At 63.7% G+C, this 57290-nt stretch carries 51 protein-coding genes (2 of these 51 only partly in view); 40 read left to right on the top strand and 11 right to left on the bottom strand.

The window, feature by feature from the left end:
• The 3 genes in view from QD208_RS07540 to QD208_RS07530 are tightly spaced (each overlapping or abutting the next) and all read right to left on the bottom strand, a layout consistent with a single transcriptional unit that may run on beyond the window.
• Window positions 1–638 carry the 5' portion of a bifunctional DedA family/phosphatase PAP2 family protein gene (locus QD208_RS07540; protein WP_279836414.1) on the bottom strand. It extends 835 nt beyond the left edge of the window, so the window shows 638 of its 1473 coding nt (coding positions 1–638); its start codon is at window positions 636–638; the stop codon falls past the left edge of the window.
• The gene (locus tag QD208_RS07535) at window positions 635–1594 is read right to left on the bottom strand and encodes a diguanylate cyclase (protein ID WP_153635231.1); all 960 of its coding nucleotides are present in this window, start codon (window positions 1592–1594) and stop codon (window positions 635–637) included. Before QD208_RS07535 ends, QD208_RS07540 begins: the two co-directional genes overlap by 4 nt.
• Window positions 1594–2655 (bottom strand): hypothetical protein, encoded by a 1062-nt coding sequence (locus QD208_RS07530; protein WP_279836413.1) that lies wholly within the window; start codon window positions 2653–2655, stop codon window positions 1594–1596. The genes QD208_RS07535 and QD208_RS07530 overlap by 1 nt, the downstream gene beginning before the upstream one ends.
• 362 nt (window positions 2656–3017) lie before the next feature.
• Here QD208_RS07530 and QD208_RS07525 point away from each other — a divergent pair, with 362 nt between their 5' ends.
• From QD208_RS07525 to lipA, 12 genes are all read left to right on the top strand, one after another.
• Complete coding sequence (locus QD208_RS07525; protein ID WP_279836412.1) at window positions 3018–4301, top strand: glutamate-5-semialdehyde dehydrogenase; 1284 nt, start codon at window positions 3018–3020, stop codon at window positions 4299–4301.
• 275 nt (window positions 4302–4576) lie between these two features.
• Window positions 4577–5212, top strand: a complete 636-nt coding sequence (gene nadD, locus QD208_RS07520; RefSeq protein WP_279836471.1) for a nicotinate-nucleotide adenylyltransferase — start codon at window positions 4577–4579, stop codon at window positions 5210–5212.
• Window positions 5213–5425: 213 nt separating this feature from the next.
• A complete protein-coding gene (gene rsfS / locus QD208_RS07515) occupies window positions 5426–5785 on the top strand; it encodes a ribosome silencing factor (RefSeq protein ID WP_043331961.1) in 360 nt (119 codons plus the stop codon).
• Window positions 5786–5930: 145 nt separating this feature from the next.
• Window positions 5931–6398 (top strand): 23S rRNA (pseudouridine(1915)-N(3))-methyltransferase RlmH, encoded by a 468-nt coding sequence (gene rlmH / locus QD208_RS07510; RefSeq protein WP_279836411.1) that lies wholly within the window; start codon window positions 5931–5933, stop codon window positions 6396–6398.
• Window positions 6399–6440: 42 nt separating this feature from the next.
• A complete protein-coding gene (gene mrdA / locus QD208_RS07505) occupies window positions 6441–8387 on the top strand; it encodes a penicillin-binding protein 2 (RefSeq protein ID WP_279836410.1) in 1947 nt (648 codons plus the stop codon).
• Window positions 8377–9525, top strand: a complete 1149-nt coding sequence (gene rodA, locus QD208_RS07500; RefSeq protein WP_043331958.1) for a rod shape-determining protein RodA — start codon at window positions 8377–8379, stop codon at window positions 9523–9525. Before mrdA ends, rodA begins: the two co-directional genes overlap by 11 nt.
• 71 nt (window positions 9526–9596) lie before the next feature.
• Window positions 9597–10640, top strand: a complete 1044-nt coding sequence (gene mltB / locus QD208_RS07495) for a lytic murein transglycosylase B (RefSeq protein ID WP_225347665.1) — start codon at window positions 9597–9599, stop codon at window positions 10638–10640.
• Window positions 10637–11668, top strand: a complete 1032-nt coding sequence (locus tag QD208_RS07490; RefSeq protein ID WP_279836409.1) for a septal ring lytic transglycosylase RlpA family protein — start codon at window positions 10637–10639, stop codon at window positions 11666–11668. The genes mltB and QD208_RS07490 overlap by 4 nt, the downstream gene beginning before the upstream one ends.
• Before the next feature lie 102 nt (window positions 11669–11770).
• Window positions 11771–12973 (top strand): D-alanyl-D-alanine carboxypeptidase family protein, encoded by a 1203-nt coding sequence (locus tag QD208_RS07485; RefSeq protein WP_054555032.1) that lies wholly within the window; start codon window positions 11771–11773, stop codon window positions 12971–12973.
• A gap of 196 nt (window positions 12974–13169) precedes the next feature.
• Window positions 13170–13457, top strand: a complete 288-nt coding sequence (locus QD208_RS07480) for a DUF493 domain-containing protein (RefSeq protein WP_043331948.1) — start codon at window positions 13170–13172, stop codon at window positions 13455–13457.
• A 57-nt stretch (window positions 13458–13514) separates the two neighbouring features.
• Window positions 13515–14240 (top strand): lipoyl(octanoyl) transferase LipB, encoded by a 726-nt coding sequence (gene lipB, locus QD208_RS07475; RefSeq protein WP_082388119.1) that lies wholly within the window; start codon window positions 13515–13517, stop codon window positions 14238–14240.
• A complete protein-coding gene (gene lipA, locus QD208_RS07470; protein ID WP_052384342.1) occupies window positions 14240–15232 on the top strand; it encodes a lipoyl synthase in 993 nt (330 codons plus the stop codon). The genes lipB and lipA overlap by 1 nt, the downstream gene beginning before the upstream one ends.
• 104 nt (window positions 15233–15336) lie before the next feature.
• Here lipA and QD208_RS07465 read toward each other — a convergent pair whose 3' ends face one another.
• On the bottom strand, window positions 15337–16326 hold the full coding sequence (locus tag QD208_RS07465) for a LysR family transcriptional regulator (protein ID WP_043331946.1): 990 nt from the start codon (window positions 16324–16326) through the stop codon (window positions 15337–15339).
• A 193-nt stretch (window positions 16327–16519) separates the two neighbouring features.
• Between QD208_RS07465 and QD208_RS07460 the strand changes: the two genes are divergently transcribed.
• From QD208_RS07460 to QD208_RS07435, 6 genes are all read left to right on the top strand, one after another.
• Window positions 16520–17935, top strand: a complete 1416-nt coding sequence (locus QD208_RS07460) for an acetyl-CoA carboxylase biotin carboxylase subunit (RefSeq protein WP_279836407.1) — start codon at window positions 16520–16522, stop codon at window positions 17933–17935.
• Window positions 17936–18018: 83 nt separating this feature from the next.
• On the top strand, window positions 18019–19851 hold the full coding sequence (gene oadA / locus QD208_RS07455) for a sodium-extruding oxaloacetate decarboxylase subunit alpha (RefSeq protein ID WP_279836405.1): 1833 nt from the start codon (window positions 18019–18021) through the stop codon (window positions 19849–19851).
• A gap of 118 nt (window positions 19852–19969) precedes the next feature.
• On the top strand, window positions 19970–20521 hold the full coding sequence (gene gloA / locus QD208_RS07450; protein ID WP_279836401.1) for a lactoylglutathione lyase: 552 nt from the start codon (window positions 19970–19972) through the stop codon (window positions 20519–20521).
• Window positions 20522–20716: 195 nt separating this feature from the next.
• Window positions 20717–21469 carry an SDR family oxidoreductase gene (locus tag QD208_RS07445; RefSeq protein WP_279836398.1) on the top strand — a complete coding sequence of 251 codons (753 nt, stop codon included), beginning with the start codon at window positions 20717–20719 and terminating at the stop codon, window positions 21467–21469.
• Window positions 21470–21564: 95 nt separating this feature from the next.
• A complete protein-coding gene (locus QD208_RS07440; RefSeq protein ID WP_279836396.1) occupies window positions 21565–22272 on the top strand; it encodes a prephenate dehydratase domain-containing protein in 708 nt (235 codons plus the stop codon).
• A gap of 63 nt (window positions 22273–22335) precedes the next feature.
• A complete protein-coding gene (locus QD208_RS07435; RefSeq protein ID WP_279836393.1) occupies window positions 22336–23190 on the top strand; it encodes an isochorismatase family protein in 855 nt (284 codons plus the stop codon).
• A 262-nt stretch (window positions 23191–23452) separates the two neighbouring features.
• On the opposite strand, the gene QD208_RS07430 is transcribed toward QD208_RS07435, so the two are convergent.
• Window positions 23453–23926 carry a methylglyoxal synthase gene (locus QD208_RS07430; RefSeq protein WP_054555025.1) on the bottom strand — a complete coding sequence of 158 codons (474 nt, stop codon included), beginning with the start codon at window positions 23924–23926 and terminating at the stop codon, window positions 23453–23455.
• Window positions 23927–24005: 79 nt separating this feature from the next.
• On the bottom strand, window positions 24006–25475 hold the full coding sequence (pyk, locus tag QD208_RS07425; RefSeq protein ID WP_043331933.1) for a pyruvate kinase: 1470 nt from the start codon (window positions 25473–25475) through the stop codon (window positions 24006–24008).
• Between the two features lie 773 nt (window positions 25476–26248).
• Between pyk and topA the strand changes: the two genes are divergently transcribed.
• From topA to QD208_RS07410, 3 genes are all read left to right on the top strand, one after another.
• On the top strand, window positions 26249–28891 hold the full coding sequence (topA, locus tag QD208_RS07420; RefSeq protein ID WP_107335351.1) for a type I DNA topoisomerase: 2643 nt from the start codon (window positions 26249–26251) through the stop codon (window positions 28889–28891).
• Entirely contained in the window at window positions 28891–29370 is a 480-nt protein-coding gene (locus QD208_RS07415) for a DUF6586 family protein (protein ID WP_153635242.1), read from the top strand. Before topA ends, QD208_RS07415 begins: the two co-directional genes overlap by 1 nt.
• A gap of 252 nt (window positions 29371–29622) precedes the next feature.
• Window positions 29623–29862 carry a hypothetical protein gene (locus QD208_RS07410; protein WP_052384340.1) on the top strand — a complete coding sequence of 80 codons (240 nt, stop codon included), beginning with the start codon at window positions 29623–29625 and terminating at the stop codon, window positions 29860–29862.
• A gap of 146 nt (window positions 29863–30008) precedes the next feature.
• Here QD208_RS07410 and lexA read toward each other — a convergent pair whose 3' ends face one another.
• Window positions 30009–30638 carry a transcriptional repressor LexA gene (gene lexA / locus QD208_RS07405; RefSeq protein ID WP_043332079.1) on the bottom strand — a complete coding sequence of 210 codons (630 nt, stop codon included), beginning with the start codon at window positions 30636–30638 and terminating at the stop codon, window positions 30009–30011.
• 566 nt (window positions 30639–31204) lie between these two features.
• Here lexA and QD208_RS07400 point away from each other — a divergent pair.
• The 6 genes from QD208_RS07400 to QD208_RS07375 all read left to right on the top strand — a co-directional run bounded on the left by QD208_RS07400 (window position 31205) and on the right by QD208_RS07375 (window position 36809).
• The gene (locus QD208_RS07400; RefSeq protein WP_043331928.1) at window positions 31205–31882 is read left to right on the top strand and encodes a TetR/AcrR family transcriptional regulator; all 678 of its coding nucleotides are present in this window, start codon (window positions 31205–31207) and stop codon (window positions 31880–31882) included.
• Window positions 31882–32424: a L,D-transpeptidase gene (locus tag QD208_RS07395; RefSeq protein ID WP_153635243.1), complete on the top strand. Its 543-nt coding sequence runs from the start codon at window positions 31882–31884 to the stop codon at window positions 32422–32424. Before QD208_RS07400 ends, QD208_RS07395 begins: the two co-directional genes overlap by 1 nt.
• A 259-nt stretch (window positions 32425–32683) precedes the next feature.
• A complete protein-coding gene (nagZ, locus tag QD208_RS07390) occupies window positions 32684–33829 on the top strand; it encodes a beta-N-acetylhexosaminidase (RefSeq protein ID WP_153635244.1) in 1146 nt (381 codons plus the stop codon).
• 48 nt (window positions 33830–33877) lie between these two features.
• On the top strand, window positions 33878–35224 hold the full coding sequence (locus QD208_RS07385) for a mechanosensitive ion channel family protein (RefSeq protein WP_279836386.1): 1347 nt from the start codon (window positions 33878–33880) through the stop codon (window positions 35222–35224).
• Window positions 35205–35786, top strand: coding sequence for a hypoxanthine-guanine phosphoribosyltransferase (locus QD208_RS07380; protein WP_043331927.1), 582 nt, complete (start codon window positions 35205–35207; stop codon window positions 35784–35786). Before QD208_RS07385 ends, QD208_RS07380 begins: the two co-directional genes overlap by 20 nt.
• A 285-nt stretch (window positions 35787–36071) precedes the next feature.
• Entirely contained in the window at window positions 36072–36809 is a 738-nt protein-coding gene (locus QD208_RS07375) for an S-methyl-5'-thioinosine phosphorylase (RefSeq protein WP_054555021.1), read from the top strand.
• Window positions 36810–37094: 285 nt separating this feature from the next.
• On the opposite strand, the gene mfd is transcribed toward QD208_RS07375, so the two are convergent.
• On the bottom strand, window positions 37095–40622 hold the full coding sequence (mfd, locus tag QD208_RS07370; RefSeq protein ID WP_279836385.1) for a transcription-repair coupling factor: 3528 nt from the start codon (window positions 40620–40622) through the stop codon (window positions 37095–37097).
• Between the two features lie 596 nt (window positions 40623–41218).
• On the opposite strand from mfd, the gene QD208_RS07365 reads away from it, so the two are divergent.
• From QD208_RS07365 to QD208_RS07315, 11 genes are all read left to right on the top strand, one after another.
• The gene (locus QD208_RS07365; protein ID WP_043331922.1) at window positions 41219–42667 is read left to right on the top strand and encodes a glyceraldehyde-3-phosphate dehydrogenase; all 1449 of its coding nucleotides are present in this window, start codon (window positions 41219–41221) and stop codon (window positions 42665–42667) included.
• A gap of 341 nt (window positions 42668–43008) precedes the next feature.
• Window positions 43009–44358: a Na(+)-translocating NADH-quinone reductase subunit A gene (locus QD208_RS07360; protein ID WP_279836384.1), complete on the top strand. Its 1350-nt coding sequence runs from the start codon at window positions 43009–43011 to the stop codon at window positions 44356–44358.
• Window positions 44358–45590, top strand: coding sequence for an NADH:ubiquinone reductase (Na(+)-transporting) subunit B (locus QD208_RS07355; RefSeq protein ID WP_043331920.1), 1233 nt, complete (start codon window positions 44358–44360; stop codon window positions 45588–45590). Before QD208_RS07360 ends, QD208_RS07355 begins: the two co-directional genes overlap by 1 nt.
• Window position 45591: 1 nt before the next feature.
• The gene (locus QD208_RS07350; RefSeq protein ID WP_153635247.1) at window positions 45592–46374 is read left to right on the top strand and encodes a Na(+)-translocating NADH-quinone reductase subunit C; all 783 of its coding nucleotides are present in this window, start codon (window positions 45592–45594) and stop codon (window positions 46372–46374) included.
• A gap of 2 nt (window positions 46375–46376) precedes the next feature.
• Window positions 46377–47045 (top strand): NADH:ubiquinone reductase (Na(+)-transporting) subunit D, encoded by a 669-nt coding sequence (locus QD208_RS07345; protein ID WP_043331917.1) that lies wholly within the window; start codon window positions 46377–46379, stop codon window positions 47043–47045.
• A 1-nt stretch (window position 47046) separates the two neighbouring features.
• A complete protein-coding gene (gene nqrE / locus QD208_RS07340) occupies window positions 47047–47667 on the top strand; it encodes an NADH:ubiquinone reductase (Na(+)-transporting) subunit E (RefSeq protein ID WP_043331916.1) in 621 nt (206 codons plus the stop codon).
• A gap of 25 nt (window positions 47668–47692) precedes the next feature.
• Complete coding sequence (nqrF, locus tag QD208_RS07335) at window positions 47693–48925, top strand: NADH:ubiquinone reductase (Na(+)-transporting) subunit F (protein ID WP_043331915.1); 1233 nt, start codon at window positions 47693–47695, stop codon at window positions 48923–48925.
• 3 nt (window positions 48926–48928) lie between these two features.
• Window positions 48929–50002, top strand: coding sequence for an FAD:protein FMN transferase (locus QD208_RS07330; RefSeq protein WP_052384339.1), 1074 nt, complete (start codon window positions 48929–48931; stop codon window positions 50000–50002).
• 233 nt (window positions 50003–50235) lie between these two features.
• Window positions 50236–50487 carry a (Na+)-NQR maturation NqrM gene (nqrM, locus tag QD208_RS07325; protein ID WP_043331913.1) on the top strand — a complete coding sequence of 84 codons (252 nt, stop codon included), beginning with the start codon at window positions 50236–50238 and terminating at the stop codon, window positions 50485–50487.
• Between the two features lie 132 nt (window positions 50488–50619).
• Window positions 50620–52011, top strand: a complete 1392-nt coding sequence (gene sthA, locus QD208_RS07320; RefSeq protein ID WP_043331912.1) for a Si-specific NAD(P)(+) transhydrogenase — start codon at window positions 50620–50622, stop codon at window positions 52009–52011.
• A gap of 129 nt (window positions 52012–52140) precedes the next feature.
• Window positions 52141–52578 (top strand): YrhK family protein, encoded by a 438-nt coding sequence (locus tag QD208_RS07315; protein ID WP_279836382.1) that lies wholly within the window; start codon window positions 52141–52143, stop codon window positions 52576–52578.
• Here QD208_RS07315 and QD208_RS07310 read toward each other — a convergent pair.
• The 3 genes from QD208_RS07310 to QD208_RS07300 all read right to left on the bottom strand — a co-directional run bounded on the left by QD208_RS07310 (window position 52547) and on the right by QD208_RS07300 (window position 55691).
• On the bottom strand, window positions 52547–53416 hold the full coding sequence (locus tag QD208_RS07310; protein WP_279836380.1) for a DNA replication terminus site-binding protein: 870 nt from the start codon (window positions 53414–53416) through the stop codon (window positions 52547–52549). The genes QD208_RS07315 and QD208_RS07310 overlap by 32 nt on opposite strands.
• A gap of 293 nt (window positions 53417–53709) precedes the next feature.
• Complete coding sequence (locus QD208_RS07305; protein WP_279836378.1) at window positions 53710–54630, bottom strand: carbon-nitrogen hydrolase; 921 nt, start codon at window positions 54628–54630, stop codon at window positions 53710–53712.
• A complete protein-coding gene (locus QD208_RS07300) occupies window positions 54630–55691 on the bottom strand; it encodes an agmatine deiminase family protein (protein ID WP_279836376.1) in 1062 nt (353 codons plus the stop codon). The genes QD208_RS07305 and QD208_RS07300 overlap by 1 nt, the downstream gene beginning before the upstream one ends.
• A gap of 253 nt (window positions 55692–55944) precedes the next feature.
• Here QD208_RS07300 and QD208_RS07295 point away from each other — a divergent pair, with 253 nt between their 5' ends.
• Together QD208_RS07295 and QD208_RS07290 are read left to right on the top strand one after the other, a co-directional pair.
• Complete coding sequence (locus QD208_RS07295) at window positions 55945–57189, top strand: lipoprotein-releasing ABC transporter permease subunit (protein ID WP_043332064.1); 1245 nt, start codon at window positions 55945–55947, stop codon at window positions 57187–57189.
• 52 nt (window positions 57190–57241) lie between these two features.
• Window positions 57242–57290, top strand: the beginning of a protein-coding gene (locus QD208_RS07290; protein ID WP_279836375.1) for an ATP-binding cassette domain-containing protein. 674 nt of this gene lie beyond the right edge of the window; only the first 49 of its 723 coding nucleotides appear in the window; the start codon lies at window positions 57242–57244; its stop codon lies beyond the right edge, outside the window.

Genomic DNA, 57290 nt, shown 5'->3' with positions numbered 1-57290 from the left:
AGGAAGGAGAAGGCGAAGGCACAGGCGATCAGGCCGCTGGCCAGGCCGACCAGCAGGCCGTCGGCCCCTTCCGGCAGGGTGAACAGTGACTGCCAGGTCTGGCCCAGCAGATAGCCCGGCAGCAGGTAGGCCGGTGCCCAGGCCAGCGCCGAGAGGCCATTGACCAGGAAGAAGCGCGCCGGCGGCATGTCGAGCATGCCGGCGACCAGCGGGATGATCGGGCGCACCGGGCCGACGAAGCGCCCGAAGGCGATCGACCAGCTGCCGTGGCGATGAAAGAACTGCTGACCGTGCTCGATCCACTCGGGATGGCGCGAGAAGGGCCAGCGGCCGGGCAGTTGATCGCGATAGCGGATGCCCAGCCAGAAGCTCACGCCATCGCCGATGATGGCGCCCAGCGCACCGGCGGCCAGCAGTATCGGCAGCGAGAGTTCGAGATGGCCGGCCAGGGAGGCGCCGGCGGTGAGAATGACCACGCCTGGCACCAGCAGGCCGATGATGGCGAGAGATTCAAGCAGTGAGACCAGGCCGATGACGGCGACAAGGGCTGCCGGGTGATCGCTCAGCGTGGTCATCAGGGTATCGATCATCACACTGGGGTTCAGCCAATGCAGCAGTGACGCAAGGGTGTCGCTCATTCATTGAGATCCATCAGGGCAAGCTGGCTGGCCAGCAGGCGTTGCTCGAGTTTCTGGGTGGTGTCATCGGCCTTGTACGTCACCAGGCGCGCGCGGGCAATGATGGAGCCGGTTTCCGGCTGTGTGGCCGCTGCCAGCGCCGCGGTCAGGCGCTCGCGCATGATCAGCGCTCCCGCCTCGCCGGTATTGGGCAGCATCAGCCAGAAGGACGACTTGTCGCTGCGACAGAGCAGGTCGCCCTGGCGCGAGACCTCCTGCATCACGTCGCAGGCCATCGCCAGACATTCGACGCGCCTGTCTTCGCCGAACTGCTCGCCGAGCATGTCCAGTTGCGGCAGATAGACGACCAGAATGCTGAACGGTTGGTCCAGCGCCCGCGCACGCGCCGCCTCACTGATCAGTCGTTGCTGACCGGTGCGGGCGTTGAAGGCGTTGCACTCGGTTTCCTCGCTGGCGGTCAGGCTCATGACACCCGCCTGCAGGCTGTTGATGACGAACGGCTGGCTGGCCACCAGCAGCAGACACAGGTAGCGCAGTATCTCGCCGAAGTTGTCTTCCTGGTGGCCCAATAGCCATAGCCACAGCGGTGCCAGCACCAGATTGAGCAGCATCGCCGGTGCCAGGGGCAACAGCAGCAGTGTCAGCACGCTGGGCAGTCCCAGCCACAGCGACATGCCCGGGTAGGTGCCCGGCGCCTCGAGTGCCAGCATCAGGTAGCTGGCGATCAGCGTCAGATAGGAAGGCAGCGGCTGCTCATCATCGAGGTGATTGAGGCCGGCGGCAATCGCCATCAGCAAGGTGGCCAGCACCGGCGTCAGGATATGCTCGAAATCGCCCACCAGGTAGCGCCACAGGGCGTAGGTGGCGATCACCGCGGCGGCCAGCAGCATGATCAGTGTCTTGCGATTGGCGAGCTCCCGGCGCTCGCGATGGGCCAGGCTGTGCAGAGGAGACATCAGTGATCATTCCCCCGCGACGGTGTCAAGGCGACCTTGTCTGCCGCGCTGGCCGGTTTGAGGATGTCTCGCCCATGGTCTGACGGGGCATCGTCTGTCGAGGCGTGGTCTGACGAGGCGTTGTCTGTCGAAGTTTCGCCTGACGAGGCATCGGCATCGGCAGGCTTGCGAGGCAGTGGCGGCAGCAGGGTGATCGGCTGCGATTCATCGCTCAGGTGGGCGCTGAGGCGCTTGAGGTCCAGCGCATTGGGGTCGCTGTCGTTGAGAGGCTGCACGCGGGCGCGGATCGGCATCGCGAGATGCTCGATCAACTGGCGACGGCGCAGACTGGCCATGCGCTCGCCACGGGTGACCAGCAGGACGGCCAGTGCCCCGTCATCGAGCTGGTAGCGGGTCTCATGCGGCAGCGCGGCACTGTCGAGGGTGTTCATCAGGCGACGATTGGCCAGACGACCGGTATTGACCGGTGCCAGCAGGATCAATTCGATATGGATGTCCTCGCGATCGGCACGGGCAATTTCCCGCGGCAGGTCGCGCTTCAGCTGGTATTGTGACCAGATCGCGCGGCTGGAATCACGCCGACCACGCCGCTCCAGCTGCATCCAGACCTGCTGCTGGCGCCGTCCACCGATGGCTCCGAGCGCCATCAGGGTCGCGGTGATGCCGATGCCCAGGCTCAGCCAGTCGCTGCCCAGCTGAGCGAGCGCCAGCCAGGTGGTGACCAGCCCGATCAGTGCGCAGGCCGGTGCCAGCCAGCGCGGGCGCGGATAGAGCAGCAGGACGGCAAAACCCCACAGCCACATCAGGTGCTGTTGCGGGGCCAGCAGTACCAGCGCACTCATGATCAGCGCGACGCTGAGCATCACCAGCGTGCGGAACCAGCGCAGGGTGAACAGCTCGTGGGCGAGAGAGACCACCAGCAACATCGTGCCGCCCACCGCCAGCAACAGGGCAGTGAGCGTTAGGCCGATACTGATCTGTCGTGCCGCTTCCAGCAGCAGCAATACAGAGCCGAGCAGACAGACGAACTGACTGATACGGACTTTGAACTTGATCTCCATGGTGACTTATATTGGCACCTTTGCCGTGGATGGCGCGAAATCGGCCGAATTCCCTGGCCGAACGGTCTGTGACGTGGGCATTGCCTGCACGTTTGCAAGATGCGACGGTGCTCCGATCATGCAACGTCGTCTGCAATAATGGCAGCATACCCCAAACGGCGAGTGACAAAAGTGTCTACGCCTCTAAGGCCTTCACATCAGACCACCACGTCTGGCCTTTACATCAGGCCTTCACGTCAGGGCTGCACGTCAGGGCTGCACGTCAGGGCTTCATGTCGAAGCTTCTCTGGGGAATGCCCTCGCGGGGCCCGGCCGATGATGAAATGAGCACGTGGACACTGACAACCAGCGAGATTAGGCACATGAGTGAGCAGGGCAAGCACGACACCACGGACGTCGTGGCGTACATGAATCGTCTGGGGCACGCAGCGCGCGCGGCAAGCGTCGTGATGCGTCGCGTCGACAGCGGCATCAAGAATCGTGCTCTGCAGACCATGGCGCGTCTGATCGATGAGCGTCGCGAGGCACTGGCAGAGGCCAACGCCGAGGACCTGACGCGTGCACGCGCCAATGGGCTCTCGGAGGCGATGGTCGATCGTCTCGCGCTGACGCCGGCGCGTATCGACGGCATGATCGAAGGGCTCGAGCAGGTCGCGGCGCTGCCGGACCCGGTCGGCGAGGTCGATGGTCTGCGCTCGCGTCCGAGCGGCATTCAGGTCGGCCACATGCGCGTGCCGCTGGGCGTGATCGGCATCATCTTCGAGTCACGCCCCAACGTGACCATCGAGGCGGCCAGCCTGTGTCTGAAGTCCGGCAATGCCTGCATCCTGCGCGGTGGCTCCGAGGCCGCGTCCAGCAACCGTGCGCTGAGCGAGATCATCAGCGAGGCGTTGGTGCTCTCCGAGCTGCCGGCCACGGCAGTGCAGGTCGTCGCCACCACGGACCGCGCCGCGGTCGGTGAGCTGATCGCGATGCCCGAGTTCGTCGACGTCATCATTCCGCGCGGTGGCAAGAGCCTCATCTCGCGTATCTCGCGTGATGCGCGCGTGCCGGTCATCAAGCACCTCGATGGCATCTGCCACGTCTATATCGATGCCACGGCTGACCTGGCGATGGCGGTCCGGATCGCCGAGAACGCCAAGACCCACCGCTACGGCACCTGCAACACCATGGAGACCCTGCTGGTCGATGCGCCGGTTGCCGCCGAGGTCCTGCCGCGTATCGCCGAGCGTCTGGCGGCACATGAAGTCGAAATTCGCGGTTGCGAGCGCACCTGCGAAGTGCTGCCGCAGGCCGTGGCCGCCATTGCGGAAGACTGGGACACCGAATACCTGGCGCCGATTCTGGCGATTCGCGTCGTGGATGGCGTCGATGAGGCGATGGCGCATATCGAACGTCACAGCTCCGGGCACACCGAGGCCATCATCACCGAGAACTATGCGCTGGCGCGCCGCTTCATGGCGGAAGTCGATTCCAGCTCGGTGATGGTCAACGCCTCCACCCGCTTCGCCGATGGCTTCGAATATGGCCTGGGCGCCGAGATCGGCATCTCCACCGACAAGCTGCATGCGCGTGGCCCGGTCGGGCTTGAGGGCCTGACGACCCGCAAGTACATCGTGTTCGGTGATGGGCAGATTCGCCAGTGAAGGACCAGGTCTCACCCGCCGAGGATCAGGTCGCGCCCGAGCAGACTTTGACGAACGAGAGGACCTTGACGAACGAGAGGACCTTGACGAACGAGCAGGCCCTGTCGCCCGAGGCGCTGGAGGATACCCAGCGTCCCTTGAATGCCGATGGTCTCGCGCAGGAGCGTGAGGCCGTGCATCACGGCACCGAGTCGGCACATGACTCGCGTTCAAGGACTGACACGGCAGCGGAGCCGGGCTTCGAGGGCTGTCTCGGCCCGGTGCCGCGTGTCGCCATGCTCGGCGGTACCTTCGATCCCATCCATCACGGCCATCTGCGCAGTGCCATCGAGCTGCGCGAAGCGCTGGGGCTGGACCATGTGCTGCTGGTGCCTGCGCATCAGCCGCCGCATCGCGCCGCGCCCGGCGTCAGCAGTGACCAGCGTCTGGCGATGCTGGAAGCCGCGATAGACGCAGAGCCGGGCCTCAAGGCCGATGGGCGTGAGCTGCTGCGCGATGGGCCTTCCTACAGTGCCGACACCCTGGCCAATCTGCGCGCCGAATATGGCCCGCAGGCGCGGCTGGTGATGGCCATCGGCCATGACGCCTTCCTCAAGCTCGGGGAGTGGCATGCCGCCGATCGTCTGTTCGATGATGCCCATGTGGTGGTGATCGAGCGTCCGGACCATGATGCACCGCTGCCCCGGGCGCTCGAAGCGTTGATCCAGGGGCGCGAGGTCGACTCGGTGGCGGCCTTGATGGCGCGCCCGGGTGGCCATCTGTTGCGCCTGTCGCTGCCGACACGCATGGCCATCAGTGCCACCTTCGTGCGCGAGCGCCTCGCGCTGGGTGACAGCGTGCGCTACCTGCTGCCGGAAGCGGTGATCCGTCATATCGAGGCGCATGGCCTCTATTGTCCGTCATCGACCTGAGCCCATCATCAGCCCGAGTCCATCATCGAGCTGAGCGTTGTGGCTCTGAACGTCTTGTCGCGTGCGAGCGTGGCATCATGAGAGGGGCGTCACTGCCGCGATCCCGCATCGCCGTGCGTGGCGCCCCTTTGGCGAGTAAATGACGATGCCCATAGGCGCGCGCATCGCCAACGGGTAGAATGCGCCCCCTGCCGAACAAACTCCCGAGGAATCATGCAGACCGAAGCTCTTAAAAACCTGGTTGTCGACGCCCTTGAAGAACTCAAGGCCCAGGAAATCAGCGAGATCAATGTCTCCAAGCTGACCAGCGTCACCGATGTGATGGTGATCGCGACCGGTACGTCCAGCCGCCATATCTCCGCGCTGGCCAACAACGTGCAGGTCACCGTGAAAGAAGCCGGCGTCAAGCCGCTGGGCTGTGAAGGCGACAACGGCTCCGATTGGGTGCTGCTGGATCTGGGCGATGTCGTCGTCCACGTCATGCTGGCCGAAACCCGTGCCCTGTACGACCTCGAGCGCCTGTGGAGCGATCTGCCCCGCGAAACGCGTGAAGAGTACGAGCAGAGCCACTGATCCTGCCAGCCTGACCCGACGGGTTGCTCGTCGGGACATGCCAACCGCGCGTTACGTCCTTGCCGGTCGCGATGTCGCGGGCAGGGAGTATCCGATGGAAGGACTGCGGGCTTGCCCGTCGTTCTGACACAGCACGGGACAGGACATGAAGATCCGAGTTTTGGCTGTCGGGCAGAAGATGCCGGACTGGGTGGAGAAGGGTAGCCGGGAATATCTCAAGCGCATGCCGCGGGATTTTTCGCTTAAGTTCATCGAGCTGGCGCCCGGCAATCGCGGCAAGAATGCGGACATCGCCCGTGCCATGGCCAGTGAAGGCGACCGGATGCTTGAAAAACTCAAGGGAAATGAACATGTTGTCGCCCTTGATGTCCTAGGTAAGGCCTGGAGTACCGAGCAGCTTGCCCAGCATGCCGATGATTGGCGGCTGGGAGGGCGAGACGTGGCCATCCTCATCGGTGGTCCGGATGGGCTCGACCCACGCCTGCTGGCACGTGCCGATCAGCGCTGGTCGCTCTCGGCACTGACGCTGCCGCACCCCCTGGTGCGCATCGTGCTGGCGGAACAGCTTTACCGCGCCTGGACATTGCTGGTCGGGCACCCCTATCACCGGTAAGCGCCTGCCGCTTGCGACACGACACTGGTTGCGAGACCCGCCATGCGCCAACGCCGGGCGACGATAAAGAATCCTCAACAGGAAGTGCGGATCTTTCGCCTTCGCAGCATCGTGGCTGCCGGCCTTGTGCTGGTGCTGGCCGGATGTCTGCTGGCGCGGCTGCTCTTCCTGCAGGTCGTGGAACACGACATCTATACGACGCGCTCGGACAAGAACCGTGTGCGTGTCGAGCCCTTGCCGCCTACGCGCGGCTTGATCTATGACCGCAATGGTCAGCTGCTCGCCGAAAACCGCCCCAACTACAATCTCACCATCGTGCGCGAACGCGCCGGTGATCTCGAGACGACGCTTGAGCGCCTGGTCGAGATTCTCGATCTGCCGCCCGATGAAGTCGAAGACTTCAAGGAACGCTCGCGTCAGCGTCAACGCCCCTATCAGCCCGCCCTGTTGATGAGTGAATTGAGTCAGGAGCAGATCGCGCGTCTGGCCGTCAATCGCTATCGCCTGCCCGGCGTCGAGGTCGAGGCGCAGCTGCTGCGCTACTACCCGGACGCCAAGCCGCTGTCGCATACCCTGGGGTATGTGGGGCGCATCAATCAGGCCGAGCTCAAGACCCTCGACAAGGGCAACTATTCGGGCACCCACTTCATCGGCAAGACCGGTATCGAGCGCTTCTATGAAGAGGAGCTGCACGGTCAGGCGGGCCTGCGCAAGGTGGAAACCAATGCGCGGGGTCGCGTGCTGCGTGAACTGTCGCGGATCGATCCGGTGCCGGGCAAGGACCTGACGCTGACCATCGACCGCGGCCTGCAGGATCTCGCCTATCGGCTGCTCAAGGGGCGGCGTGGCGCCATCGTGGCCATCGAGCCTAAGACGGGCGACATCCTGGCGATGGCCTCCGTGCCGGGCTTCAACTCCAATGAGTTCGTCACCGGCATCAGCGTCAAGAGCTATCGTGCGCTGCAGAATGATATCGACTTGCCGCTGTTCAATCGTGCCATTCGCGGCCAGTACCCGCCGGCTTCGACCGTGAAGCCCTTCATGTCGCTGGCGGGGCTGGAGAACGGTGCCATCACCACCAGCACCACCTTCTACGACCCCGGCTATTTCCAGCTGCCCAATGACAGCCACAAGTATCGCAACTGGCTGCGCTGGGGGCATGGGCGCGTCAACATGCGGCGTGGCATTGCGGTGTCCAATGACACCTTCTTCTACAACGTCGCCTATCGCCTGGGGATCGACCGCATCAGCGAGTACATGCACAAGTTCGGCTTCGGTGAGCAGACGGCGCTGGACGTGCAGGGCGCGCTGCCCGGCCTGATGCCGTCCAAGGAATGGAAGCGCAATCGCTACGACAAGCCCTGGTACCCCGGCGAGACCATCTCCATCGGTATCGGTCAGGGCTACTGGCTTGCCACACCGTTGCAGCTCGCCTCGGCGGAGGCCGTGCTGGCCAATCGCGGCAGACACGTGACGCCTCACCTGGCCAAGCGCATCGGTGACGAGACGGTGTTGCTGCCCCGTAGCGAGGAGAAGCCGGATGTGGTGCTGGACAATCCGGCGTGGTGGGACGATGTCATCGCCGCGCTCGAGGATGTGGTCAGCGGGCGAGAAGGCACGGCGCGCAAGTATGTCGGGCCCGGGCTCAAGTACCGCATGGCCGGCAAGTCCGGTACCGCTCAGGTCTTCACCCTCGGGCAGGACCAGAAATACAACGGCAAGGAGCTCGCGGAGCGTCTGCGTGACCACGCCCTGTTCGCTGCCTTTGCGCCGGTCGAGCACCCGGAGATAGCCGTCTCCGTGGTGATCGAGAACGGCCAGGGCGGCAGCTCCGTGGCGGGCCCGATGGCACGCGCCGTCACCGATTACTGGCTGTTGCCGCGCATTGACCCCGAGGCGCGTGAGGCGGCGCTCACGCTGGCTGCCGCTCTGGCACCGCCGGAGGCACCGGCGGGCGAGGGTGAGCAAGGAGAGAACGATGCCGACTGATTATCAGCGCTCGATGCGTGGTGTAGGTGGAGATCTCAGTCATCGCCGCCGCACCAGCCTGTGGGAGCGTATCCACCTCGACCCCTGGCTGTTGCTGTTGCTGCTGGCCGTGCTCGGCTGCGGGCTGATCGTGCTCTATAGCGCCAGCGGCCAGGATATCGACTTCACGTTGCGCCAGGCCTCACGCCAGGCGCTGGCATTGGTGATCATGATCGGGCTCGCCCAGCTGTCACCCGCGACCCTTTACCGCTGGGCGCCGGTCGCCTACGGCGCCGGCTTCCTGATGCTGGTGGCGGTGGAGGTGCTCGGGGATGTCGGCATGGGCGCCCAGCGCTGGCTGGTCATCCCCGGGGTGGTGCGTTTTCAGCCCTCTGAGCTGATGAAGCTGGCGATGCCGATGATGGTCGCCTGCTGGCTTGGTCAGCGCCCGCTGCCTCCTCGCTGGCGAGACTTGGCCATCTGCGCCGTGATCATCGTCGCGCCGGTGCTGCTGATCGCGCGCCAGCCGGACCTCGGCACCTCGTTGCTGGTCGCCGCGGCGGGCGTGTTCGTGATCCTGCTGGCGGGGCTTTCCTGGAAGCTGATCGCCTTCTTCGGCGCCTTGATCGCCTCGGCATTGCCGCTTCTGTGGATGGTGATGCACGACTATCAACGCCGCCGTGTGCTGACATTCCTCAATCCGGAGTCTGACCCGCTCGGCGCGGGCTGGAACATCATCCAGTCCAAGACCGCCATCGGCTCGGGCGGCATCTTCGGCAAGGGCTATACCCTGGGGACCCAGTCCCAGCTCGAGTTTCTGCCGGAGCGCCACACCGACTTCATCGTCGCGGTCATCGGGGAGGAGTTCGGCCTGATCGGCATGAGCTTCTTCCTGGGGCTCTACGTGCTGATCGTGCTGCGCGGGCTGGTGATGTCCAACAATGGCCAGGACAGTTTTGCACGGCTGACGGGGGGCGCGATCATCCTGACGTTCTTTGTCTACGTCTTCGTCAACATCGGCATGGTATCGGGTATCTTGCCGGTCGTTGGCGTCCCGTTGCCGCTGGTCAGTTATGGTGGGACCTCCAGCGTGACCTTGCTGGCAGGCTTCGGTATTCTCATGAGCATTCATACCCACCGGCGCCTATTGTCGCGATGACGTGGCGGCCAGTTGCCGAGTGGCAAGGACATTCGCGAGCCCAAGCTCGCAGACAGGCAAGGAGAGAGTCGATGACGGTGATCAATGCGCGTGGGCGACGTCTGAAGCACTGGGGCGCAGCCCTGGTGATGGTGGCGCCGCTGCTGGGAATGTCAGGCGTGGCCAAGGCGGCGCCTGATGGCTTCGCCCCGGCGACTCACCCGGAAACGGCCAAGCTGGTCGACGAGCTGGTGGCCAAGGGGCTGGATCGCGATCGCGTGACCGAGCTGATGAATCAGGCCGATTACAGCCAGAAGGTGCTGGATGCCATGTCGCGTCCGGCGGAAGGTCATCTGCGCTGGGACCAGTACCGCGCCATCTTCATGAAGCAATCACGCATCGAAGCTGGTGTGAAGTTCATCGCCGAGCATCGTGAGACTTTCGATCGCGCCCAGGCCGAGTATGGCGTGCCGCCGGAAGTCATCGCCGCCATCATCGGTGTCGAGACCTTCTTCGGCAAGCACACCGGCACTCACCGCGTGATCGATTCACTGTCCACGCTGGCCTTCGATCACCCGCGTCGCGGCAAGTTCTTCCGTGGCGAGCTGGCGGCCTTCCTGCAGCTGACGATTGAGCAGGGCATCGACCCGCTCTCCATCAAGGGCTCCTACGCCGGCGCGATGGGCTATCCGCAGTTCATCCCGACCAGCTATCAGGCCTATGCGGTCGATTTCGATGGCGACGGCGTGCGTGATCTGTGGCATAACCCGGTCGATGCCATCGGCAGCGTCGGCAACTACTTCGCGCGTCATGGCTGGAAGGCCGGTGCGCCTGTGGTCAGCGCCGCGGATGGCCCCGGGACACCGCCGTCCTCCGTCACCTTCAACAAGACGAAAAAGCCGTACATGAGCGTTTCCGCGCTCGAGGCGGCCGGTGTCCAGGTGGCAGATGACGTGGCCGGCAATACCCAGGTGATTCCGTTGGCGCTGGACCTGAAACAGGGCTATCGCTACGCCGTCGGCTACGACAACTTCTACGTCATCACGCGCTACAACCACAGCCACATGTATGCGATGGCCGTGGATGAGCTCTCCCGGGCGATCAAGCGTCGTCTCGAGGACGGAGGTGCGGGATGAGCTGGTCACGTGCGCTACCGCTGACCCTCGCGCTTGCCCTGCTGGCCGGCTGTGCCAGCAGTGGGGGTGGCACCCAGGTCAGTGATGGTGCCTCGGCGAGCACCGGCAAGAAGGCGGGCAAGAACAGCCGCTACGAGATGGACAGCGATGCCTATCCCGATGATGCGCCGGATGTCTCGGCGGTGCCCGATGAGGTGCCACGTGTCGAACCCTATACCCGCAGCGGCAATCGCAGCGAGTACGAGGTATGGGGCAAGACCTATCACGTGATGGATGATCCGCGCGGTTACGTGGCCGAGGGCACTGCTTCCTGGTATGGCAAGAAGTTTCATGGCTACGCCACCGCCAGTGGCGAGATCTATGACATGTACACCATGACGGCGGCCCACAAGTCGCTGCCATTGCCGACCTATGCGCGTGTCACCAATCTGGACAACGGCAAGCAGGTCATCGTCAAGGTCAACGACCGCGGCCCCTTCCATGAAGACCGCCTGATCGACCTGTCCTACAGCGCGGCGTGGCGCCTGGACATGCTGGGCCACGGCACCGGGCATGTGCGTGTCGAGACTCTCGATGCCACGACCTGGAAGCCGGGCCCGAGCCCGACCCAGGGCACGGCAGAGTCCGAGCGTCTGCTGGCGCGCAGCCAGGCGGTACGCCGCGAGCAGGGCATTGCCGGGCTTGACGCGATGCAGGCAACCGGTGGTTCCGTGGCCTCGAGCGCTTCCGGCGCGAGCGTTGCCGCCAAGCCCGTGGTAGCCTCTGCTGCGCCGAGCAGCACGTCCTCCGTGGCGAACGGGGAAGCTACCTTCCTGCAGGTCGCGGCGGTCAGTGATCTGAGCAAGGCCGACAGCATTCGTGCCAGTGTCAGCTCCCGTCTGGGACGACCGACTCGTGTGCTGGGCAGCGGCAACCTCTACAAGGTTCAGGTCGGCCCGCTGGAAGACAATGTCCGTATTGAATCGCTCAAGTCGGCGCTGGCCGATGCTGGCTATGCCGGGGCCTTCAGCGTCACGGCAGAGCGATAAGGGCCGCAGGCCCGTTTTCATCCATCATGCGCTTCGTGAAGAGGCGCAACCTGGCCGAGGCGCAAGCCTCGGCTTATGCATGAGTGTCAAAGAGATTCCAACATGTCCCTGAAAGCCCGACTTCTTCCTCTTCGGCGTCGATTCTCCGCGCTGATGGCGGCCAGCGGCATTGCGCTGTTCGCAGGCGTTGCCGCCACCCCGGCCCATGCCATCGAGACGGATACCCTGATTCCGGCGGCGCCGCAGCTGGCGGCTTCTTCCTGGATCCTGATGGACGCCAATTCCGGGCGTATCCTGGTCGAGCACAACGCCGACAAGCGCCTGCCGCCGGCCAGTCTGACCAAGATGATGACGGCCTACCTGGTCGAGAGCGAGATGGACGACGGCAAGCTGAGCCCGGACGAGAAGGTCCGCATCAGCGTCAATGCCTGGAAGACGGGTGGCTCGCGTATGTTCATCCGCGAAGGCACCAGCGTCACCGTCGATGACCTGCTGCACGGTGTTATCATCCAGTCCGGCAACGACGCCAGCGTCGCGCTGGCCGAGCGCATCGGCGGCAGCGAAGGTTCCTTCGCCGACCTGATGAACCAGCACGCCAAGCGTCTGGGCATGAAGAACACCCACTACATGAACGCCACTGGTCTGCCGCACGCGGAGCATTACTCCACGGCGCACGACCTGGCGATTCTGGCGCGTCGCATCATCAAGGACTACCCGGATCACTACGAGATCTACTCCCAGAAGTACTTCACCTGGAATGGCATCAAGCAGCCGAACCGCAACAAGCTGCTGTGGCGTGACAAGGATGTCGATGGCCTCAAGACCGGCCACACCGAAGAAGCCGGCTACTGCCTGGTGGCATCCGCCAAGAAGGAAGATACCCGCCTGATCAGTGTCGTGATGGGTACCAAGTCCGAAGAGGCGCGTGCGCAGGAATCCCAGAAGCTGTTGACCTACGGCTTCCGCTACTTCGAGAGCAAGAAGCTCTATGACAAGGGCGCGGTGCTCAACCAGGCGCGTGTCTGGGGTGGCGAGAAGGACCAGGTGCGTCTGGGCATGGCTCAGGACGTCTTCCTGACCGTGCCGAGCGGCCAGGCTGACAAGCTGACCGCGCGCCTTGATCTCAAGGACACCATCAAGGCCCCGGTTCAGGCCGGCGAGCAGTACGGTACCCTGCAGATCAAGCTGGACGACAAGGTGCTGGCCGAAGAACCGCTGGTCGCACTGGAGCCGGTGGAGCAGGGCGGCCTGTTCAAGCGTCTGTGGGATGCCCTGATGCTGTTCTTCCACGGCCTGTTCAACTGAGTCAGTCGTCTGGCTGTGTGAAGTGACGCGGCCGATGACATGATTCAGTGATGGCAGTGGGGCGCGCGTGCTGGCGGTGCCAGGCGCGCGCCCCTGAATATCGCGGTCGTGTACTCAACAAAGGGCGATCCGGCTGACGGATCGCCCTTTGTTGAGTAGAATGGTCGGAAATAGAGTTACCTGAAGGGCTATCCCCATGGCCAAGACGCCAGCAGCTGGTGGGCAGACGCCCCCGAAGATTGAATTCCCGTGTGATTTCTCCCTCAAGATCGTCGGCACCGCCGCAGAAGATCTCGTCGAAGTGGTCTGCAATATCCTGGAAGTGCATGCGCCGGGCTTCGATGCGACGGCCATCACCTGGCAGGACAGCAAGAACGGCAACTACCGCAGCATCCGTGTGGTGATCCGTGCCACCGGTACCGATCAGCTGGATGCGCTGCACCGTGACCTCAAGGCCACCGGTCGCATCCACATGGTGCTGTGATCCAGGCATGAAACGCTGGATTTCCTTGTCTTGCGCCTTGATGACAGGAGCGCATGCATGAACACGATTCACGTCTACCACCTCGGCCTCAAGGCCTATGATGAGGTGTGGTCGGCCATGCGCCACTTCACCGATACGCGTGCGGCCGATGCGCCGGACGAGCTGTGGGTGGTGGAGCACCCGCCGGTCTTTACCCAGGGCCAGGCGGGCAAGCCGGAGCATCTGTTGATGCCGGGCGACATTCCGGTGGTGCAGACCGACCGTGGCGGCCAGGTGACCTATCATGGGCCCGGCCAGCTGGTGCTCTACCCGCTGCTCAACGTCAAGCGGGGTGGCATCGGCGTTCGCCAGCTGGTGACGGCGCTGGAAGAGACGGTGGTGGCGGCGATGGCCGAGCATGGCATCGAGGCCTATCCGCGTCCGGACGCGCCTGGCGTCTATGTGAAGAAGTCGGCGCAGCGTGGCGATGACCCGCGTCGTTCGATGGAAGAGGCCAAGATCGCCTCGCTGGGACTGCGCATCCGTCGTGGTTGCAGTTTCCATGGTGTGGCGATCAATCTGGACATGGACCTCGCGCCCTTCGGGCGCATCAATCCCTGCGGCTATGCCGGCATGGCGATGACCCAGCTGCGCGATCTCGTTCGCGCACCGGTGGATCTTGCCAGCGAGCGTGACCGCCTGGTGCGTTGTCTGGGCGCAAGCCTGGGCGATGTGACCCTGACTCCGGTGAGCGGCCTGCCCGCGGCACTGGCTGACATTTCTCGAACAGCAGGACAGAACTGATGACCGAGACCATCGCTACCACGAAGCCCGCTCCCTCCGCTGCTCCTGCCCGCAAGGAGCGTGGCGTGAAGCTGCGCGGCGCCGAGAAGGTTGCCCGCATTCCGGTCAAGGTGATTCCCACCGAGACCTTGCCCAAGAAGCCGGACTGGCTGCGTGTGCGCATGCCGGCCTCGCCGGAAGTCACGCGCATCAAGCAGACGCTGCGCAAGCACGGCCTGCACACGGTCTGTGAAGAAGCCTCCTGCCCGAACCTGGGCGAGTGCTTCAGCGGCGGCACCGCGACCTTCATGATCATGGGTGACATCTGCACCCGTCGTTGCCCGTTCTGCGACGTGGCGCACGGTCGCCCCAACGCGCTGAACGCTGACGAGCCGCGCGAGCTGGCCGAGGCCATCGCCGAGATGCGCCTGAATTACGTCGTCGTGACCTCCGTCGACCGTGATGACCTGCGCGACGGTGGCTCCAACCACATCGCCGAGTGCATCCGCGAGATTCGCGAGAAGTGCGACGGCACCGAGATCGAAGTGCTGGTACCGGACTTCCGTGGCCGCATGCAGGTCGCGCTGGACGTGCTCGAGCAGACGCCGCCGGACGTCTTCAACCACAACCTGGAAACCGTGCCGAGCCTTTACCGTCGCGTGCGTCCGGGTGCCGACTACCAGTGGTCACTTGATCTGCTCAAGGGCTACAAGGAGCGTCGTCCGGAAGTGAAGACCAAGTCCGGCCTGATGCTGGGTGTCGGCGAGACTGACGAGCAGGTGCTCGAAGTCATGCAGGACCTGCGCAACCACGGTGTCGACATGCTGACCCTGGGTCAGTACATGCAGCCGTCGCGCAACCACCTGCCCATCGACCGCTGGGTGCACCCGGACACCTTCGATTGGCTCGGCCAGAAGGCGCGCGAGATGGGCTTCTCGCATGTCGCCTCCGGCCCGCTGGTGCGCTCTTCCTACCACGCTGACAAGCAGGCGCACGGTGTGGAAGTGAAGTAAGCCGCACTACTGACATGCCGTCAGTTGCCTGAACGAAAAAACCGCCATGGAGCTTGTCTCCGTGGCGGTTTTTTCATGTGGCTTGCGTCATCAGGGCGCTATGTTCATTGCTCGGTCGCCAGCGGCAGGCAGGCCACGCTGTGCCCGGGGATGGGCTCCATCGGCGCGCTGAAGTGAGCATTGAGCTCCGGCAGCAGCTCGCGCACGAAGCGCAGGAACAGCTCGGTGACCGGCGTAGGGTAGCGGTCCTTGGGGTAGACGGTGCACCAGCTGCGTCTGAGCGGAAAGCCCGGCAACGAGGGCGAGGCCAGCAGGCCTGAGGCCAGCTCGAGCTGAACCGACAGTCGCGGCAGGATCGCCACCCCCAGGTGCGCCATCACGCCTTGCTTGATGGCCTCATTGGAGCCCAACTCCAGCGTATGGCGCAGCGAGACGCGCTCGCGTGCGGCGAACTCCTCGAAGGCGGTGCGCGTGCCGGAGCCGGGTTCACGCATCAGCATGTAGTACTGCGCAAGGTCTTCCAGGGTGATGCCCTTGACCTCCAGCAGCGGATGACCGGGCCAGACGACGGGGATCAGCTCGTTGTCGAGAATCGGCATGAAGGCCAGATTGGCGTCATCCGGCACCATGCCCATGATCACCAGGTCATCGCGCCGCTCGGCGAGGCGCTCGAGCGCCTGACCGCGATTGCAGACGCGCAGGCGCACCGACACTTCCGGATACCGCGCCCGGAAGCGCGCCAGAATATGCGGCACCACGTACTGAGCGGTGGAAACGGCAGCCAGATTGAGCTCGCCGCGGATGGTGCCGGCGATCTCCGACAGCTCCATCTGCAGGCTCGAGACCTCGCCGAAGATCGACTGCACCGAGTTCGCCAGGGCGTCAGCCGCCGGCAGGATATGCAACGTCTTGCCGGCATATTTGAACAGCGATTGCTCGAGTGCCTGCTCCAATTGACGAATCTGGGCACTGACGGCGGGTTGCGTCAGGCCAAGTTGCTCGGCCGCACGGGAGTAGGACTGTTGGCGATGAACCGCTTGGAACACCTGTAACTGTCTGAAAGTTAAGCGATTCAACAAGTTTGGACGCGACATGACACACCCAGTCATAAGGTTTTACTTATAGATTGGCAAAAAAATATCAACTTTTCTATTGGTCTCTCGCTGGGTAGCGTGGAATGCATGCTACCTCGTGTCTGTCAGCGCCGTTGTCGCGTCTGGCGGTCAATGACAAGCGCACGACCAGAGCACCACAACAAGATCACGCGTCACGTCCGGGAGAGTCACCATGTTTCGCAAGTTGCTGATTGCCAACCGAGGGGAAATCGCAGTGCGCATTGTACGCGCCTGTGCCGAGATGGACATCCGCTCAGTCGCTGTCTACACCGAACCTGATCGTTTCTCCTTGCACGTCAAACGCGCTGATGAAGCGCATTTCATCGGCGAAGACCCGCTGGCCGGCTATCTGGATGCCCGCCGCCTGGTCGATCTCGCGCGCGAGACCGGCTGTGACGCCATCCATCCGGGCTACGGATTCCTGTCGGAGAACGCTGAATTCGCGGCCATCTGTGAAGCGGCGGGAATCACCTTCGTGGGGCCGGCCAGCAGTGTCATCGCCCGCATGGGTGACAAGACCCAGGCCCGCGATGCCATGAAGGCGGCCGGCGTGCCGGTGACGCCGGGCTCGGCCGGCAATCTGGCCGATGTCGAGGAGGCGCTGAGTGTCGCCGAGCAGGTCGGCTACCCCGTCATGCTCAAGGCTACCTCAGGCGGTGGGGGGCGCGGTATCCGGCGTTGTGATGATGCTCATCAGCTCGAGCAGGCCTGGGGGCGCGTGATCTCGGAAGCCACCAAGGCCTTCGGCAGTGCCGATGTGTTCCTCGAGCGTTGCGTGGTCGACCCGCTGCATATCGAGGTGCAGATCCTGGCCGACAGTCACGACAACGTGATTCATCTGTTCGAGCGTGACTGCTCCATCCAGCGTCGCAACCAGAAGCTGATCGAGATCGCCCCCAGTCCGCAACTGACACCGGAGCAGCGCTCCTACGTCGGCGAGATGGCGGTACGTGCCGCCCGCGCCGTCGGCTATCGCAACGCCGGTACCGTGGAGTTTCTGGTCAAGGGCAACGAGATCTACTTCATGGAGATGAACACTCGCGTGCAGGTGGAGCACACCATCAGCGAGGCCATCACCGGCGTGGACATCGTGCGCGAGCAGATCCGCATCGCCTGGGGCCACAAGCTGGCCTTCCGTCAGGAAGACATTCGCCATCACGGCTATGCGATCCAGTTCCGCATCAACGCCGAGGACCCCAAGAACGACTTCCTGCCAAGCTTCGGGCGCATCACGCGCTACTACGCGCCGGGCGGGCCTGGCGTGCGTACCGATACCGCGATCTATACCGGCTACACCATCCCGCCGTATTTCGATTCCATGTGTCTGAAACTCATCGTGTGGGGGCTGACCTGGGAAGAGGTCATCAATCGTGGTTCACGTGCCCTCAATGACATGCGTCTGCAGGGCGTCAAGACCACGGCGCCTTACTATCAGGAAATCCTCAAGCACCCTGATTTCCGCAACGCGCACTTCGATACCGGCTTCGTGGCCGCTCACCCGGAATTGACCCAGTACTCGGTCAAGCGCCTGCCGGAACAGACAGCGCTGGCGATCGCGGCGGCCATCGCGGCCCACGCCGGTCTCTGATGCGCACCTGATGCCCCTGATGTCGTGAATCTTCCCTGAGCTTCCCCCGGTTCACGTAGCCAACAATTAGAAGGACCCCAGACATGACAGCTGCAACCCCCAACACCACCGCCGTCGATCACGCCGAGCGCGTCAAGGTCACCGAAGTCGTGCTGCGCGATGGCCACCAGTCATTGATCGCGACGCGCATGCGCACCGAGGACATGCTGCCGATCGCCGCGCGCCTCGATCAGGCCGGTTTCTACAGTCTCGAAGTGTGGGGCGGCGCGACCTTCGATGCCTGCGTGCGTTTTTTGAAGGAAGACCCCTGGGCGCGCCTGAAGGCGCTCAAGGAAGCCATGCCCAACACCCCGCTGCAGATGCTGCTGCGCGGCCAGAACCTGCTCGGCTATCGTCACTACGCCGATGATGTGGTGGAGGCCTTCGTCGAGCGCGCCGCGGCAGGTGGCATCGATATCTTCCGTGTCTTCGATGCCCTGAATGACCTGCGCAACATGGAAACCGCCATGCGTGCGGTCAAGAAGGCCGGCAAGCACGCCCAGGGCACCATCTGCTACACCGTAAGCCCGGTGCATACGCTGGAGATGTATGTCGAGCAGGCGCGCAAGCTGGTCGAGATGGGGGCCGATTCCATCGCCATCAAGGACATGGCCGGCCTGCTGACGCCGTACGCCACCTATGATCTGGTCAGCGCGCTGGTCGAGGCGGTCGAGGTGCCGGTCCACCTGCACAGCCACGCCACGGCGGGCCTGGCGCCGCAGTGCCAGATCAAGGCTGTCGAGGCGGGCTGTCGCCACATCGACACCTGTATCTCGGCCTTCGCCGGCGGCACCAGCCATCCGGCCACCGAATCCTTCGTGGCCTCGCTGCGCGGCACCCAGTGGGATACCGGCCTTGAGCTGGAGTCGCTGCGCGAGATCGGCGATTACTTCCACGAGGTGCGCAGCAAGTATTCGGCCTTCGAGAGCGAATTCACCCGCGAGGATGTCTCGGTCCAGATCAGTCAGATCCCCGGCGGCATGATGTCCAACCTGGCCAGCCAGCTGAAGGAGCAGAACGCCCTGGAGCGCATCCGCGAGGTATTCGATGAGATCCCGCGTGTGCGTGCCGATCTCGGCTATCCGCCGCTGGTCACCCCGACCTCGCAGATCGTCGGCACCCAGGCGGTACTCAACGTGCTGACCGGCGAGCGCTACAAGAGCATCACCAACGAGGTGAAGCGCTATCTGCAGGGCGGCTATGGTCAGGCGCCGGCACCGGTCAACGAAGAGGTCCGCTCGCGTGCCATCGGCAACGCGCCGGTGGAAGTCGGGCGCCCGGCCGACCTGCTCGCGCCGGAGATGACGCGTCTCACCGAGGAGCTGGGCGAGCTGGCCGAGTCCCCCGAGGACGTGCTGACCTTCGCCATGTTCCCGGAGCTGGGACGTGACTTCCTCAATGAGCGCCGCGCCGGCACGCTCACACCGGAAATAATCCCCCAGGGCGAGGCGGAGCGTCCGGTGACCTCTGGCGTGCCGACCGAGTTCGTCATCGACGTGCACGGCGAGTCCTACGCGGTGCAGATCACCGGTGTCGGCGGTGCCAAGGGCAGCAAGCGTCACGTCTATCTGACCCTGGACGGCATGCCGGAAGAGGTGGTGTTCGAGGCCAAGGACGATTACGTGGCAGGCGGCCAGAGCGGCGGACGTGCCAGCGCCTCGGCGCCGGGCCATGTCACCACCGCGATGCCGGGCAACATCGTCGAGGTACTGGTCGCGGTCGGTGACAGCGTCACCGCGGGCCAGTCGGTGCTGATCAGTGAGGCGATGAAGATGGAGACCGAGATCGCCGCGCGTGTCGACGGTACCGTCAAGGCCATTCATGTCGCGCGTGGCGATCGTGTCACGCCGGGGGAAGTGCTGATCGAGATCGCGTGATGCCAGCGGCGGCGAGGTTGCAAAATCTGGCCGCCGTCACCATCTGACAGCTATACGATCACCAGGGGCGGCCGGGCATCTTCGAGGCTCTGCCGTCCTTTCCTGTGGAAGGACCAACATGGCAATACATTTCGAGCAGGTTCCCGGCCTGAGTGAGCAGATCGACCCGGCCACCCGTGGCTACGTCTTCAACCAGACCATGCTGCGCATCAAGGACCCCGAGCGCAGCCTGGATTTCTACACCCGCGTGCTGGGCATGCGTCTGGTGCGCAAGCTCGACTTCCCGGAAATGCAGTTCAGCCTCTATTTCCTCGCCTATCTGGATGACGACCAGGCCAGTGAAGTGCCCGGTGATGACCTCAAGCGCACCACCTACACCTTCGGGCGTGAGGCGATGCTGGAGCTGACCCATAACTGGGGCACCGAGAATGACCCGGACTTCGCCTACCATGACGGCAACGCCCAACCGCAGGGCTTCGGCCATATCGGGGTCAGCGTGCCGGATGTCTACGCGGCTGCCGAGCGTTTCGAGTCGCTGGGCGTCGAGTTCGTCAAGCGTCCCGACGATGGCAAGATGAAGGGTCTGGCCTTCGTGAAGGACCCCGATGGCTACTGGATCGAGATCCTGCGTGCCGATACCTTCGAGCGTCAGGCCAACGGCGAAGCCTGAGGCGGGTCGCCGCTGTAAACAACCGCCACCACCGGCATGCCCGGGGTGGCGGTTTTTCGTTTATGCGAAACCCCGCGTTGCAGGGGTGTCAGCGGCATTCGCTTGCTGCAATGATGATGTCTGACTGACACTCGCAAGGCGCTCATTATTGATGGCCCTTGAGATCGATCGCCCATGACGAAAGAGGAGACAGCTATGTCGGAGAATGCACAGCGGTTGAGCGGCAAGGTGGCGGTAGTCAGTGGGGCTTCACGCGGGATCGGCGCCGGGATCGCGCAGCGCCTGGCGACGGACGGCGCTCACGTCATCGTCAACTACCGCAGCGACAGTGATGGCGCCTTGCAGGTCGTGACGGATATCGAGTCACGGGGCGGCAAGGCGATCGCCGTTCAGGCCGATGTCGGTGTCAGCAGCGACGCGGCACAATTGTTCACCGAAGCCCGGCGCGTGTACGGCGGCGTGGATATCCTGGTCAACAATGCCGGCATGAGCATCTACAAGCCCATCGCCGATTTCACGGATGACGACTTCGCCAACCTGATGCAGGCCAATCTGACCGGCTCCTTCAATCTGATGCGTGAGGCGGCGCGGCATCTGCGTGATGGCGGGCGCGTGATCAACATGTCCACCTCGGTGACGCGGCAGATGTTCGCGACCTATGGGCCCTATGCGGCTTCCAAGGCCGCGGTGGACCAGCTGACGCGGGTGCTGGCCAAGGAAGTCGGCGAGCGAGGCATCACGGTCAACGCCGTGGCGCCGGGCCCGACGGACACTGACCTGTTTCGTCATGGCAAGAGTGAAGAGACCATCGAGCGCCTCAAGGGCATGGCGGCGCTGGGCAGGATCGCGACACCGTCGGATATTGCTGCCGTGGTGGCCTGGCTTGCCAGTGAAGATGCCGGCTGGGTAAGTGGTCAGGTCATCGGTGCCAATGGCGGCTTTGCCTGAGGTCACCGAGGTGGGTTTTGCCTAACACCGCCCATGTTTGCGGCTATGCTGTTGTCAGGATGAGGTTTGTTCAGACATTGGCATGAGGGGCTGGTATGAAGGTGACAGCTAGCGAAGTCCACGGCGATATCTCGCCGCAGGGCGTGATCCCGGCTCCCGATGGTTTGTGCGTGGGCTATCCGGGGCACCTTGGGGGTTACTCGCGCGAGTGCGCGCTCAAGCTCTATGCCAACGACGCCCAGCTCAAGGCTTACGCAGGCATCGATGAGGTCATCAGGGCGCTGGCGGAAGGCGAGATCGATACCGCCGTGGTGCCCTGGTCGCGTGGGCATCAGCGTCCGGTGCGCACCACCCATCAGGCGCTGGCCTTCTGGACGGGCATCTGCGTCGAGCGGCGCGTCTTCCGTGCCATCAGTCTCAGTCTGCTCGGGCCGCCCGGGGCTTCGCCGTCGGCGGTGAGGCGTATCGTGGCGCGTGAGGCCCTGTTCGAAGAGTGCGATGCCTGGTTGCAGCAGAACCTGCCTGAGGTCGAGCGGGTGGAGTGTCTGCACATGGCGGATGCGCTGGACATGGCAGAGAGTCGCAGCGATACGCTGGCCATCGCGCCGCCATCGCTGGCGCGCCGCCCGGGGCTTGTGTGCCTTGCCCAGCGCATCGAGGATGACCCCGGCCGTGTGGCGCAATTCGCGGTGCTGAGGCGTGATCACTCGCGGGTGCGCGGCCAGTGCTTTTCCTGTGATGCCACGGTGGATGAAGGGCAGGGCAACGCCGTGCTGTCCGGTACCAGCGAGCCCGCCAGGTGAGGCTCGCCGCTCGGCCCTGAGTTCCGTTATGCTGAAGGCCATTCGTCATCAGAGGCCTTTTGCATGGTGTCTTCCGACCAGCGCTCGTCCGCTCCCTCCGTATCCTCTCCATCAGAGACGCAGGACGCCGCGACTTCATCCGATGTCGCGGCGTCCTGCGTGGTGCAACGCATCCCTGCCACTCCCGCCGAGTGGATGACCCCCGGCGAGCTTGATGCCCGCCTGCCGGTGCGGCCGGCCGTGGTGCCGGTCTCGTTGCCGACGGCCGGGCTGATCATCGTCGATGAGATCAACGGCTTCTGTCAGGTCGCAGGCGGTGCGCTGGCGCCTCAGGCGCCCAATGCCCAGGTCAGCAGGATGATCGCCCTCAGCGATACGCTGGCGCGGACCTTCAGTGAGCGTAGGCGCCCCTTGCTGGCCTTCATTGATTCTCATGCGCCGGGCAAGCCGGAGCCGCCTTATCCCGCCCATTGTGAGCAGGGCAGCGGCGAGGATGAGCTGGTGGCGGAACTTGCCTGGCTGGAAGAGGAGCCGCAAGCCACGCTGGTGCGCAAGGACTGCATCAATGGCTATGTCGGCGCGATTGATCCCCATACCCAGGTCAATGCGCTGCAGGAGTGGGTGAGCGACGAAGGGCTGGAAACCCTGCTCGTGGTAGGCATCTGTACCGATATCTGCGTGATGGACCTGGTATTGACGTTGCTGTCGGCGCGCAATCACGGCCTGCTGGGCAAGGTGCGTGACATCGTGGTGCTGGAGCCCGGCTGTGCCACCTACGACCTGCCGGCCGAAGTGGTTGAGCAGCTGGGGCTCCCCGGTACGGCGACGCATCCCCAGGCAGACAGTCATCACATCGGACTTTACTGCATGGCGGCGCGTGGTGCGGTGATCGCCAGTCAGCTTGAGCTGATCAGTTGAGCTGATCAGTTGAGCGGATGTCGTGAGCTGTTGTTGTGGTCTACTGCTGTGGGCTGCTGTTACGGAATGAACCGCAGCGTCCCCGGAGAGAGGAAGAGAGGAAGAGCTGGGGTGGTGGCAGGAAGGCAGCAATTTCGCCACATGCAGCGCAGTCAATACTGCCCGTCTGCGCAAAAGGTAGTTTGATTACAACATCTGGCCATGAAAACGCCGCCTCTCTTGCGAGCAGGCGGCGTTTTCATGGGGAGACAGCCAGCGTCATTCAGGCGCGGGTGCTGACCCAGTCATTGGCGTCCGGCACGGCCACCTCGACTTCCTCGGAGATCAACTTCGAGTGGAAGAGGAAGTCCGCGCTGGCCGCATTGCTGGCGACCGGCACGTTCCACAATGCCGCCAGGCGCAGCAGCGCCTTGACGTCAGGGTCGTGCGGCATCGGCGCAAACGGGTCCCACAGGAAGACCAGCAGGTCCAGATTGCCTTCGGCGATGCGCGCGCCGATCTGCTGATCACCGCCCAGCGGGCCGCTCAGCAAGCCCTCTACCTCGAGGCCCAGCTCCTTGCTGATGCGGCGGGCAGTCGTGCCCGTGCCCAGCAGCTGGTGGCGGGACAGCTCATCGCGCCAGCGATTGGCCCACGCCAGCATTTCATCCTTCTTGCCATCGTGCGCCACCAGCGCAATGCGCTTGCGTGCTGGCAGGGTGCGCCGTGCCTGGCGCTTGGGTCGTTGTTCGCTCATTCCCTGACCTCCTGAGGATGGGGCAATGTCGCTGGCCTCTCGCCCTGAAAGGCCCGGGGCGGGAGGCCAGCGAGGCCGATCAGTCGATGGTGCTGCCGACAGTGACGATCTTCATGGTGTTGGTGCCGCCATGTGCGTTCATCTGGTCACCACGGGTCAGGATCACCAGGTCACCGCGAGTCGCGATGCCGCGGGCTTCCAGCTCCGCGATGGCGCGACGATTGATTTCCGCCGCCGGCAATTCGCTGGAATCGAAGGGCAGTGACACCACGCCGCGGTAGAGGGCCATGCGACGCTGGGTCTTCTGGTCCTGCGCCAGGCCGACGATGGGCAGACCGGAGCGGATGCGCGAGGCGATCAGCGGGGTATAGCCGGATTCCGTCATGCACACGATGGCCACGACACCGGTCAGGTGGTTGGCGGCATACATCGCGGACAGCGCGATGGTCTCGTCGGTCTTGCTGAAGCCTTCGTGGATGCGGTGCTGGGATTCCTGCGCGGCACGCTCACGTTCGGCGCCCAGGCAGACGCGATCCATGGTCTCGATGGTCTCGACCGGGAAGTCGCCGGCGGCGGTCTCGGCCGACAACATCACGGCGTCGGTGCCGTCGAGCACGGCATTGGCGACGTCGAAGACTTCGGCGCGGGTCGGCAGCGGCGCGCTGATCATGGATTCCATCATCTGGGTGGCCGTGATGACCACGCGGTTGAGGCTGCGCGCGCGGCGGATCATGCGCTTCTGCACGCCGATCAGCTGAGCATCGCCAATCTCGACGCCCAGATCGCCACGCGCCACCATCACGCCTTCACTGGCGAGGATGATGCCATCCAGCACGGCGTCGTCGGCCACGGCTTCTGCGCGCTCGACCTTGGCGATCAGGCCGATGTCACGACCTTCCTCGCCCAGCAGTTCACGGGCCAGCTGCATGTCGGCGCCGCTGCGCGGGAAGGAAACGGCCAGATAGTCGACGCCGATATCGATGGCGGTCTTCAGGTCAGCCTTGTCCTTGTCGGTCAGGGCTTCGGCAGACAGGCCGCCGCCTTGCTTGTTGATGCCCTTGTTGTTGGACAGCTTGCCGCCGACCTTGACGGTGGTGTGGATCTCATTGCCCTTGAGCTCATTGACCTCAAGCACCACACGGCCATCGTCGAGCAGCAGCACGTCGCCCGCAACCACGTCATCGGCCAGTTCCTGGTAGTCACAGCCGACACGCTCGACGGTACCTTCATCACGGCCCAGGCCGATATCGAGGATGAACGGCTGGCCTTCGCTCAGCTTGACGGCGGTATCCTTGAAGCGCGCGATGCGGATCTTCGGGCCCTGCAGGTCGCCCAGTACGGCGACGCTGCGGCCCTGTGCGGCGGCAGCCTGACGTACGGCCTCGGCGCGCATGCGGTGGTCTTCGGGGCTACCGTGGGAGAAGTTGAGGCGTACCACATCGACTCCGGCACGAATCATCGCGTCGAGCACACCCGGCTTGTCACTGGCAGGGCCGAGAGTGGCGACAATCTTGGTGCGGCGGATCGGGCCGTTGAACGCGTGCGGCATGAAAGCATACTCCTTGAACACTGGCGTGATGGACTGGCTGAAAACGCAAACCAGGTTGTTGTCATTTTACTACATTGAAGGCTGAAAGGGAGCCTGTCGAGTATCGTCGGCTGTCGTTGTCCATTCTCGTGATCACGATCGGGACTGCAAGGGGTGACGTGAAGTATGCCGAGCGATTGTTGCGAATACGTTGTCGCGGGTACGCGGACATGGGCTGGGGCGTCAGGGTATGCCGCGCTGCGCCATGCGGGCGCGGCCCGTCATTTCGAGGCCTGACGGCCAGGCGTCGCATGCTCTCTGCGGCAGTGTCGTGGTGACCGCCCCGTCACGCCAATGTCCGCCGGCTGGCTTTCACTGACAGCCATTCCAGTGCTACCTATATAGTGGCAATACCCTGCTGAGCGAAATTTCCGCGCATCGGCCCAGCGCAGAACCCTGTACCGGCCCCGTGTATCGGGCCCGTTGACCGCTGCCATGCGCTGATGACCTATGCTCAAACCCGGCTCGAATGCCGGATTGCCACGACCACATGCCTGAAGGCTGTCGATGTCATTCGGCGCAAGCCGCATGCTGACATGGCGGGTGGCATGGCATGTCTCGAGGCTGTCGCAGAGGCGCCCTGTCGAGCCGCCCTGACGAAGCGTCAGTCTCAACATTGCTGGTCAGCGCTGAAATGCTGGGGTAGGGTAGGCGCATTTTTCGGCTGGGACAAAACCCAGCGCGACGAGTCATTCGCCGGCGCAATCAGCGCCGGCCAGGAGATGCGAGCAACCATGGGCAAGTCACTGGTGATCGTCGAGTCGCCCGCCAAGGCCAAGACCATCAACAAGTATCTCGGCAACGACTTCGTGGTGAAGTCGAGTGTCGGGCACATCCGCGACCTGCCGACCAGCGGAAGCGGCAAGCAGGCCACCGACCCCAAGGAACGTGCCCGTCAGGCGGCGGAGACTCGCAAGATGTCGCCCGAGGTCAAGGCGGCTCACAAGGCGCAGAAGGCCAAGACCCAGTTGATCCGCCGCATGGGGGTCGACCCGGAGAATGGTTGGGAGGCGCATTACGAGATCCTGCCTGGCAAGGAAAAGGTCGTTTCCGAGCTGACGCGTCTGGCCGAGAAAGCCGACACCATCTATCTCGCGACGGATCTGGACCGCGAAGGTGAGGCGATTGCCTGGCACCTGCGCGAGACCATCGGTGGCGACGATTCGCGTTACAAGCGCGTAGTGTTCAACGAGATCACCAAGAAGGCGATCACGGCGGCCTTCGATGAGCCGGGCGAACTGAAGATGGACCGCGTACATGCCCAGCAGGCACGCCGTTATCTGGATCGCGTCGTCGGCTTCATGGTCTCGCCGCTGCTGTGGGCCAAGGTCGCTCGTGGCCTGTCCGCCGGGCGCGTGCAGTCGGTTGCCGTGCGTCTGATCGTCGAGCGTGAGCGCGAGATCCGCGCCTTCATCCCCGAAGAGTTCTGGGATGTCCACGCTGAGCTGGCCGCCGCCAGTGGTGAAGCGATCCGTTTCGAGCTGGCGCGTCAGGATGGCAAGGCCTTCCGTCCGACCAGCGAGAAGGAGACGATGGATCGCATCGCGGCGCTGCGCACGGCCAAGCTCGCGATCACCAATCGTGAAGACAAGCCGACGCGCTCCAAGCCGAACGCGCCGTTCATCACCTCGACCCTGCAGCAGGCGGCCAGTGGTCGTCTCGGCTTCTCGGTCAAGAAGACCATGATGATGGCCCAGCGTCTCTACGAGGCGGGTTACATCACCTACATGCGTACCGACTCGACCAATCTGTCGGCGGACGCGGTGGCCACGGCGCGCGACTTCATCAGCGAAGAATACGGCAGCAACTACCTGCCGGAAGCGGCCAACGTCTACTCCAGCAAGGAAGGCGCCCAGGAAGCGCACGAAGCGATTCGTCCTTCCGAAGTGTCACGCCGCGCCACCGATCTCGCCGGTATGGAGCGTGACGCCGAGCGTCTGTATGAGCTGATCTGGCGTCAGTTCGTCGCCTGTCAGATGCTGCCGGCCGAATACCTGTCCTCCACGCTGACCATCGAAGTGGATGGCTACGAGCTGCGCGCCAAGGGCCGTGTGCTCAAGTTCGACGGTTACACGCGTGTCATGAAGCCGATGGGCAAGAAGGAAGAGGACCAGTCGCTGCCGGACCTCGCCATCGGCGAGAAGCTGGACCTGGTCGAGCTGCAGCCGCTGCAGCACTTCACCAAGCCCACGGCGCGTTACACCGAGGCCAGCCTGGTCAAGGAGCTGGAGAAGCGCGGTATCGGTCGTCCGTCCACCTATGCCGCCATCATCTCCACCATCCAGGACCGTGGCTACGTGGCGCTGGAAAACCGTCGCTTCTATGCCGAGAAACTGGGCGACATCGTCACCGATCGCCTCAGCGAGTCCTTCAAGGACCTGATGGACTTCGGCTTCACGGCGCGCATGGAAGACTATCTCGATGAGGTGGCCAACGGCGGGCGCAACTGGCGCGAGCTGCTGGACACCTTCTACGCCGAGTTCAAGGCCGAGCTGGACCACGCCCAGTCCGAAGAGGGCATGCGTCCCAACCAGCCGGTGCCGACGGACATCGCCTGCCCGACCTGTGGGCGTGAGATGCAGATTCGTACCGCCTCGACCGGGGTCTTCCTGGGCTGTTCCGGCTACAACCTGCCGCCCAAGGAGCGCTGCAAGACCACCATCGATCTGCTGCCGGGCGATGAAGCCGTGGCGGCCGATGCCGGTGAAGATGCCGAGACGGATGCGCTGCGCGCCAAGCGTCGCTGCCCGATCTGCGCCACCGCGATGGACAGCTACCTGATCGATGAGCAGCGCAAGCTGCATGTCTGCGGCAATAGCCCGGACTGTGTCGGTCACGAGGTCGAGGAAGGTCAGTTCCGCATCAAGGGCTACGATGGCCCGGTGATCGAGTGCGACAAGTGCGGTTCCGACATGCAGCTCAAGACCGGGCGTTTCGGCAAGTACTTCGGCTGCACCAACGAGAATTGCAAGAATACCCGCAAGCTGCTCAAGTCCGGTGAGGTGGCGCCGCCGAAGATGGACCCGATTCCGATGCCGGAACTTGCCTGCGTCAAGGTCGAGGACCACTACGTGCTGCGCGATGGCGCCAGTGGCCTGTTCCTGGCGGCCAGTCAGTTCCCCAAGAATCGCGAGACGCGTCCGCCGCTGGTCAAGGAGCTCAAGGCGCATGCCGACGAGCTGCCGGAGAAGTATCACTTCATTCTCGAAGCCCCGGATCAGGACCCGGACGGACGTCCGGCGCAGATTCGCTTCTCGCGCAAGGTCAAGGCTCAGTACGTCATGACCGATGAGGAAGGCAAGGCGACCGGTTGGAAGGCGACCTACGACAACGGCCGCTGGGTCGTCGAGGACAAGCGCAAGGGAGCCAAGAGCTGATGAGCCAGCGTGCCCGTACCAATCAGCTGCTGTATCAGGCCGAGTTGCTGCTGGCCCAGTCAGCAGCCTCTGGCGACGATGAGCATGCCGTGGCGCGTCGCATGGCCGGTGAAGAGGGCGCGCTCGCCCTGCTGGAGCTGGCGCTGGCGTCATTGCTGGAAGAGTGTGCCGTGACGGCGCGCTGGCCAGAGGGTAGCTGGCGCGAGCGCCTGGCGTCGCCGCCGACGCCCATCGCCGAGGTCGAGCAGCTGCGCAGCCTGCTGGAGCATTCCGACAGCTGGTTGTCTGAGCTGGTCGCGGATGTGACCCGCCTGCATGAAGAGGGCGGCGTCGCTCGCCGCGAGGAATCGCGTTCGCGTGGTGATGGTCTGATCATCGCGGCAGCCTCGAGCGCCTCGCTGGCCGAGCGTCTCAGTGCCGCCATCACGGCATTCAAGGCGCTGCTGCCGCAGCTGCGCGAGTCGAGTGTCGAGTGGTAGGTCAAGGCGTTGATCTGGTGCTGCACGCTGGTGATGACTGGCGCATGGCAATCGGGTGACGTTTCGCCTTCACGGGTGCTAGACTGATCGCATTGTGGCAAGCCCTGCATTCTCCGGTACGACCATGGCTCTGGCTGTGGTCGTACTTTTTTCTGCGTCGCTGATGGCAACGCGGTGCCGGGCTTGCCAGCCGTCGCGCTGACGATTACAACGACGCCGGTATCTCGCGAGATGCCGTGCAGGAGGAATGACGTGTCCGATCCCGCCGTACTTGAAATTGTGCAAATGGAAGATGGTGAAGTGATTCTGCGCGCCGCGGAAAGCGAAGGTGAGCCGCTGCTCAGCATTCGCATTTCGGACGAGGCCGCCGATCTGCTGCGTGACAATCGTTTCGAGGTCGCGCGTGAGATGATCGACCACGCCATCACCCGGACTCGCCTCTGGGATGGCGAAGAAGACGAGGACGAGCAGTCAGAAGGCATCGTGCACTGATTCATCGCTCGCGCTTCGCGCACAAAAAAACCCGCCTCGAGGCGGGTTTTTTTGTGCAATGCGTGCGGCTTTTCTGTTGCTCAGAGCTCTGCGAGAAAGGTGCTGCTGGGCATAGCTCGTTGCTCAAAGCGCTGCTGGTCAAGGCCTCAGTGCAGGCCGCCATCGCGGATGACGCCCACCCCGAGACCTTCGATCTCCAGGCTGTCCGTGCGCAGGTCGACCTTGATCGGCGAGAAGTCCTCGTTCTCGGCTTCCAGCCACACGTAGTGCCCGTCACGGCGGAAGCGCTTGACGGTGACCTCATCCCCCAGACGTGCCACTACGATCTGTCCGTCACGCACGCTGCTGGTGCGGTGCACGGCCAGCAGGTCGCCTTCCAGAATTCCCACGTCCTTCATCGACACGCCGCGCACGCGCAACAGGTAGTCGGCAGCCGGCGAGAAGTAGTCGCTCGGCAGCGGGCAGTGACGGTCGATATGCTCGCTGGCAAGAATCGGACTGCCGGCGGCCACTTCCCCGATCACCGGCAGGCCATCGTTGGCGCTGTCGTCGACGTCAGCCAGCGACGGCACGCGAATGCCGCGAGAGGTGCCCGGCACCATCTCGATGGCGCCCTTGCGCTTGAGGGCACGCAGATGCTCCTCGGCAGCATTCGGTGAGCGGAAGCCCAGCGCCTGGGCGATTTCGGCCCGCGTCGGCGGGTAGCCAGAGGACTTGATGGTCTTGATGATGAAGTCGAAGACATCCTGCTGGCGCGGAGTAAGCGGCTGGGTCATGGCATTGCCTTTGGCCTGGGCGGCATCTTGAGCTGACGGCACGGGGTGTGCATCCATACAACTGTCATTGTATCCAGTCATGGCGGTCATGCAAGGCATCGTGGCTTGCGTGGTGGCCTCAAAGGGCAGGTAGTCGCCGAGATATCGCTGTCTGGCGACTTTTCGTGCTGATATCCGAGGCATTCTTTCTTGATGGGAATGTCTGGAAGTGAATGCCTGGAGGTGAATGTCTGGTGGTGAATGTCTGGAAGTGAACCCGGCCTGGCGCTGGCGGGGTGGTCAGTCACCCAGCTAGGCGAGCCCTTGAATCGGCACGGTCAGCGTTGAGGGAATATCAGGCTTGGCTAAACCTCTGGCGTTTGAAACGCGAGAGAATTGTCAGTCATGGCATGGCGCGCTAGAATCAAAGTGTTTCAAACGAATGTTCGTCGATGGCGGTGCTCACGGGTGCCGTGATCGAACGTGCCTTGCGGTGAACATGCACCACCTCATGAGAGAGTCGCCGCGCGGGGCTTGCGCCGTGACCTACGACTCCAGTTCTTTTCTACCTGACAAGGGTTCCGCCCATGGCCCAGACCGATACCGTTACCCGCATCCTCGATACTGCCGAGGTGCTGTTCGCCGAGCGCGGCTTCGCCGAGACCTCACTGCGTAACATCACCAGCAAGGCCAAGGTCAATCTGGCGGCGGTGAACTACCACTTCGGCTCCAAGAAATCGCTGATCCAGGCGGTCTTCGCACGCTATCTCGACCCGTTCAGTGAGCGCTTCCACGCGGCACTCGACAGCGTCGAGCAGCAATACGCCGGGCGTCAGGTGCCGCTGGAGGTCCTGCTGGAGGTGATGGCGCGTACCGTGCTGGAGGTGCCGGCCGAGCGCAACAGCCTGCGTACCTTCATGCGCCTGCTCGGGCTGGCCTATACCCAGGGGCAGGGCCACATGCGACGCTATATCCGCGAGCATTACGGCACGGTCTTCAGCCGCTTCGCCGAGCTTCTGAAGCTGGCGACGCCTGATCTGCCGGACAACGAGCGCTTCTGGCGCCTGCACTTCATGCTCGGCAGCGTGATTTTCACCTTCTCGGGCCTGGATGCGCTGCGCGATATCGAGGAAGCCGAGTACGGCCATCACACCACGGTGCGTGAGCTGATCCAGCACATGCGTCCGGTGGTGGTCGCGGCGATGGCAGCGCCGTTGCCGGCCTCGCTCGGAGATGGTGAGGCGGTCACCCAGGCGGCCAGCTGATGGCCTGCTGGGTAGCGGTGGACCTCTCGCGCCAAAGCCTTGAGATACGCAATGACGCGCCGAGTGGCAGTCGTGATGCGCCGCCCCCCGCGGCTGACCCTGAGGCGCTGGTGCACGCCTGCGCGATCTCCAGCGGCCTCAACGGTATTGGCGAGCTCGACGGCAGCGGTTGCACGCCAACCGGCTGGCATGTGATTCGAGCCGCCATCGGGGCGGGCAATCCGCGTGGCGCCGTCTATCGCGGACGGCGCTTCACGGGCGAGGTGTTCACGCCCGAGCTTGCCGCGGAGCATCCTGAGCGTGACTGGATCCTGACGCGCATTCTGTGGCTCAGCGGCCGCGAGCCCGGCGTCAATCGTGGTCGCAATGCCCGCAGCGAGCGGGTCGATAGTCTGCGCCGCTACATCTATTTTCATGGCACGCCCAGCACGGAGCCCATGGGGGTAGCGGCGTCCCACGGCTGCATTCGCTTGCGTGATGACGACCTGCTGCGACTCTTTGCCGAGGCTGTGCCCGGCACCCCGGTACTGCTGCATGCCTGAAGGCGCTGGTGCCCGAGTCTGATACCCTCCATGAGCTGTCACCGGAATCTGCGTGACAGCCCCTTGCCGGGGCGCAGCTGGCCGCGACTGTTCGATAGGGGTTCAGTCGGCTAGAATTGCGCCTTTCCTCGCGCTGGCAGCCTGATTCATCACGTTTCTTCCAGGCTGCCGAGCCCCGTAAAAGACATGAAGTCCTGGCGGTCGTGGCTCCTCTCTTCACGGGACATCACTGCCGCAGGCCATGGACAGGAAGGATGACATGACACAGCCACTGGGCTCCGTAATGGTCGATGTTGCGGGGCTGACCCTCGCCCGCGACGAACGTGAACTGCTGGCACGCCCTGCCGTCGGGGGCGTCATCCTGTTTGCGCGCAACTGCGCTTCTCCCGAGCAGGTGTTGGAACTGAGCCGCGAGATTCGCAGCGTCAATCCCCACCTGCTGATCGCCATCGATCAGGAAGGCGGGCGCGTCCAGCGTCTGCGCGAGGGCGTGACACGCCTGCCATCGATGCGCAGCCTGGCGCAGTGCTGTCTCGGGCGTGACTGTGATGGCTGCGGCGAAGACGCCCAGGCCGCAGGCCTGGGTCTGGCACGCGATGCCGGCTGGCTGCTGGGCATGGAAATGGCAGCCATCGGCTGTGATATCACCTTTGCGCCGGTACTGGATATCGATGTGGCGGGCTCGACCATCATTGGCGATCGCAGCTTCGGCGCCACGCCGGAAGACGTCATCGCGGTGGGCGGCGCCTTCATCGACGGGCTGCAGGAGGCGGGCATGTCCGCCGTCGGCAAGCACTACCCGGGGCATGGTGGCATCTCGGCAGATACCCATCTGGAGCGCGTGGTCGACCCGCGGCCGTTCCGCGAGCTGCGCGAACATGACCTCAAGCCCTTCGCGGCCCTCGCCGAGCGCCTGGGTGGCGTGATGCCGGCGCATGTGATCTATCCGGATTTCGATGCACGTCCCGCGGGCTTCTCACCCAGCTGGTTGGGCCTGCTGCGCGAAGAGTTCGGCTTCAAGGGCGCCATCTTCTCCGATGATCTCGGCATGGCGGCGGCCGTCGCGGAAGGTGGCCCGGCAGAGCGTGCACGCCTGGCGCTGGACGCCGGCTGCGACATGGCGCTGGTCTGCAATGACCCGGCCGCCGCGCGCGAAGTGCTCGACAGCCTCGATGACGATGAGCAGCGCCACCGTGGCAAGCGCCAGGCGCGTCTGCGCTATGCGCGAGCTCGCCCGACGCTGGATGGTCTGGTGGGGCTGGCACGCTGGCGGCGCACCCACGCGCGGCTCGAATCGATGGCGGCCAGTCAGGCATCACAGCAGGCTGCCATGCCCTCGGGCACGCTAGGCGCCGCTGACGCGTCTGACGCACGGTCGGTCTCTGAGTCCGGTAGCGCGCAATAATCAGGCACGCGGTGCCTTTTTCGAGTCGAAGACTGGCAAGGAATTCCCATGGCTGAGCAATCCGCCACCGAGGCTGCTGCCGACAAGCTGGCAGCGCCTGCCGAAGAGATGATCAATCAATGGGTCGAGCCGCTGCGCCAATGGGTCGAGCAGACCTTTGGTCTGCCGCTGTGGGGCATCAATCTCGCTCTGCTACTGCTGGCGGTGCTGTTGCTGCACCTCATCGAGCGGGTGGTGCTCAGCCGCCTGGCGACGCATGCCGAGAAGAGCCGCAACCTGTGGGATGACGCCCTGGTGCATGGCCTGCGTCATCCCTTGTCATTCTGGCTCTACAGCATGGGGGTGTTGCTGGCGCTCGGCATCATCGCCGGCCAGTTCAGCCTCGGCGGGGCCGAGAAGTACCTGGGCACGGCGCGCCAGATCGTGACCCTGCTGGCGCTGGCCTGGGCGTTGATTCGCATGGTCAAGCGCTTCGAGGCGCTGCGCACCATGCCGCCGCCCGGCACCAACGTCAACGCGATGGATGCCACCACGGCCTCGGCGATCAGCAAGCTGCTGCGGGCGGTCGTGGTCGTGCTGGTGGGGCTGGCCATCCTGCAGAATCTCGGCGTCTCGTTGTCCGGGGTGCTGGCCTTCGGGGGTGTCGGCGGTATCGCGGTCGGCTTTGCGGCGCGGGATCTGCTGGCCAACTTCTTCGGCGCCCTGATGATCCATCTCGACCGGCCCTTCAAGGTCGGCGACTGGATCCGCTCACCGGACCGCGAGATCGAGGGCACCGTCGAGGATATCGGTTGGCGCCTGACGCGCATCCGCACCTTCGACATGCGGCCCCTCTACGTGCCGAACGCCATCTTCACCAGCATCTCGGTGGAGAATCCGTCGCGCATGTACAATCGCCGCATCTTCGAGACCGTGGGGCTGCGCTATGAGGATGCCGCCCAGGTCGGCCCCATCGTTGCCGCGGTACGCGAGATGCTGGAAGGCCATGACGAGATCGACCAGACGCGCACCCAGATCGTGAACTTCACCACCTATGGTGAGCATTCGCTGAACTTCTTCGTCTATGTCTTCACGCGCACCACCGACTGGGTGAAGTACCACGCGATCAAGCAGGATGTCCTGCTCAAGGTGCACGACATCATCCGTGAGCATGATGCCCAGGTGGCGCTGCCGGGTCAGCGTCTGCATTTTGCCGATGTACTGCCCTTCGAAGGACGCCACCATGAACACGACGCCGAGGCTGAGAATGCCGCGGCGTCATCAGACACGCAGACGCGCGGGTCCCGCCGCCGTTCTGATTCAACCGCCGCTGCTACATCCTCCTCTGCGCCCGTCCGGCGTGGAGATGAGGCCAGTGACACCCAGGAAACTCCCGATGCTGACTCCGACGCCTGAGACCCTCACCGCCCTGCATGACGAAATGCGTGAGGTGATGGACAATGCCGATTGCCTGATCCCGCAAGCTGACCTTGAAGTGGCACTCGACCGCATGGCCGTTGAGCTGACGGAACGCCTCGGCGATCGCATGCCGATCTTCTATTGCGTGATGAACGGCGGCCTGATCACCGCCGGCCAGCTGCTGACCCGCCTCGACTTCCCGCTGGAAGTCGATTATCTGCACGCCACTCGCTACCGTGGCGCGATGCGCGGCGGCGAGCTGTTCTGGCGCGTCAACCCGGAGCTGCCGATGGCCGGTCGCGACGTGGTGATCGTCGATGACATCCTCGATGAGGGTGGCACCCTGGCCGCGATTCTCGAGTACTGCCGTGAAGCCGGTGCGCGCAGCGTGTCCAGCTGTGTGCTGGTCGACAAGAAGCATGACCGCAAGGCCTACCCGGGCTTCAAGGCCGATTTCTGTGGTCTCGACGTCGAAGACCGCTTCCTGTTCGGCTTCGGCATGGACTACAAGGGCTACTGGCGTAACGCGCCGGGCATCTACGCGCCCAAGGGTCTGTAACCCAAGGGGCTGTAACCCAAGGGCTTTAACCCAAGTGTCTGTGACATGAGCCGCCGGATGGCAGTCGCCATCGCGTGCGATAGCCATCGTCAACGCTGGCATTCGTTCACCACCCGCCCGGGCAACCGCGGCGGGTGGTGTCGTTTTCGGGGCCTTTTCTGTTCTCCTGGCGCAGAGCGTGACGATTGTGCTTGTCGTTGTCGGTGGGCTCGGAGTAGCGTTCGCTGAGGATCGGAGTGTCCGGTCCCGAGAGATTCCTGCACATGGGTGGCAAGGAGGCGGGCGATGCTGGCGGTGATCGGTGGGACGGGGTTCGGCAGTTGGGCAGGCATGGAAGTGCTCAGGCGCGGCGGGCAGGAAACGCCCCTGGGGGCGGCCTCCTGTGGCGTCGTGGAAGGGCGACTGAATGGTCAGTCGCTGCTGTTTCTGGCCCGTCATGGCCAACCGCACAAGGTGCCGCCGCATCGCATCAACTATCGCGCCAATCTATGGGCGCTCAAACAGGCGGGCGCGACCCATGTGGTGGGAGTCAACTGCGTGTCCGGCATCGACCCGACGCTGGCCCCGGGCACGCTGGTGGTGCCGGACCAGCTGATCGATTACACCACCGGCCGCGAGGGTTCGTTCTTCGATGGGCGTTTCAAGCCGTTCCAGCATGTGTCGTTCGCCTGGCCGTATCATCGGGTCTGGCGTGAGGAGCTGCATGCGGCGGCCGCCGAGGCGGGGTTGCCCCTCACGGCCGGCGGGGTGCTGGGCGTGGTGCAGGGGCCGCGGCTGGAGACTGCCGCCGAGATCCGCCTGATGGCGCGCGATGGCAATACGCTGGTCGGCATGACGGGCATGCCCGAGGCCGTGCTGGCGCGCGAGCTCGAGATGGAATACGCCAGCCTGTGTCTGGTGATCAGCCATGCCGCAGGCGTCGGTGAAGAGGAGCCGACCCGCGCAGGCACGGAATCCGTGATCGAGGCCGGCATGCCCAGGGTGCAGCGCTTGCTGGCGACGCTGTTGGCGCGCCGTGCCTGAGCTGCCTGGCCTCAGGAGGAGAGTGGGGGGAGGCGGTGGTTGTAGATAGGCGGTGGTTGTAGGTAGGCGGTGGTGTAGGGAGGGCGTGTAGAGGGTGTAGGGCGTGTAGAGGGTATGCCCGCACGAAAAACGGCCTGCATCCGCGATGCAGGCCGTTTTCATGTTCCGCTCACGCTCACGCTCACGCTCACGCTCACGCTCACGCTCACGCTCACGCTCACGCTCACGCTCACGCTCAAGTTCATGCCCATGTTCGAGCCCAGGCGCCTGGCAGCGCAGGGCGCGTCAGGCCGCCTTGGTCTTGGCGTTGAGCAGGTCCAGCAAGGTCTCGCAGAAGCTGAAGCGCTTCTCGGCGTCGTCCATGTCGGTGGCGAAGCGCAGCGTGTCGGCGCCTTCCAGCTTGTAGACATCCGACTGGCGCTGAATCAGGTTGACCAGTGTCAGCGGATCGACCGGCGTCTGGGCGCCGAAGATGATGCGACCACGCCCGGCGCCGGCCTCCAGCTTGATGATGCCCAATGCCTGGGCGCGCTGGCGCAGCTGGGTCTGGCGGAACAGCGTCTTGACCGGCTCCGGCAGCAGGCCGAAACGGTCGATCATCTCGACCTGCAGTTCGCGCAGGTCGCTTGCGTTCTCGGCGTTGCTGATGCGCTTGTACATCATCAGGCGTTGCTGGACGTCGTGCAGATAATCGGCCGGAATCAGTGCCGGCAGATTCAGGCTGACCTCGACGCCTTCATCCAGCGGTGACTCGATATTGGGCGTCTTGCCCGCCTTGATGGCCTTCACGGCGCGATCGAGCATCTCCATGTACAGCGAGTAGCCGATGGTTTCCATCTGGCCGGACTGCTCGTCACCCAACAGCTCACCCGCGCCGCGGATCTCCATGTCATGGGAGGCCAGCGTGAAGCCGGCACCGAGGTCCTGGGACTCGCTGATCGCCTCCAGACGCTTGACCGCATCGCGGGTCATCGCCTTGGGATGCGGGGTCAGCAGGTAGGCGTAGGCCTGGTGATGCGAGCGCCCGACGCGGCCACGCAGCTGGTGCAGCTGGGCCAGGCCGAACTTGTCGGCGCGCTCGATGATGATGGTATTGGCGCTCGGGATGTCGATGCCGGTCTCGATGATGGTCGAGCACACCAGCACGTTGAAGCGCTTGTGATAGAAGTCCGACATGCGCCGCTCCAGGCTGCGCTCCGGCAGCTGGCCGTGGGCGACGCCGACATTGGCCTCCGGCACCAGCTCCGCGATGCGCGCGGCGCTCTCCTCGATGGTCTTCACCTCATTGTGCAGCACGTAGACCTGCCCGCCGCGCAGCAGCTCGCGCAGGATGGCTTCCTTGACCACGCCGTCGTTGCGCTGCTGGACGAAGGTCTTCACCGACAGGCGGCGCGCCGGTGGCGTGGCGATGATGGACAGGTCGCGGATGCCGCTCATCGCCATGTTCAGCGTGCGCGGAATCGGCGTGGCAGTCAGGGTCAGGATGTCGACCTCGGCGCGCAGGCTCTTGAGGCGCTCCTTCTGGGAGACGCCGAAGCGGTGCTCCTCATCGATGATCAGCAGCCCCATGTTGGGCAGCTCCAGCGATTTGGAGAGCAGCTTGTGAGTGCCGATCACGATATCGGCCTGGCCGTTCCTGATGCGCTCGAGCGAGGCTTCCTGGCCCTTGCCGCTGGTGAAACGCGACAGCAGGGCGATCTCCACCGCGGTGTCGGCGAAGCGATCGCGGAAGTTGTCGTAGTGCTGCTGAGCGAGCAGGGTGGTGGGCACCAGCACCACCACCTGGCGGCCGGAATTGACGGCGAGGAAGGCGGCGCGCATCGCGACTTCCGTCTTGCCGAAGCCGACATCGCCACATACCACGCGGTCCATCGGCTGGGGCGCGCACATGTCCTGGATCACCGCGCCGATGGTCTGCGCCTGGTCTGGGGTTTCCTCGAAGGGGAAGCTGGCCGCGAAGCGTGCGTAGTCCTCGGCGGGGAAGTCGCAGGCATGGCCGACACGCGCCTCTCTGCGTGCATAGACATCCAGCAGTTCGGCGGCGGTATCACGGATCTTCTCGGCCGCCTTGCGCTTGGCCTTCTCCCATTGCTCGGAGCCCAGCTTGTGCAGCGGCGCCAGCTCGTCACTGGCCCCGGAATAGCGCGAGATCAGGTGCAGGCTGTCCACCGGCACGTAGAGCTTTGCGCCATCGGCGTATTCGAGCGCGAGGAACTCGGCTTCCTGCCCCCCGGCGTTGATGGTCTCCAGCCCCAGATAGCGGCCGACGCCGTGGGTGTGGTGCACCACCGGCGCGCCTTCACGCAACTCCGAGAGGTGGCGCACGGCCAGCTCGTTGTCATCGGTGGCGCGCGCCTGGCGGCGGCTCTGACGTACCACTTCGCCGTAGAGCTCGGTCTCGGTGATGACCACCAGCCCCTTGTGGCTGTCGCTGTCATCGCTGGACAGGGCATCTTCTGCCTGCGCGCTGGCCACCCAGGTACCATGTGTCAGGCCACCGACGGTCAGGCCGACGGCGGCTGGGCTGTCCACGAAGTGCTCGAAGCTTGCGAAGTCATCCAGGCTGCGCAACCCGAAGCCGCGCAGCAGCGGGGTGAGCTGCTCCTCTACGACTTCGCGGCGGCCCTGGGTCTCGGCGACGAACAGCACACGCTGGGCATGTTCGCCGTTCAGGCGCTGCTTGAGGAAGCTGGCCAGGGCCTGGGTCGGGTCGGCGCTGCGCGCATCGATGGCCAGGCTCGGCAGCGTCTGATGGCCGAATTCGATGGCGTGGGCATTGGACTCACGTACCAGCTCGATACGCTCGTGCTGCTTGATCAGGCCCAGCAGCTCATTGACCGGCACGAAGGCGCGGTGCGGTGGCAGCAGCGGGCGTGTCGGGTCGACGCCCAGATTGGCGTAGCGGGTGGTGATGGCGTCCCAGTGGCTCTCGGCCGCCTCGCGCACGCCGGGCAGCATGGCGATGCGCAGCTCGTCGCCCATGTGATCAAAGAGCGTCGCGGTCTCGTCGAAGAACAGCGGCAGGTACTGCTCGAGCCCCGGCGAGGGAATGCCCTTGATGGCGTCGTTGTAGAGAATGCACTGGCGCGGGTCGACATCGAACAGCGTCTCGAAGCCCTCGCGGAAGCAGGCGATGGCGCCACGCGTCAGCGGGTATTCATGCGCAGGCAGAATCTCGATCGCCTCGACCTTGTCGCCACTGCGCTGGGTGTCAGGGTCGAAGGCACGCAGGGTGTCGATCTCGTCATCGAACAGGTCGATGCGCAGCGGTTGCTCGCTGCCCATGGGGAACAGGTCGATCAATGCGCCGCGCAGGGCGTATTCGCCCGGCTCGTAGACCGTCTCCACCGCGCGGTAACCGGCCCGCGACAGGCGTGAGCGGAAGTCTTCGCGATTGAGGATGTCGCCCTTGGCGAGACTGAAGACCTGGCCTGCGATGTAATCCACCGGCGCGAGGCGCTGCATCAGGGTGTTGACCGGCACCGGCACGATGGCGCGGCGGCTGGTCTGCAGGGTACGCAGGGTGCGCAGACGCTCCGAGACGATGTCCTGGTGCGGCGAGAAGCTGTCGTAGGGCAGCGTTTCCCAATCGGGGAAGGGCAGCAGGCGCTCGGGATGGCGCGTATAGAAGCGCAGGTCGGCTTCCAGGCGCTGGGCGCTGGCGGTGTCCGGGGTGATGACCATCAGCGGCGCTTCATCGGCATCGGCCAGGCGCGCCAGCGCCAGCGCCGCGGCGCTGGGGTCATTGAGCATCCAGAAGGTGGTTTCGCGGCGCGAGCGCGGCAACGGGGGCGTCAGCGGAGTCTCGAACATGGGCTCTGGTGTCTTGTGTCCTGGGCTTGGGCGCAACGCCTTGCGGCGTTCACGGCACGGGATGACGTCACGGGCAGGGCCCGAGTGAATAAGGTGCTGGGTCAGTCGCTCATGGTGAGCGGCCCACGCATGCAGATGACGCTGAGCGACTCATGGGCGCAAGGCAGCCTCTCGGGTGTACGGCACATTCAAAAGCGCGCGGCACATTCAATAGCGCGCAGAATACTCATGAGCGCGACATGGCAGGCGCGATGCCTTGGCTTGCCAGGCGCGCTTCAACGCAAGCTGTCGCAGCGCAAGGGGCTGCAACGTCAGTCGCCGCCATGAAAGGAGTCGCGCTTGATCATAGCAAGTCAGTCGCTATATGGGGGCAAGTGATGCGCTTTTCAGCACCGTGGACACAGATGGCCGAGCGCGGGATGGGGGAAACGCTTTTGTAGTCAAATCGTTGATTCTGTAGCACTACTACCCTGCGTGCGACCATCCTTTCATTGTGGTGCATAGCCGCGTTACGCATACTCAGCTGGCCTTGTCCGGCGTCGCCAAGCGTTCGGTGACGACCATCATTATTTGCCCGCACGTGAGAGGATGCACCCGTGAGCCAAGAGAATCTCGAAGCCTGTTTCAAGCAGTGGCAGGACAATGAAGCCCTCGCGGAGCAGATGATCCCGCTGTTGGGAGATCTCTACCGCCGCTTCAACGTCGTGCCCTCCATCTACGGGCGTTCGCTGATCAATCGCTCGATGGTGCGCATCCTCAAGAACCACCGTTGGGTGCGCAAGGCCGAAGGCGTCGAGCTGTCGGTGGAAGACACCTTCCCGCTGGTGCGCGCCATGATCGAGCTCAATCTGGGTCCGGCCCACGTCGATATCGGCAAGCTGGCCGTCGCCTTCAAGCGCTCTGATGAGACGGACATCACCGCCTTCCTCAAGCGTGAGCTGGCCGACATCGTCGGTGGCTACGTCGAAGGCGGCATGGGCGGCGACCCGAAGGACGTCGTCCTGTATGGCTTCGGGCGTATCGGTCGCCTGTTGGCGCGCATCATGATCGAGAAGGCTGGCGGCGGTAACCTGCTGCGTCTGCGCGCCATCGTGGTGCGTGGCAGCAAGGATGACCTGGAAAAGCGGGCCAGCCTGCTGCGTCGCGACTCGGTGCACGGTCCCTTCGAGGGCAGCATCACCGTCGATGAAGAAAACTCGGCGCTGATCGTCAACGGCAACTACATCAAGATCATCTACGCCAACTCGCCCACCGAGATCGATTACACCGCGCACGGCATCGACAACGCCATCGTGGTCGACAACACCGGCAAGTGGCGTGACGAAGCGGGCCTGGGTCAGCACCTGGAGTGCAAGGGCGTGGCCAAGGTGCTGCTGACGGCACCGGGCAAGGGCGATCTCAAGAACATCGTCTACGGCGTCAACCACACCGACATCAGCGATGATGACCGCATCATCTCCGCGGCCTCCTGTACCACCAACGCCATCGTGCCGGTGCTGAAGGTGCTGCACGACGAGTACGGTGTCAGCCAGGGTCACGTCGAGACGGTGCACTCCTACACCAACGACCAGAACCTGATCGACAACTTCCACAGTGGTGATCGTCGTGGCCGTGCCGCGGCCCTCAACATGGTGTTGACCGAGACCGGCGCCGCCAAGGCCGTCGCCAAGGCGCTGCCGGAGCTTTCCGGCAAGCTGACCGGCAACGCGATCCGCGTGCCGACGCCCAATGTCTCGATGGCAATCCTCAACCTGACGTTGAACACCGCAAGCGACGCCGAGCGCATGAACGACTTCCTGCGCACCGCCTCGCTGCATTCCTCGCTGCAGAAGCAGATCGACTACGTCGATTCCTGTGAAGTGGTGTCCTCGGACTTCGTCGGCAACCGCCATTCCGGCATCGTCGATGGCCAGGCGACCATCGTCACCGACAAGCAGGCCGTCGTGTACGTGTGGTACGACAACGAGTTCGGTTACAGCTGTCAGGTGGTGCGTATTCTGCAGCACATGTCCAACGTGCGTTTCAGCTACTTCCCGACGCGCTGAGTCAATGCGCCGCGTCTGTGGCGTGACTTGCAAAAAATTGAAATAAATACCTGCTGTTACAACGCCCCCGCCCTCAATGATGGCGGGGGCGTTGGCGTTTTCGGCGTGTGCACCACTTTAGTGTCGTATGGTCTTTCCGGCCTCGCATCTTTATAATGAGCCGGATTTTTTTGGGCCGGTCCAATCTCTGGGCTACACCTCCAACCGTCTGATAAGAAAAGCATTCACATTGCCTGATACGCGAAAATCGCGAGGTTGCCTGGTCAATTATCGGCCTCGAGGCGTATCTACGATGGGTGATCTTTCCTGAACAACATCAGATCCGACAATTGGGCGAGTCTATGATCGAAGTCAAACGTGGCCTGGATCTCCCCATCGCCGGGGCGCCGGAGCAGCGTATCGAGGATGCGCAGCCCGTTCGTCGCGTAGCGATCCTGGGTGTTGACTACGTCGGCATGAAGCCGACGATGGAAGTCCGTGAAGGGGACAAGGTGAAGCAGGGGCAACTCCTGTTCACTGACAAGAAGACCCCGGGCGTCCGTTACACCGCGCCTGCTGCCGGTACTGTGGTCGAGATCAATCGTGGCGAGAAGCGCAAGCTTCTGTCCGTGGTCATCGAGATCGACGCGCAGGGCGAAGCTGTGGAATTTACTGCACATGGCGATGCCGCCATTGCAGGTCTCGAACGTCAGGTCGTGGTCGACCAGCTGGTCAAGTCCGGCCTGTGGACGGCGCTGCGTACCCGCCCGTTCTCGCGTGTGCCGGCGCTGGATGCCAAGCCGGCAGCCATCTTCGTCACCGCCATCGATACCCACCCGCTGTCCGCGGATCCGGCCGTGGTGCTCAAGGGCCAGGAAGCCGCTTTCCGTCAGGGTCTCGTCGCACTGACGCGTCTGACCGAAGGCAAGGTGTTCCTGTGCCAGGCACCGGGTGCTGATATCCCGGGTGGCGACGTCTCCGGTGTGGTCAGCGAGTCCTTCAAGGGCCCGCACCCGGCGGGTCTGCCGGGCACGCACATCCATCACCTCGCACCGGTCAGCCTGCAGCGTCAGGTCTGGCATGTCGGTTATCAGGATGTGGTCGCCATCGGTACGCTGCTGGCGGAAGGTCGCCTGGACACCACGCGCGTCATCGCCGTCGGTGGCCCGCGTGCCACCAAGCCGCGTCTGCTGCGCACCCGTCTGGGCGCCAGCACCGAAGAGCTGCTCAAGGGCGAAGTCGAGCAGCCGGAAGACACGCGTGTCATCTCCGGTTCGGTGTTCTCCGGCCTGACCTGTGAAGGGGCGCTGCGTTTCGTCAGCCGCTACCACAATCAGGTGAGCCTGCTCGAGGAAGGCAACAAGCGTGCCTTCATGGGCTGGCTGTCGATGGGCGCCAAGCGTCACTCGGTGCTGGGTATCTACCTGTCGAAGCTGACCGGTCTGACCGACTACCGCCCGAACACCTCCACCAACGGCTCCGAGCGTGCCATGGTGCCGGTGGGCGCGTACGAGGCGGTCATGCCGCTGGACATTCTGCCGACGCAGCTGCTGCGTTCGCTGATCGTGGGTGATATCGAGACCGGCATGCAGCTTGGCTGCCTGGAGCTTGATGAAGAGGACCTCGCGCTGTGCACCTACGTGTGCCCGGGCAAGTACGAGTACGGTCCCATCCTGCGTGACAACCTCACCACGATCGAGAAAGAGGTCTGATGATGGGCATTCGACAGACTCTGGATAACCTGGAGCCGCACTTCCACAAAGGTGGCAAGTACGAGAAGTTCTACGCGCTCTACGAAGCCGTGGACACCATTTTCTATGCGCCGGCGAGCGTCACGCGCAGCACTACTCACGTGCGTGATGGCATCGACCTGAAGCGCATCATGATCACGGTCTGGATGTGTACCTTCCCGGCCATGTTCTTCGGCATGTACAACGCCGGTCTGCAGGCCAACGAAGCCATCGCTGGCGGTTACAGCGCACTGGGCGGCTGGCGTGAAGCCATCGTCATGCTGCTGGCGGGCAGCCACGATGCCGGCAGCGTGTGGGCCAACTTCATCCTGGGGGCCACCTACTTCCTGCCCATCTATCTGGTGACCTTCGCGGTCGGCGGGTTCTGGGAAGTGCTGTTCGCGATGCGTCGCGGCCACGAGGTCAACGAAGGCTTCTTCGTCACCTCGGTACTGTTCGCCCTGACACTGCCGGCGACCATTCCGCTGTGGCAGGTCGCGCTCGGTATCACCTTCGGTGTGGTGATCGGCAAGGAAGTCTTCGGTGGTACCGGCAAGAACTTCCTCAACCCGGCACTCTCCGGCCGTGCCTTCCTGTACTTCGCGTATCCGGCCAGCATTTCCGGCGACGCGGTATGGGTGCCGGCGGACGGCTTCACCGGTGCGACCGCGCTCTCCACTGCCGCGCAGGATGGCATGGGTGCCCTGATGCAGCAGATGAGCTGGACCGACGCCTTCCTCGGCTTCATTCCGGGCTCGGTGGGTGAGGTCTCCACACTGGCGATCTTCCTCGGTGCGGCAGTGCTGCTGTGGACGCGTATCGCCTCGTGGCGAATCATGCTGGGCGTCCTGCTGGGCATGATCGCGACCTCGGCGCTGTTCAATGCCATCGGCAGCGACACCAATGCCATGTTCGAGATGCCGTGGTACTGGCACATGGTCATCGGCGGCTTCGCCTTCGGCATGGTCTTCATGGCCACCGATCCGGTCTCCGCGTCCATGACCAACAAGGGCAAGCTGGTATTCGGTGCACTGATCGGCGTGATGACCGTGCTGATCCGTGTCGCCAACCCGGCCTTCCCGGAGGGCATCATGCTGGCGATCCTGTTCGCCAACCTGTTCGCTCCGCTGATCGACCACTTCGTCGTGCAGGCCAACATCAAGCGCCGCGTCAAGCGCGAGACTGCCGGCATCGCGAACGAGGAGACCGTCTGACATGGCCAGCAACAACTCCATCAAGAAAACCCTCGGCGTCGCGCTCGGGCTGTGCATCGTCTGCTCGGTGGTGGTTTCCACCGCAGCGGTCGTGTTGCGTCCGATGCAGCTGACCAATGCCGAGCTGGACCGCAAGAGCAACATCCTCGCGGTCGCCGAGCTGCTGCAGCCGGGTGAGGACATCGGTCAGCAGTTCCGTGACAAGGTCACCGCCAAGGTAGTGGACCTGGATTCCGGTGAATACGTCGACGACATCGACCCGGAAAAGTACGACCAGGCCAAGATGTCCAAGGACCCGGCCACCTCACGCACCCTGTCTGGCGACGAAGACCTGCCGGGCATCAAGCGTCGTGAGCAGTACTCCGTGGTCTACCTGGTCGGTGATGTCGAGCAGCCGGACGAGATCATCGTCCCGGTGCGCGGCAACGGCCTGTGGTCAATGATGTACGGCTATCTGGCACTGAAGGGTGACGGCAACACCGTGGTCGGTCTCTCCTTCTACCAGCAGGGCGAAACTCCGGGGCTTGGCGGCGAAGTCGACAACCCGAAGTGGAAGGCCCAGTGGGATGGCAAGAAGATCTATCCCGAAGGCAGCATGGACCCGGAAGTGCACCTGAAGAAGGGCGGCGTGAATCCGTCTTCTCCGGATGCCAAGTACCAGGTCGATGCGCTGTCAGGGGCTACCCTGACCAGCAACGGCGTGACCAACCTGTTGCAGTTCTGGATGGGTGAGAATGGCTTCGCCAAGTACCTGACCCAGTTCCGTGACGTCAAAGGAGCGTAATGATGGCAGCCGAAACTCCTAAAGGTGTCCTGACGACGCCGATCTTCAAGAACAACCCCATCGCGCTGCAGATCCTCGGTATCTGCTCCGCGCTGGCGGTGACCAACTCGATGAACACCGCCCTGATCATGGGTATCGCGGTGTGCCTGGTGACAGCGTTCTCCAGCATGTTCATCTCGTTGATCCGCAATCACATCCCGTCGTCCATCCGCATCATCGTGCAGATGACGATCATTGCCTCGCTGGTCATCGTGGTCGACCAGTCGCTGAAAGCCTTCGCCTTCGAGACGTCCAAGCAGCTGTCGGTCTTCGTCGGTCTGATCATCACCAACTGCATCGTGATGGGTCGCGCTGAAGCCTACGCCATGCAGAATGGCCCGACGATGAGCTTCATCGACGGTATCGGCAATGGTCTCGGCTACACCGTGATCCTGCTGGTGGTCGGCTTCGTGCGTGAGCTGTTCGGTTCCGGCTCCCTGTTCGGCGTGACCATCCTGCAGACCGTCAACGACGGTGGCTGGTACATCCCGAACGGCCTGATGCTGCTGCCGCCGTCCGCGTTCTTCGTCATCGGTTTGTTCATCTGGGTGCTGCGCAGCATCTACCCGGAGCAGGTCGAGAAGGCGGAGTACAAGATTACCGCCAACACCAAGATCAAGGAGGCTGTGTAACATGTTCGAACACTATCTGAGCCTGTTCATCAAGGCCGTGTTCGTCGAGAACATGGCACTGGCCTTCTTCCTGGGCATGTGTACCTTCCTGGCGGTGTCCAAGAAGATCCAGTCCGCGATCGGTCTGGGCGTGGCCGTCATCGTCGTGCTGGCGGTGACCGTTCCGGTCAACAACCTGATCCTGAACTACCTGCTGCGTGAAGGCGCACTGACTTGGACGGGTCTGGAAGGGGCGGAGAGCATCGACCTGTCCTTCCTGGGCTACCTGTCCTACATCGGCGTCATCGCGGCGATCGTCCAGATCCTCGAGATGTTCCTCGACAAGTTCGTGCCGGCGCTCTACAACGCGCTGGGCGTGTTCCTGCCGCTGATCACGGTCAACTGCGCCATCCTCGGTGCGGCCCTGTTCATGGTGCAGCGTGACTACACCTTCGGTGAGTCCGTCATCTATGGCGTGGGTGCCGGCTTCGGTTGGGCACTGGCCATCGCTGCACTGGCCGGTATCCGCGAGAAGCTCAAGTACTCTGACGTGCCGGCTGGCCTGCAGGGCCTGGGCATCACCTTCATCACCGTTGGCCTGATGTCGCTGGGCTTCATGTCCTTCTCCGGCGTCCAGCTGTAACGCAACCGAGCATAAGGAAATCGAAATGGTAGATACCTCCATCATCGTGCTCGGCGTCGTCATGTTCACCGTGGTCGTTATCGGCCTGGTGCTCGTGATTCTCGCGGCACGCAGCAAGCTGGTCTCGAGTGGTGACGTCCAGATCGAGATCAACAACGACCCCGCCAACACCCTGACGACCCAGGCCGGCGGCAAGCTGCTGCAGACCCTGGCCGCCAACGGCATCTTCCTGTCCTCCGCCTGTGGTGGCGGTGGCTCCTGTGCCCAGTGCAAGTGCCGGATCTCGGAAGGCGGCGGTTCCATCCTGCCGACCGAAGAATCCCACTTCACCATGGGTGAGAAGAAGGAAGGCTGGCGCCTGTCGTGCCAGGTCCCGGTCAAGCAGGACATGAAGATCGAAGTGCCGGAAGAGATCTTCGGCGTGAAGAAGTGGGAAACCACCGTCACCGCCAACCCGAACGTCGCGACCTTCATCAAGGAGCTGAACCTGCAGCTGCCGGAAGGCGAGGAAGTCAACTTCCGCGCCGGTGGTTACGTGCAGCTGGAAGCGCCGGCCTACGACATCAAGTTCTCCGACTTCGACATCGAAGAAGAGTATCGTGGTGACTGGGAGAAGTTCGGTCTGTTCAACGTTCAGCACAAGAACGAAGAGCCGGTCATCCGTGCTTACTCCATGGCGAACTATCCGGAAGAGTACGGCATCCTGAAGTTCAACATCCGTATCGCCACTCCGCCGCCGAATTCCCAGCATCCGCCGGGTCTGATGTCCACCTACGTCTTCTCGCTGAAGCCGGGTGACAAGGTGACCGTGATGGGGCCGTTCGGTGAGTTCTTCGCCAAGGACACCGACGCCGAGATGGTCTTCATCGGTGGTGGTGCCGGCATGGCGCCGATGCGCAGCCATATCTTCGATCAGCTCAAGCGTCTGAATTCCAAGCGCAAGATGTCGTTCTGGTACGGTGCGCGCTCCATGCGCGAGTCGTTCTACAACGAGGAATACGACAAGCTGGCCGAAGAGAACGAGAACTTCGAATGGCACCTGGCGCTGTCCGATCCGCAGCCTGAGGACAACTGGGAAGGCCCGACGGGCTTCATCCACAACGTCCTGTATGAAAACTACCTCAAGGACCACCCGGCACCTGAGGATTGCGAGTACTACATGTGCGGGCCGCCCATGATGAACGCCGCCGTCGTCAAGATGCTCACCGACATGGGTGTAGAGCCGGAGAACATCCTGCTCGATGACTTCGGTGGTTGATCGATGATGTCACGCGTCGCAAGACGACTGGCAGGGCCGGCCCTCATGGGGCTGGCCCTGCTGGTTGCAGGCTGTGAAAATTCCAGCAACCCTGAGTTGCATCGCTTCGCCGGCCCCATCTTCGGCACCGGGTTCCATGTCACGGTGGCTGCGGACCTGGACGCCGATGAGGTGGCGTCGCTCAAGCAGGCGAGCCTCGAGGCGCTCGACAAGGTCGACTGGCAGATGTCGACCTACAAGGACGCCTCGGAGCTCTCGAAGCTCAATCAGGCGCCGCTGGATACGCCGATCACGCTGTCGGATGGCCTGGCGCAGGTGCTGGCCGAGTCGCAGGATATCGGCAAGCGCTCCGACGGGGCCTTCGATATCACCGTCGGTCCGGCCGTCAATCTGTGGGGCTTCGGCCCGGATGAGCGTCTCGACAAGGCGCCGAGCGATGAACAGATCGCGCAGGCGCTGGAGAAGGTCGATCATCTGGCGCTGGAGCTCGATGGCAATACGGTGATCAAGCGCAAGCCGGTGTATGCCGACCTGTCGGGGATCGCCAAGGGCTATGGGGTGGACAGAGTCGCCGATGTGCTCGAGGCCAATGGCATCGAGAACTATCTGGTCGAAGTCGGTGGCGAGATCCGCGTCAAGGGCGAGAAGCCCGGCCACAAGCCTTGGCGTATCGCCATCGAAGCGCCGAAGTCCTTCGAGCGCTCGGTGCAGCGCATCATCGATCCCGGCAATGCCGCGGTTGCCACCTCCGGTGATTACCGCAACTATTTCGAGCAGGACGGCGTACGTTACTCGCACACGATCGATCCACGTACCGGTCGACCGATCCAGCACAGCCTGGCCTCGGTCACCGTGATCACGCCGGATTGCGCGAGTGCGGACGCCTGGGCCACGGCACTCAATGTGCTGGGCGCCGAGAAGGCAATGACGATCGCAATTCGCGAGAACATTGCCGCCTATTTCATTGTCAAAACGGATGATGGCTTCAAGCAGTCCTGGAGTCCGGCATTTGCGCCCTACCTGAAGGACGCGCCGGCGACAGGCGACACGAAGCCCGCAGATGAAGCCGGCGCCTGAGCCCGGTCTATCGAGAGCCGGTCTGCCAAGAGCCGGTCTGCAGAGAGGCAGCCGGCCGGGCTCTCTCATCTGCCATCTGTCGAGACACGCCTCCGACAGGGTCGGGTGCTCGGATTGCATGGCATCTTCTGGATGCTGTCCTGAATGATCCACAGGATCGACAGGGGGCAAGCTGCGCTGGAGCCGACCCGCGCGAGAGGTTCACAATGGGGCCAAGCCCCGGGAGGAATGACATGACGATCTGGTTACTGGTATTCGCCGCGATGTTGCTGCTGATTGGCGTGATGGCCGTCGGTGTCCTGATGGGCCGCAAGCCGATCGCCGGCTCCTGCGGTGGTCTCAACAACCTCGGGCTCAAGGATGGCTGTGACATCTGTGGCGGCAAGGACGAGGAGTGCGAGAAGGAGCAGGATCGCCAGCGTCTGATGGCAGAGAGTGGCGGCAAGCCGGCCAGCGATCTGGCCTACGACGCCGCACGTCGCTGATTTCTGCTCTGATGGCTCAGAGCCCGCCGGCCGCAAGGCCTGCTACCGGCCCTGACATGGCAGTGTCACCGCGAGGTGAGACCGTACGTGTCAGGGCCGGTCTACGAACAATCAAGGAGCAAAGCGAGTCTCATGGCAGTCTATAACTACGATGTCGTCGTGATCGGTACCGGTCCGGCAGGGGAAAGCGCGGCAGTCAACGCGGCCAAGCATGGCAAGCGTGTCGCCGTGATCGAGGCTCAGTCTTCCGTGGGCGGCAACTGCACCCACAAGGGCACCATCCCTTCCAAGGCGCTGCGCCACGCGGTCAAGCAGATCATCGAGTTCAACACCAATCGCATGTTCCGCGATATCGGCGAGCCGCGCTGGTTCTCCTTCCCCAAGGTGCTGGAGCGTTCACGCCGCACCATCGAGCAGCAGGTCGAGATGCGTACGCGCTTCTACGCCCGCAATCGCATCGATGTGTTCTTCGGTACCGCGCGCTTCAAGGACGAGCACACCGTCGTGGTGCGCGATGCCCATGAAGGGGTCGAGGAGCTGCACGCGGAGAAGGTCGTGATCGCCACCGGCTCGCGTCCCTACCGCCCGGCGGACGTCAACTTCCGCCACCCGCGCATCTACTGCTCCGACACCATCCTGGGGCTGTCACACACGCCGCGCACGCTGATCATCTACGGCGCCGGTGTCATCGGCTCCGAGTACGCCTCGATCTTCTCCGGCCTTGGCGTCAAGGTCGACCTGATCGATACGCGTGATCGTCTGCTGTCCTTCCTGGATAACGAGATTTCCGACGCGCTGTCCTATCACCTGCGCAACAACGGCGTGCTGGTGCGTCACAACGAGGAATACGATCGCATCGAGGGCGATGAGTCCGGTGTGGTCGTGCACCTCAAGTCCGGCAAGAAGCTGCGTGCTGACGCCTTCCTGTGGGCCAACGGCCGTACCGGCAACACCGATAGCCTCGGTCTCGAGAATGTCGGCCTGCAGGCCAACGGCCGCGGTCAGCTGACCGTCGATGATCAGTACCGCACCGAGCTGGACCACGTCTATGCGGTGGGCGATGTGATCGGCTGGCCGAGCCTGGCATCCGCCGCCTACGATCAGGGCCGCTTCGCCTCAGCCAACCTGCTGGGGGAAGAGTTCAAGTTCGTCAATGAGGTGCCGACCGGCATCTATACCATCCCCGAGATCAGCTCGGTGGGGCGTGGTGAGTCAGAACTGACCGAGGCGCGCATCCCCTACGAAGTGGGGCAGGCGTTCTTCAAGGACACCGCCCGCGCCCAGATCACCGGCGATACCGTCGGCATGCTCAAGATCCTGTTCCATCGCGATACGCTGGAAATTCTCGGCATCCACTGCTTCGGTGACCAGGCGTCCGAGATCGTCCACATCGGTCAGGCCATCATGCAGCAGAAGGGTGAGGCGAATACCCTCAAGTACTTCGTCAACACCACCTTCAACTACCCGACCATGGCGGAAGCCTACCGGGTCGCGGCCATGAATGGACTCAACCGTCTGTTCTGAGCGGCGCGGGCCTCGCGCCCGCTGACTTGAAGGCACACCACAAGGCCCCGACATCATTGATGTCGGGGCCTTGTGGTTTTCGGGCTCCCAACTGGGAAACCTTGTTGATGAGCCTTGAGGAAATCACGCATGCAGGATGATTCACAGCAACACGACACTCGCCAGTCGGGCACGCAGTCACGCGAGACACTGCAGGATGATCCGACCTCGGACCTCACGCTGCGCCTCGGCCATGAGGAGCTGATCATCCATCGCCGTTATGAGCTGGCCAGCATCATCAATGAGCTGGTGCTGGGCCTGCTGTTCACGATCGGCAGCGTGTGCTTCTTCTGGGAAGAGTGGATGACACTGGGAATCTGGCTGTTCGTGATCGGCTCGCTGCAGCTGACGCTCAAGCCGGTGATTCGCCTGGCGCGCCGCATGCACCTCAAGCGGATGCCCGAATCGGCGCTGGACCTCCAGCGGGCGGCTTCACGGCCTGGCTGTCTCACCAGCTCTCTGGCTCTCCGGCTCTCCGGCTCTCTGGCTCTAGGGTTCAGCGATAGCGATGCACGCGCAGACTCTTGAGGAAGGGCGTGTCCTCGATGCGCACGTCGCCGCGGCGGGCGCGGGTGCGCTCGGTGGGCGGCGTCGGGCTTGGCTGGTTGAGAGCGGGCAGGCGCAGGTCATCATGCGGCAGGAACAGCGGCAGAGAGACATTCAGCGCGCGGCGCGTGCGTAGCTCACCGTCTTCGCGCATCACCGGCTCACGGTAGAACAGGTTGGCGCGCATCAGCGGTGCCTGGGGCTGGATGCGGGCCAGAATCTCATCCGATGGCAAGCCAGCGAGCAGCTTGAGCTGCAGGCGTACGTGCTCGGCCTCGGTATCCAGCTTCATCAGCAAGGCTTCACACTCCGCCACGCTGACGCGCTGGATCGAGCGCCCGGAGCTGTACCAGGCGAAGCGCACTCGCGCCACCGGCGCTTCCGCCACCGGCACCCGCCGCCAGCACTGCTTGAGATGCAGCCGCGCCAGTCCATCGCCCCTCAGGTGCTGATTCAGTCCCGGATGGCGGAAGGGCAGAATCGCCTTCAGCTCGGCCAGTTGGTCGGGATACTTCTCGCGCAGCTCGGCGAAGAGTTCCGCCAGCTGCTCCTTGGCGGTGTTGAGCGCCGCGACGCGCTCGATCACCGTCGGGCCTGCGGCGACCACGCCCAGATAGGGGCGGGTGACTCGGCCGTCCTGGCCATCCTGATACCACACGTCCTGCAACGCCTGGCTGAGCCATTCGCTATCGGCACTGACGCCATCCAGCCGCCAGAGTGGCGAATTCTCTTCTCTGACCGCGGTGATGACCTGATCGGCGGCACTGATCTGCGTATCGAAGGCCGCTTCTATTCTGGCCATCAACTGGTATTCGGGCATGCTCTGCGTCCTGATTGCAGCAAGGGAGACGTGATTTTTTATCGCGTTATCTTGTTTAGCCTAGCGTGACCAGGATGGCAAGTCAGACCATGGCGGCATGCGCGGACAGAAGAGGGGCTCCGAGAGGATGAATCACCCGGAATGGAGTGACGGGATAGGTCGGCTGCGCCGGCGCCGAAAGACCGAAACAGAAGAGGGCGCCACGCTGGGCGCCCTCCTGTCTCTGCGGGGGGGGGCTGTGTGATCTCGACAGGGCGCTGTTGTCAGGCCGGCACCTGCAAAGCCCGATGGGCTCAGCGGTCGCGATAGCGCTCGGTGAGATCACCATAGGCATCGATGCGACGATCGCGCAGGTAAGGCCAGATGCGGCGCACATCTTCGCCGCGCGCCAGGTCCACCTCGACCAGCAGCTCTTCGGGCTCGGTGCCGCCATGCGCCAGCAGCTCGCCCTGGGGGCCGCAGATGAAGCTGCCGCCCCAGAACTGGATGCCTTCGCTGGCAGGCGTCGGGTCCGCTTCATGACCGACCCGGTTGGCGACGATCACCGGCACGCCATTGGCGACGCCGTGGCTGCGCTGGATCAGGGTCCAGGCATCCTTCTGGCGCGTCTGCTCGGCTTCATCGTCACGCGGGTCCCAGCCGATGGCGGTGGGGTAGAGCAGCATCTCGGCACCGGCCAGCGCCATCAGGCGTGCGCCTTCGGGATACCACTGGTCCCAGCAGACCTGCACGCCCAGACGGCCGACCGAGGTGTCGATGGGCTCGAAGCCGCGGCGCGGGGACTGTGCGCTGGGTGCATCGCCCGGCGTGAAGTAGAACTTCTCGTAGAAGCCGGGATCATCCGGAATGTGCATCTTGCGGAAGGTGCCGACCAGGCCAGCGGCCTTGTCGAGTACCACGGCGGTGTTGTGATACACGCCCGCCGCGCGGCGCTCGAAGATGGAGCCGACGATCACCAGGCCGAGTTCGGCGGCCAGGCTGGCCAGACGCTGGGTGGTCGGACCTTCGAGGGGTTCGGCGAGATCGAAGATCTCGGTGTCTTCGGTCTGGCAGAAGTAGTGGCTGGCATGCAGCTCCTGCAGCATCACCAGCTCAGCGCCATCGGCGGCAAGGCGACGAATGGCGGCTTCGCTGGCCGCCAGGCTTGTGTCCTTGTCGGGCCAGCCCTGTTGCTGGACGACACCGACCTTGAGTGTACGGCGGGAAGCAGTCATCACAGTGCTCCTTGAGAGGTGTTCGAGGTGGCCAGCGTGCCCTTGGGCAGTTGCATGGTCATGCAGTGCAGGCTGCCATGCTGGCGAATCACGGCGCGGCAATCGACCGGAATGATGTCACGCTTGGGGAAGGCGCTGGCGAGGGCCTTGAGGGCGATCATGTCGTGACGATCGGCGTAGGTCGGCACCAGCACGGCCCCATTGATGATCAGGAAGTTGGCGTAGGTCGCCGGCAGGCGATGGCTGTCGTCCGGATCGAAGCAGGCATCCGGCCACGGCAGCGGCACCAGGAAGTAGGGGTCGCCATTGGCGTCGCGCAGGGCTTCAAGTTCGGCTTCCATCGCCTTGAGCGCCGGGTAATGCGGGTCGTCGCGATCATCGCAGCGGACATAGGCGATGGTGCGCGGGTCGCAGAAGCGCGCCAGGGTGTCGACATGGCTGTCGGTGTCATCGCCTTCCAGATGACCATTGGCGAGCCACAGCACGCGTTTGACCCCGAAATCGGCCTTGAGTTGCGCCTCGACCTGGGCGCGGCTCAGGCCGGCATTGCGGTTGTCGTTGAGCAGGCAGGCCTCGGTGGTCAGCAGGGTGCCCTGGCCGTCGCTCTCGATGCCGCCGCCTTCCAGAATGAAGTCGCGGCTTTCCACCGGGCTTGCGTAAGCCCCCTGCGCGGTGAGGGCGCGGGTCAGGGCATTGTCGCGGGCGGCCTCGAACTTGCCGCCCCAGCCGGTGAAGGTGTAGTCGAGCAGTACCGGCTGGCCATCACGTTCGATGGTGATGGGGCCATGGTCGCGCGTCCAGGTGTCATCCAGCGGCGCCACGAAAAGATGCAGGCGCTCGGCGGGCACGCCGAAACCGGCGAAGCGCGCGGCAAGGCGCTCGCGGGTGGCGTCATCGCTGACGCTGATCAGCACGTGCTGAAAGCGGCTGATGGCGATCACCATGGCCTCGCATGTGGCTTCGATGCTCTCGAGCATCTCGTTCCAGTCACTGTGCGGGCTGGGCCAGCTGAGCTGGATGGCGTCCTGCGGGTGCCATTCGGCGAGCAGACGGGTGGCCATGGGCATCTCCCTGGTGAAGAGGTAACGATAAAGGCGCAAGCCGCAATGCCGCGGACTCGGCGCGCGATGATAGCAGAGCCATGCGCCGACGCTAGCCCTGTGGTGTCTGACTTACACATGTCTTGCCATGCTGGCGGTTCATGTTGGCCACAGACGAAGGCTGGCAAACTGCGTTCGAATATGGCTCCATGCGCCGAGCCTGCGGAATGCGTATCATGGCCCGCGACCCTGACCCAAGGAATCGACTTCGATGCTGCTGGATCGCCTACCCTTTCTGATCGGCCTGCGCTATACCCGCGCCAAGCGCCGTAACCATTTCATTTCCTTCATCTCCTTGACCTCGATGCTGGGGCTGTCGCTGGGCGTCGCCGTGCTGATTCTGGTGCTGTCGGTGATGAACGGCTTCGACCACGAGCTGCGTACCCGCGTGTTGGGCATGGTGCCGCATGTGCGCGTCGAGGCGCGTGACAGCGTCACCGACTGGGAGACGCTGGCCGGCAAGCTGCGCGAGAAGCCGCATGTCGTCGGTGCGGCGCCCTATATCGAGCAGCAGGGCATGTTCACCACCAACGGCCGCAACAAGGGTGCGTTGGTCACCGGCATCGATCCGTCCGCGGAGGACCAGGTCTCGATCATCAGCGAGCACATGGTGCAGGGCAGCCTGGCGGATCTCACGCCCGGCAGCTGGGGCATCGTGATGGGCGAGCTGCTGGCGCGCAACCTGGGCGTCGGCGTGGGGGATCGCGTCACGCTACTGGTGCCCGAGGCCTCCATCACGCCCGGGGGGATCTTCCCGCGCCTCAAGCGCTTCACGGTGACCGGTATCTTCAAGGTCGGCGCGGACGTCGATGCCAGCCTTGCCTACACCGATATCTCGGACATGGCCAAGCTGGCGCGCTTCAAGGAAGGCGACGTCCAGGGGGTGCGCCTGAAGCTCGATGACCTGTTCAGCGCCGATCAGGTCACCCGCGACATCGTCAGCCAGCTGGGGCCGCAGTATCGCGGCATGGACTGGAAGCGTACCCACGGCAACCTGTTCGCCGCCATCCAGATGGAGAAGAACATGATCGGCCTGCTGCTGATGGTGATCGTCGCCGTCGCGGCCTTCAATATCGTCTCGACGCTGGTGATGATGGTGACGGACAAGCACGCTGACATCGCCATCCTGCGTACCCTCGGGGCCAGGCCCGGTTCCATCATGGGCATCTTCATCGTGCAGGGGCTGACCATCGGCGTGATGGGCATCATCATCGGCGCCATCGCCGGTGTGGCGCTGGCGCTGAGCGTCTCCGACATCATCGCCTGGGTGCAGTCGACCTTCGGTATCCAGTTCCTGGACCCCAACGTCTACTTCATCAGCTATCTGCCGTCGCGCCTCGAGATGAGCGACATGGGCATCATCATCGGTTCCGCGCTGGTGCTGAGCTTCCTGTCGACGCTGTATCCGGCCTGGCGCGCCTCGCGCATCCAGCCGGCGGAGGTACTGCGCTATGAGTAATCCGTCGACACCATCTGATGCATCCATCCGTTCCGCTGCTGGAGACACCGCCATGCCGACGTCGGCTTCTGACACTCACGCGCCGGGTCAGGCCCACGGCA

It is taken from the genome of Cobetia sp. 29-18-1, from assembly GCF_029846405.1.
Taxonomy (GTDB): Bacteria; Pseudomonadota; Gammaproteobacteria; order Pseudomonadales; family Halomonadaceae; genus Cobetia; species Cobetia amphilecti.
This window is presented reverse-complemented; position numbering and strand designations above follow the sequence as displayed.

What these genes read in the sequence shown, in the direction of transcription:
- QD208_RS07400 (WP_043331928.1), top strand. Translation starts at nt 31,205, where the DNA reads ATGGCCCAGACCGATACCGTTACCCGCATCCTCGATACTGCCGAGGTG.
- sthA (WP_043331912.1), top strand. Translation starts at nt 50,620, where the DNA reads ATGGCAGTCTATAACTACGATGTCGTCGTGATCGGTACCGGTCCGGCA.
- oadA (WP_279836405.1), top strand. Translation starts at nt 18,019, where the DNA reads ATGACAGCTGCAACCCCCAACACCACCGCCGTCGATCACGCCGAGCGC.
- QD208_RS07445 (WP_279836398.1), top strand. Translation starts at nt 20,717, where the DNA reads ATGTCGGAGAATGCACAGCGGTTGAGCGGCAAGGTGGCGGTAGTCAGT.
- mrdA (WP_279836410.1), top strand. Translation starts at nt 6,441, where the DNA reads ATGCGCCAACGCCGGGCGACGATAAAGAATCCTCAACAGGAAGTGCGG.
- QD208_RS07530 (WP_279836413.1), bottom strand. Translation starts at nt 2,655, where the DNA reads ATGGAGATCAAGTTCAAAGTCCGTATCAGTCAGTTCGTCTGTCTGCTC.
- QD208_RS07460 (WP_279836407.1), top strand. Translation starts at nt 16,520, where the DNA reads ATGTTTCGCAAGTTGCTGATTGCCAACCGAGGGGAAATCGCAGTGCGC.
- QD208_RS07350 (WP_153635247.1), top strand. Translation starts at nt 45,592, where the DNA reads ATGGCCAGCAACAACTCCATCAAGAAAACCCTCGGCGTCGCGCTCGGG.
- QD208_RS07430 (WP_054555025.1), bottom strand. Translation starts at nt 23,926, where the DNA reads ATGAGCGAACAACGACCCAAGCGCCAGGCACGGCGCACCCTGCCAGCA.
- QD208_RS07485 (WP_054555032.1), top strand. Translation starts at nt 11,771, where the DNA reads ATGTCCCTGAAAGCCCGACTTCTTCCTCTTCGGCGTCGATTCTCCGCG.
- pyk (WP_043331933.1), bottom strand. Translation starts at nt 25,475, where the DNA reads ATGCCGCACGCGTTCAACGGCCCGATCCGCCGCACCAAGATTGTCGCC.
- QD208_RS07305 (WP_279836378.1), bottom strand. Translation starts at nt 54,630, where the DNA reads ATGACTGCTTCCCGCCGTACACTCAAGGTCGGTGTCGTCCAGCAACAG.
- rsfS (WP_043331961.1), top strand. Translation starts at nt 5,426, where the DNA reads ATGCAGACCGAAGCTCTTAAAAACCTGGTTGTCGACGCCCTTGAAGAA.
- QD208_RS07300 (WP_279836376.1), bottom strand. Translation starts at nt 55,691, where the DNA reads ATGGCCACCCGTCTGCTCGCCGAATGGCACCCGCAGGACGCCATCCAG.
- QD208_RS07360 (WP_279836384.1), top strand. Translation starts at nt 43,009, where the DNA reads ATGATCGAAGTCAAACGTGGCCTGGATCTCCCCATCGCCGGGGCGCCG.
- QD208_RS07440 (WP_279836396.1), top strand. Translation starts at nt 21,565, where the DNA reads ATGAAGGTGACAGCTAGCGAAGTCCACGGCGATATCTCGCCGCAGGGC.
- QD208_RS07380 (WP_043331927.1), top strand. Translation starts at nt 35,205, where the DNA reads ATGCTGACTCCGACGCCTGAGACCCTCACCGCCCTGCATGACGAAATG.
- QD208_RS07385 (WP_279836386.1), top strand. Translation starts at nt 33,878, where the DNA reads ATGGCTGAGCAATCCGCCACCGAGGCTGCTGCCGACAAGCTGGCAGCG.
- QD208_RS07435 (WP_279836393.1), top strand. Translation starts at nt 22,336, where the DNA reads ATGGTGTCTTCCGACCAGCGCTCGTCCGCTCCCTCCGTATCCTCTCCA.
- nqrE (WP_043331916.1), top strand. Translation starts at nt 47,047, where the DNA reads ATGTTCGAACACTATCTGAGCCTGTTCATCAAGGCCGTGTTCGTCGAG.
- rodA (WP_043331958.1), top strand. Translation starts at nt 8,377, where the DNA reads ATGCCGACTGATTATCAGCGCTCGATGCGTGGTGTAGGTGGAGATCTC.
- mfd (WP_279836385.1), bottom strand. Translation starts at nt 40,622, where the DNA reads ATGTTCGAGACTCCGCTGACGCCCCCGTTGCCGCGCTCGCGCCGCGAA.
- nagZ (WP_153635244.1), top strand. Translation starts at nt 32,684, where the DNA reads ATGACACAGCCACTGGGCTCCGTAATGGTCGATGTTGCGGGGCTGACC.
- lipB (WP_082388119.1), top strand. Translation starts at nt 13,515, where the DNA reads ATGAACACGATTCACGTCTACCACCTCGGCCTCAAGGCCTATGATGAG.
- QD208_RS07395 (WP_153635243.1), top strand. Translation starts at nt 31,882, where the DNA reads ATGGCCTGCTGGGTAGCGGTGGACCTCTCGCGCCAAAGCCTTGAGATA.
- QD208_RS07330 (WP_052384339.1), top strand. Translation starts at nt 48,929, where the DNA reads ATGATGTCACGCGTCGCAAGACGACTGGCAGGGCCGGCCCTCATGGGG.
- QD208_RS07525 (WP_279836412.1), top strand. Translation starts at nt 3,018, where the DNA reads ATGAGTGAGCAGGGCAAGCACGACACCACGGACGTCGTGGCGTACATG.
- QD208_RS07490 (WP_279836409.1), top strand. Translation starts at nt 10,637, where the DNA reads ATGAGCTGGTCACGTGCGCTACCGCTGACCCTCGCGCTTGCCCTGCTG.
- rlmH (WP_279836411.1), top strand. Translation starts at nt 5,931, where the DNA reads ATGAAGATCCGAGTTTTGGCTGTCGGGCAGAAGATGCCGGACTGGGTG.
- QD208_RS07480 (WP_043331948.1), top strand. Translation starts at nt 13,170, where the DNA reads ATGGCCAAGACGCCAGCAGCTGGTGGGCAGACGCCCCCGAAGATTGAA.
- QD208_RS07465 (WP_043331946.1), bottom strand. Translation starts at nt 16,326, where the DNA reads ATGTCGCGTCCAAACTTGTTGAATCGCTTAACTTTCAGACAGTTACAG.
- nqrM (WP_043331913.1), top strand. Translation starts at nt 50,236, where the DNA reads ATGACGATCTGGTTACTGGTATTCGCCGCGATGTTGCTGCTGATTGGC.
- QD208_RS07345 (WP_043331917.1), top strand. Translation starts at nt 46,377, where the DNA reads ATGGCAGCCGAAACTCCTAAAGGTGTCCTGACGACGCCGATCTTCAAG.
- mltB (WP_225347665.1), top strand. Translation starts at nt 9,597, where the DNA reads ATGACGGTGATCAATGCGCGTGGGCGACGTCTGAAGCACTGGGGCGCA.
- QD208_RS07355 (WP_043331920.1), top strand. Translation starts at nt 44,358, where the DNA reads ATGATGGGCATTCGACAGACTCTGGATAACCTGGAGCCGCACTTCCAC.
- nqrF (WP_043331915.1), top strand. Translation starts at nt 47,693, where the DNA reads ATGGTAGATACCTCCATCATCGTGCTCGGCGTCGTCATGTTCACCGTG.
- QD208_RS07375 (WP_054555021.1), top strand. Translation starts at nt 36,072, where the DNA reads ATGCTGGCGGTGATCGGTGGGACGGGGTTCGGCAGTTGGGCAGGCATG.
- lipA (WP_052384342.1), top strand. Translation starts at nt 14,240, where the DNA reads ATGACCGAGACCATCGCTACCACGAAGCCCGCTCCCTCCGCTGCTCCT.
- QD208_RS07415 (WP_153635242.1), top strand. Translation starts at nt 28,891, where the DNA reads ATGAGCCAGCGTGCCCGTACCAATCAGCTGCTGTATCAGGCCGAGTTG.
- lexA (WP_043332079.1), bottom strand. Translation starts at nt 30,638, where the DNA reads ATGACCCAGCCGCTTACTCCGCGCCAGCAGGATGTCTTCGACTTCATC.
- QD208_RS07535 (WP_153635231.1), bottom strand. Translation starts at nt 1,594, where the DNA reads ATGTCTCCTCTGCACAGCCTGGCCCATCGCGAGCGCCGGGAGCTCGCC.
- QD208_RS07310 (WP_279836380.1), bottom strand. Translation starts at nt 53,416, where the DNA reads ATGCCCGAATACCAGTTGATGGCCAGAATAGAAGCGGCCTTCGATACG.
- QD208_RS07315 (WP_279836382.1), top strand. Translation starts at nt 52,141, where the DNA reads ATGCAGGATGATTCACAGCAACACGACACTCGCCAGTCGGGCACGCAG.
- topA (WP_107335351.1), top strand. Translation starts at nt 26,249, where the DNA reads ATGGGCAAGTCACTGGTGATCGTCGAGTCGCCCGCCAAGGCCAAGACC.
- nadD (WP_279836471.1), top strand. Translation starts at nt 4,577, where the DNA reads ATGCTCGGCGGTACCTTCGATCCCATCCATCACGGCCATCTGCGCAGT.
- gloA (WP_279836401.1), top strand. Translation starts at nt 19,970, where the DNA reads ATGGCAATACATTTCGAGCAGGTTCCCGGCCTGAGTGAGCAGATCGAC.